The organism is Mycobacterium sp. MOTT36Y, from assembly GCF_000262165.1.
Classification (GTDB): domain Bacteria; phylum Actinomycetota; class Actinomycetes; order Mycobacteriales; family Mycobacteriaceae; genus Mycobacterium; species Mycobacterium intracellulare.
In genome coordinates, this window is record NC_017904.1 from 3,381,484 (window position 1) to 3,439,154 (window position 57,671).

Here is a 57,671-nt window from a genome sequence, read left to right on the forward strand (position 1 = left end):
GCGGGTGGTGCCGGCCAGCGCGGCCACCAGCACGCCGGCGTCGTGGGCGCGTTCGACGAGGTCCGCCGGGGGTGGGCCGAGCGCGCTGGCGATCAGCCGGATGTCGTGGTCGAAGGCCACGTCGAGCAGCGGCTGGTAGCTCTTGGGCGAGATGTTCAAACCGCCCACGGACGGGCGGGCGTCCCCGGCGGGCGCCGTCACGCCGTAGCGGGCCAGCAGGTCGTCGACGAACGCGCGATGCTCCTCGGGCAGCAGGGTACGGGCCTGGTTGGTGTCGATCCCGCCCTGCTCGGCGCCGACGTATTTGGGCGGCAGCAGCAGGTCGACCCCGTAGGGCTTGCCGCCGGTCTGCTGCTCGATCCAGGTCAGCTCGCTGCGCAGTCGCGCCGGGCTGTGCGCGGTGGCGCCCAGGATGCCGAATCCGCCCGCGTTGGTCACCGCGGCCACCACGTCGCGGCAATGGCTGAAGGCGCAGATCGGGAATTCGACACCGAGCATCTCGGCGACCCTGGTTCTCATTGCCCGACGCTAAGAGTTCCCGCTTGATAAGTCAATCGCTTACGGCCCTGTGCAATTCGCGCCGCCGGCTCAACCCTTGGGCCCGGGCGGCCGGCCGTCCGGAGGCCAGCTCGATACGCCCTCCTCCAGCGGCACCTCGAGGCTCTGCAGGATGGAGGAGACCATGCGCCACGCGCCGATGACCGTAACCAGCTCGACGAGAACCGTTGTGTCGCCGTCGAATTCGCGCTCGCAGGCCGCCCAGCTCGCGGCGCTGACCGCGCCGTCGCGCACCACGTCGTCGGTCGCCGCCAGCACGGCCCGCTCGGCGGGCCCAAACCCGGCGTAGTTCCGCCAATCTCGCACGCCGAGCAGGTCGTCACCCGGGACGCCGAGCCGGGACGCGACGCGCCAATGCTGCGTCCACTCGTAGTCGCAGGCGGTCAGCCAGCCGATCCGCATGATCGCCAACTCGCGCAACCGCGCGTCGAGGGCGCCGTGCCAGAGCATGGTGGCGAGCAGGTCGTTGATGGCGCGCGCCAGCGGCGGATGGTTGAGCAGCACTTGGAAGATGCTCAGTTCGGCCATGTAGTTGGGGACGGCCGCTTCGTCGGCGGCGGCTTTGGCTTCGTCCAGTGGCAGTTTGGGCAGGCGCGCTGTTGTCATCGGATGAGCACTCCTCTCCGGCGGCGGGACCGTCGCGTTCTACGGGTCATGGTAGTCAGCGGGAGGCGCGGCGACGACGACTTCGGACGCGGCGGCGAAATACGCTGCAGCCCAAAATATTTCAGAGCAGACCGAGCAACCGCAGGTCGGTCACGTATTTGACGATCACCGCCGCGGTGATGTGCGGGATGTCGTTATCGGGGCCGATTTTGGCTTCCTGCACCGCGGCGCGGAACCGTTCGGTCGGTCCCAGGCAGCCGCGCGCCGGGTCCGCCGGCGGCACGTGTTGGGCGTTGCGCAACTGCAGCAGCTGCAGCACCGACTGGTGGCGCTGGCGTTCCGGCAGGGCGTGCAGCGCGGTCTCCATCCGGTGCAGCCACTCCCCGAAGTCGTCGACCCGCTCGATCGGATATCCGGCCTCGATGACCCAGTCGACGTACTCGTCGAGCCCGATGCCGTCGTCGTGCGGGTTCATCACGTGATAGGTCTCGAACCCTGCGGCCGAATCGCGGCCCACCTGGGCGCCCAGCGTGGTGATCGACTCGGCGACGAACTCGACCGGCAGGGCGTCGAAGTGCGCGCGTTGCCGGTTGCCGCGGGCGTCGAGCTGGTAGAACGAACGCGGCGCGACGCCGCTGGCCACGACGCTGAACAGCAACCGGGTGAACATGTCGGACAGGTTGAGCTGGCCCGCGTAGGTGGTGTCGGCCAGGATCATGTCGCAGCGGAACACGCCGACGGGCAGCGCGCACAGGTCGTGGGCCTCGCGCAGCAGCACCTCGCCGGCCCACTTGCTGTTGCCGTAGCCGTTGCCGTAGCTGCCGTCGATCGTGCGGATCGGGCCGGCGACGCGGACGTCGGCGTCCTCGGTGAACGCGGCCGGCTCGATCTGGTCGCCGACGTTGGCGGTCGAGACATACGTGTACGGCTTGAGTTTGGTGGTCAGCGCGAGCCGGATCAGCTCGGCGGTGCCGGCGACGTTGGGGGCGAACAGCTCGCTGTAGGGCAGCACGCCGTTGACCACCGCCGCGGAGTCCACGATGAGGTCGACGGTGTCGGCCAGCCGCTGCCAGGTCTGTTCGTCCAGGCCGAGATTGGCGCGGCCCTTGTCGCCGGCGATGACCTCGAGGTGGTCGGAAGCGAGCTCGTCGAAATACCGCCGCAAAGCGGGGTCCCCTGCAAAACCGGGAGGGTCGAAGGTCCTCTGCAGCCGGCGCCGCGCGTCCTCGTCGGAGGTGGCCCGCACCAGGCAGATCAGCTTGCCTTCGGCCAGTTCCAACCGTTCCAGCCATTGCAGCACCAGGTAGCGGCCCAAAAAGCCGGTGGCCCCGGTGAGCAGCACCGTGCGCACCTCGGCGCTCGGCCCCGGCAGCGACGGCGCGGCGGCCAGCGTCGAGGCGTCGATGAACTTGTCCAGCGTGAGGTCGCAGGCGTACACCTCGGTGGCGTCGCGGCCGTGCACCGACGCGAAGTCGCCCTGGTGGCCTTCCCCGGCATCGTGATCGCGGTTGAGCTGCTGGCTCAGGCTGCGCACCGACGGCGCCTCGAAGACGGCGCGCACGGGCACGTGGATGTCGAGCGCGTTGTAGATCGCGGCGACCAGGCGCATCGCCGACAGGGAATCCCCGCCCAGGTCGAAGAACGACTCCTGCACCCCGACCCGCTCGAGGCCCAGCACCTGGGCGTAGAGCCAGGCCAGGATCTCTTCGACCGCGGTGGCCGGGGCGAGGTAGTCGTCGCCGCCCTGGTAATCGGGGGCGGGCAGGGCGCGGACGTCGAGTTTGCCGCCGGACGTCAACGGCAGCGCGTCGAGCACCACCACCGCGGCCGGCACCATGTAGGCGGGCAGCCGTTCGACCAGCAGGGTGCGGAGTTCGGCCGGGTTGGCCGTCCCGGTGATGTAGCCGACCAGACGCTTGTCGCCCGGGCGGTCCTCGCGGGCGATCACCAGCGCCTGCTCCACACCGTCCAGCGCGGCCAGCGCGGATTGGATTTCGCCGAGTTCGATGCGATACCCGCGGATCTTGACCTGTTCGTCGGCGCGCCCGACGTAGCGCAGCTGCCCGTCGGGACCCCACGACGCCAGGTCGCCGGTGCGATACATGCGCGCGCCCTCCCCGGCGAAGGGGCACGCCACGAACCGGGACGCGGTCAGACCGGGCCGGCCCAGGTAACCGGTCGATACGCCGCCGCCGGCCACGTACAGCTCGCCGACCACGCCCGCGGGCACCGGCTGCAGGCATCCGTCGAGCACGAACAACGCGGCCCCGGATACCGGCGAACCGATCGGCGGCGCTTCGGGTCCCGGTGTCAGCGGCGCGCTGACGGCCGCGACGATCGTGATCTCGGTGGGGCCGTAGACGTTGACCATCACCCGCCCGGACGCCCACCGCTGCACGATTTCGGCCGGGCACGCTTCGCCCGCGACCGCCAGCACCGCGGACTCCAGGCCCCCGGTCGAAAGCATCGCCACCTCGGACGGTGTCTGGGTCAGCATGTCGACCCGTTCGGCAACGAGCAAGGCGTGCAGGTCTTTCGGGGAACGCACGACCTCGTCCGGTACGACGAGCACCCGCCCGCCGTGCAGCAGCGCGCCGAAGATCTCCCACACCGAGAAGTCGAACGCCAGGGAATGGCAGTTGCTCCACACCCGTCCCGGTGCCGCGGGCAGACCGGCGGCCTCCAGGGAGGCGAACAATTGGGTGGCGTTGTGGTGGGTGACCGCCACGCCCTTCGGAACTCCGGTGGTGCCCGAGGTGTAGATCGTGTACGCGATGTGGTGCGGCGCCGGCGCCGGCAACGCCGTGGTGGGCCGGTGCTGGATCGTCGGGTCATCGATATCGATGACGAGCACGTCGAAATCGTCGAGGCGCGACCGGTGTTCGGCGGTGGTGATCACCGCCGCCGGTGCGGCGTCGGCGAGCATGAAGTCGATTCGGGCGGCGGGCAGGCCTGGATCGATCGGGACATACGCGGCCCCGGTTTTGAGCACCGCCAGGATGGCGACGCCGGCCCGCGCCGAGCGCTCGGTGAGCAGCGCGACGCTCTGCCCCGGCCCGCAACCGTAGTCAATGAGCAAGTGCGCCAACCGGTTTGATGATTGGTCGAGTTCGCGGTATGTCCACGAGTCCGCCCCCTGGGTGACGGCCACCGCTTGCGGGGTGCGCGCGACGTGGTCGGCGAACACCTCGGGGATCGACACCGGCGGGCGCGACGGGCCGTCCAGCGCCGCGCGGTTGCCGATCGCGTCGAGGCGGGCGCGCTCGTCGACGCCGAGGATGTCGATCGACGACAGCCGCCGGGCGGGGTCGGCGGTCATCGCTTCCAGTACGCGATGCAGCCGGGTGATCAGCGCCTCGACGGTGGCGGTGTCGAACACGTCGGTGCGGAACTCCACGGCCCCGCCGATGCCGGCGGGCCGGCCGTCGGCGCTCCAGCGTTCGGCCAGCGACCACGCGAGATCCATGCGGGCGGTGCGGGTGTCGACCGGCAGCGGGGTGACGCGCACGTCGCCCAGGCTCAGCTCCGCGGAGTCGGTGTTCTGCCAGGCCAGCATGACCTGCACCAGCGGATGGTGCGCGAGGCTGCGGGCCGGGTTGAGCCGTTCGACGAGGACCTCGAACGGCACGTCCTGATGCTCGTAGGCGGCCAGGCTGCGCGCGCGGACGTGGGCGAGCACCTCGGCGATGGTGGGGTCACCGGTCAGGTCGACGCGCAGCACCAAGGTGTTGACGAAGAAGCCCACCACGTCGTCGAGGGCCGGGTCGCGCCGCCCGGCGATCGGAAAGCCCACCGCCACATCCGAACTCGCGCTGACCTTGGCCAACAGCACCGCCAGCGCGGCCTGCACCACCATGAAGCTCGTCGCGTTATGCGCGCCCGCCACCGCACGCACCCGCTGCTGCAACTCCGCCGGCCAGTCGACGGCCACGCTCGCGCCGCGGAAATCGGCCACCAACGGATACGGCCGGTCCGTGGGCAATTCGAGCCGCTCGGGCATTCCGGCCAGGGTGTGTTCCCAATACCGCACCTGCCCGGCGATCAGGCTGTGCGGATCCTGCAGTTCGCCGAATTGGGCGCGCTGCCAGAGCGTGTAGTCGACGTACTGCACCGGCAGCGGCGCCCAGGCCGGGGCGCACCCGGCCGAGCGGCTGACGTAGGCCTCCCCCAGGTCGCGCACCAGGGGGGTGAGCGACCACCCGTCGGCGGCGATGTGGTGCACCACGGCCACCAGCAGATGCTCGTCGTCGCTCACCCGCAAAAGCATTGCCCGCAGCGGGATTTCGGTGGCCAGGTCGAACCGGTGACCCACCAGGGTCTCAACGACGTTGCCCAGCCGGGTGGTCGACCACCCGCGCGCGTCGCTGATCTGCCAGCCGCAGTCGGCGTCGTCCACATCGACGACCAGCTGCCGCGGTATCCCCTCCCGCGCCGGGAACATCGTCCGCAGGCTCTCGTGGCGGGCCATCACGTCGGCCAGCGCCGCGCCGAACGCCTCGGCGTCCAGGCGCCCGTGCAGCTGCAACGCGATCGCCATGTTGTGCACCGGTGAGGGCCCGTGCAATTGGCCCATGAACCACAGCCGCGACTGGGCGAACGACAACGGCACCATCTCGGGCCGCTCGGCGGCCACCAGCGGCGCGCGCGCTCCGCCCTCGGTGCCCAGGCGCGCCGCCAGCCGGCGAATGGTGGGCGCTTCGAATAACGCTCGCACGCCGAGGTGGACGTCGAGGCCGGTGTTGACCTCAGCGACCAGGCGCATGGCCGACAGCGAGTCCCCGCCGAGATCGAAGAAGGAGTCGTCGATCCCGACGTTCTCGACGCCCAGGACGTGGGTGTAGATGTCGGCCAGGGCCCGCTCGACGGCGGTGGTCGGGGCGCGATAGTGATCGGAGCCGTGCGACCGGTGCGAGTAGTCGGGTGCGGGCAACGCGCGGGTGTCCAGTTTTCCGTTGGCCGTCAGCGGCATTGCGTCGACCGCGAGCACCGTGGCCGGGACCATGTAAGCCGGTAGATGCTCGGCCAGCCGGGCGCGGACCTCGACCGGATCGGCGGTCCCCGTGACGTAGCCGACGAGCCGTTTGTCGCCGGGCCGGTCCTCGCGGGCGACGACCGCGGCCTGTTCGATACCGTCCAATTCGGTGAGCGCGGACTGGATCTCGCCGAGCTCGATGCGGTAGCCGCGGATCTTGACCTGCTCGTCGGCGCGGCCGAGATAGTGCAGCTGCCCGCCCGGGCCCCACCGCACCAGGTCCCCGGTGCGGTACATACGCGCGCCGGCCGCCCCGAAGGGGCAGGCGACGAACCGCGACGCCGTCAGGCCGGCCCGCCCGACGTATCCGGCGGCGACGCCGGAACCGGCGACGTACAGCTCGCCCGTCACACCCTCGGGCACCGGCCGCAGCCACGCGTCGAGCACGAAAAATCCCAGATGCGCCAATGGCATTCCGATGGGGCTGGCGTTGGTGTCGATGTCGCTGTCGACGATCTCCCGGTAGGAGGCGTGCACCGTGGTCTCGGTGATGCCGTACATGTTGATCACGCGGGGGCGGTTGGGATGGTTGTCGAGCCACTTCGCGAGCCGTTGCGGGCTCAGCGCTTCGCCACCGAACACGAGGGTCTGGACGCCCAGCCGCGGGCCCGACCGCGCGCCGTCCAGGCTCTGCAGTGCCGAGAACGCCGACGGCGTTTGGCTCAGCACGCTGACGTTCTCGGCAATCAGCAAGGCGTGCAGGTCTTCCGGCGAGCGCACCACCTCGTCGGGCACGACCAGCAGGCGTCCGCCGCCCAGCAGGGCGCCGAAGATCTCCCACACCGAGAAGTCGAAGGCCAGCGAATGGCACTGGCTCCACACCCCCGCCGGCGCCGGCCGGTCGTGCAGCGAGGCGAGCAGCTGGGTGACGTTGTGGTGGGTCACCGCCACGCCCTTGGGGGTGCCGGTCGTGCCGGAGGTGTAGATGACGTAGGCGATGTTGTCGTCGGCGGGCCCCGGCAGGGCGGTGGCGGGCCGGGTGTGCACGGCGGGGTCGTCGGCGTCGATGACCGCTCCGTCGAACCCGTCGAGCCGGTCTCGCAGGTCCACGGTGGTGAGGGCGGCGATCGGTGCGGCGTCGGTCAGCATGAATGCGACCCGCGTGTCCGGCATCGCCGGGTCGATCGGCAGGTAAGCGGCCCCCGTCTTCAGCACCGCCACGATCGCGACGATCGCGGGCGCCGAGCGCTCCATCAGCACGGCGACGCACCGTCCCGGCCGCGCTCCCCGCTCAACGAGCAAGTGCGCCAACCGGTTTGTGGACTCGCCGAATTCGCGGTAGGTCATCGAGCGGTCCCGGTCGCGCAGCGCCACCGCGTGCGGGTGCCGCGCGACGTGGTCGGCGAACAGCGCCGGGATCGACACCGGCGGGCGCGACGGGCCGTCCAGCACCGCGCGGTTGCCGATCGCGTCGAGCCGGGCGTGCTCGTCGGGGCCGAGGATGTCGATCGACGACAGCCGCCGGGCGGGGTCGGCGGTCATGGCCTCCAGCACCCGCTGCAATCGTTCGATCAGACTTTGGATGGTGGCGGTGTCGAACACGTCGGTGCGGAACTCCACGGCCCCGCCGATGCCCCCAGGCCGGCCGTCGGGGCCCCAGCGTTCGGCCAGCGACCACGCGAGATCCATGCGGGCGGTGCGGGTGTCGACCGGCAGCGGGGTGACGCGCACGTCGCCGAGGCTCAGGTCGGTGGGTTCGTCGTTCTGCCAGGCCAGCATGACCTGCACCAGCGGATGGTGCGCGAGGCTGCGGGCCGGGTTGAGCCGTTCGACGAGGACCTCGAACGGCACATCCTGGTGCTCGTAGGCGGCCAGGCTGCGTTGGCGCACCCGGGCCAGTAGCTCGGCAATCGTGGGGTCGCCGCCGAGATCGACGCGCAGCACCAAGGTGTTGACGAAGAAGCCCACCACGTCGTCGAGGGCCGGGTCGCGCCGCCCCGCGATCGGAAAGCCCACCGCCACATCCGAACTCGCGCTGATCTTGGCCAACAGCACCGCCAGCGCGGCCTGCACCACCATGAAGGCCGTCGCGTTATGCGCGCCCGCCACCGCACGCACCCGCTGCTGCAACTCCGCCGGCCAATCGACGGCCACACTGGCCCCGCGGAAATCGGCCACCAACGGATACGCACGATCGGTGGGCAGTTCCACCCGTTCCGGCAGGCCGGCCAGCGCCTCCTCCCAGTACGCGAGCTGCGCGGCGATCGGGCTGCCCGGGTCTTCCAGGTCACCGAACTGGGCGCGCTGCCAGAGCGTGTAGTCGACGTAGTGCACCGGCAGCGGCGCCCAGCCCGGCGTATCCCCGACCGACCGACTGGCATAGGCGAGCGCCAGGTCCCGCACCAGCGGAGTCAGCGACCACCCGTCGGCCGCGATGTGGTGCACCACGGCCACCAGCACGTGTTCCTCGTCGCCGAGGCGGAAAAGGCATACCCGCAAGGGGATTTCGGTCGCCAGGTCGAAGGTGTGCCGGGCCGCGTCGCGGACGGCGCCCTCCAGCCGGGCCGGTGACCAGCCGGTGGCGTCGATGGTCAGCCATGTGACGTCGGCCCGATCGGGCGGCAGCACCACCTGGTGCGGTATGCCCTCGGTGGCGGCGAACACCGTCCGCAAACTCTCGTGCCGCGCCACCACGTCGGCGAACGCGGCACCCAGCGCACCGGCGTCCAGGCGTCCGGCGAGGCGCAGTGCCGCGGCCATGTTGTACACCGGTGACGGGCCGTGCAGCTGATCGATGAACCACAGCCGCGACTGAGCGAACGACAACGGCACCACCGCCGGCCGCTCGCGCGGCTCCACGCCGGCCAGGCGCCCCCCGTTCGCGCTGACGCGCGCCGCCAGCTCGCCGATTGTGGGCGCTTCGAACAGCGTTCGCACGCCGAGGTGCGCGTCGAGACCGGAGTTGATCGCGGCGATCACCCGCATGGCCGACAGCGAATCCCCGCCCAGGTCGAAGAAGGAGTCGTCCGCGCCGACGCGCTCGAGCCCGAGCACCTGGGCGTAGATGCCTGCCAAGATCTCCTCGGTGGGCGTGGCCGGCCCCCGATACCGGCCGCCGGTGTATTCGGGCGCCGGCAGGGCCCCGGTGTCGAGTTTGCCGTTCGGTGTCAGGGGCAATGCCTCGATCGCCACCACCGCGGCCGGCACCAGGTAGGCCGGCAGCCGGTCGGCCAGCCTGGCGCGGAGCTCGGCCGGGTCGGCGGTGCCGGTGATGTAGCCGACGAGCCGCTTGTCGCCGGGCGTGTCCTCGCGGGCGATCACCGCGGCCTGCCCGACGCCGTCCAATTCGGCGAGCGCGGTGTGGATTTCGCCCAGTTCGATGCGGTGGCCGCGGATCTTGACCTGGTGGTCGGCGCGGCCGACGTAGTGCAACCGGCCGTCCGGCGCCCACCGCACCAGGTCACCGGTGCGGTACATGCGCGCACCGGCCGATCCGAAGGGGCAGGCGACGAACCGTGACGCCGTCAAACCGGGACGGCGCGGATACCCGACGGCGACCCCGTGCCCCGCCACGTACAGCTCACCGACCGCACCGGCGGGCACCGGCCGCAGCCAGTCGTCCAGCACGAACAGCGCCGCCCCGGACACCGGCGACCCCAGGGGCGGCGCTCCGGCGCCCGCGGTCAGCGGCGCACTGAGCGTCGCGTCCACGGTGGTTTCCGTCGGGCCGTAGGCGTTGATCATCACGCGGCCCGGCGCCCATTGGTCCGCGAGCGCGGCCGGGCAGGGCTCGCCGCCGATGATCAACGCCGAGTGCAGCTTTCGCGGTGACAGGGCGGTCAGCGCCGACGGGGTGTGGCTCAGCACGCTCACCCGCTCGGCGGCCAGCAGGGCGTGCAGCTCGTCCGGTGAGCGCGTCACCGACTCGGGCACCACCACCAGCCGGCCGCCGCCGGCCAGCGCCCCCCAGATCTCCTGCACCGAGACGTCGAAACCGTACGAGTGGCATTGTGACCACACCCCCGCCTCGGGCAGCGGCGCGTGCAGCGATTCCAGCAGCTGGGTGACGTTGCGGTGGGTCACCGCAACACCTTTGGGGACACCGGTGGTCCCCGAGGTGTAGGTGACGTAGGCGATGTTCTCCGGTGCGGGCGTCGGCAACGGCCCGGCGGGCCCGGTGTAGGCTTCGCCGGCGTCGAGGACCGGGAGGTCGAATCCGTCCAGCCGGGCCCGCAGCCCGGCGGCGGCGACCGCGGCGACCGGGGCGGCGTCGCCGAGCATGAACTCGAGGCGCGCCGCGGGCAGGGCCGGATCGATCGGCAGGTAGGCGGCCCCCGCCTTGAGCGTCGCGAGGATCGCCACGATCGCCTCCGCCGAACGCGGGAACAGCAGCGCCACGCACTCCCCGGGCCCCGCGCCACGCTCGATCAGCCTGTGCGCCAATCGGTTCGATGCCTCGTCGAGTTCGCGGTAGGTCATCGAACGGCCCTCGAAAGTGACCGCTCTCGCCTCGGGGACGCGGGAGACCTGCGCGGCGAACACCGCCGGGAGCGATAGGGCGGCGCTCGACTCGGCGGCCAGCACCGCTTGGTTGCCCCACAGTTGCAGCCGGGCGCGCTCCGGCGCGTCGAGCACATCCAGCGATCGCAACGGCCGGGCGGGATCGGCGGGCATGGCCGTCAGGAGCCGGCGCAGGCGGTCGGTCAGGGCGTCGACGGCGGCGGGTTCGAAGACGCCGATGTCGAATTCGATGCGCAGGCGCAGCTCGTCGCCCGGCACGGCTTGCAGCGACAGCGGGTAGTGGTTGTAGTCGTGGCTGGTGAATTCGGTGGCGGTGAGGTCGTCGGCCGCCGCTAGCGCGGCGGCGTCGATCGGATAGTTCTCGTACACCAGCAACGTGTCGAACAGTTGGTCGTGTCCGGTGACGCGGTGGATTTCGCTCAGCGCCAGGTGCTGGTGCTCGACGGTGTCGTTGTGGGCGCGTTGCAGCCGGTCCAGAAATTCGGCGACGGTCGTCGTCGCGGCGGCCTGGGCGCGCACCGGCACGGTGTTGATCAGCAGGCCCACCATGGATTCGGCGCCGGGCAATTCCGCCGGCCGGCCGGACACCGCGGTGCCGAAGGCGACGTCATGCCGGCCGGTCAGCGACATCAGCAGTTGCGCCCAGGCGGCCTGCAGCACGGTGTTGAGGGTGGTGCGGCAGGAGCGGGCGAGTTCGCCGAGCGCACCGGTGGTTTCGGCGGAGAGCTGGACCGTGGCGACTCCCCGCGGCCCGAGGTCCGGCCGCCCCGCTTCGGCCACCAGGGTGGGCGTGTCGAAACCGTCGAGCGCGTCGCGCCACACGGCGCGGGCGCCCGCGGCGTCCCGGCCCCCCAGCCAGCTGACGAAGCGGCGGTAGGGCGGCGCAGCCGGTAGCCGCGACCCGTAGTAGCAGGAGAAGATCTCCTGCAGCAGGATCGGGAGTGACCAGCCGTCCATCACGATGTGGTGGACGGTGAGCACGAACCGGAATTCCTTGTTCGCGGTGCGAATCAGCATGGCCCGCAGGGGCGGTTGGTCGTCGAGGTCTCGCACCGCGGCGCGTTCTGCGGCGGACATCCGCCGGACCTGGTCGTCGATGTCGTCGACGTCGCCGTCGAGTTCGACGTGGCGGTAGGCGATTTCGGGGGCCGCCGGGATGATCTGCACCGGGTCGCCGAAGCCGGACCAGAATCGGGCGGCGAGGTTGGGGTGGCGGGCGACGACGTTTTGCACGGCGTGGTGGAGCCGCTGGGGGTCGAGGCCGCCGCGCAGCGTGATGGTCAGCTGCACCGCGTACACGTCGCCGTCGGGTTGCGTCGTCGAATGAAAGAGCAGCCCCTGCTGTAGCGGGGTCAGCGGCAGGATATCGGCGACGTCGTATCGCCGCTCGAGGTCGTCGATCTGCTGCTGGTCCAGGCGGGCCGGTGCGATGTCCGATGGGGTCAGCCCGCCGCCGCCGCGGCGCACGTGGGCGCAGATGCCGGCCAGGGCCTCAAACCACAACCGGCTCAACCGGTTTACCTGTTCGTGGGTGAGTGCCGAGGACGCCCACGTCCAGCCGGCGTGCAGGTGCGGGCCGTCCTCGGTGTCCATGGTGCCGGCGTTGAGTTCCACCGTGTGCGGCAACGGTAGGGCCACCGCCGCGGCCGCGGCGCCCAGCGCGTGGCTGTTTGGGCTGAGTTGCCATAGCTCGTCGGACGATTCGGCGGGCGCTCCCCCGAGGCGGCCCAGGTAGTTGAAGCCGATGGCCGGGTCCGGACCGCCCAGGCCCACTTCGGGATTCAGGTAGCGCAACAGTCCGTAGGTCAGGCCGTCGGGCAGCCCGCGCAACTGCTCCTTGGCGTCCTTGATCACCGCCCCCAGCGCGGACTCACCCGCGACCACGCGAGCCCAGTCCAGCCCGTGGACGTCGAGGGCCACCGGGTACTTGGCGGTGAACCACCCGACGGTGCGGGACAGGTGCACGTGCGGGCCCAGTTCCTCGTTGCGCCCGTGGCCCTCGACGTCGATGCCGATCGGCGTCGCCGTCCCCAGGAATTCGGTGAACGCCAGCCCGAACGCGATCAGCAGGATGTCTTGCACCCCGGCGTGAAACGCGGCGGGCACCTCGCCCAGCAGCTGGCGGGTCGTCTCGGCGTCCAGCGCCGCGGACAACTGCCCGGCCGTCTCATAGGTGTCCCACGGCTGGACGGGCGGCAACGCCGGCGGCGTCTCGGTGATTCGCCGCCACACCTCCGCCAGCTCGGTCACCGCCGGATCCTTGGCGTGCTGAGCCAGCAGCGACGACCAGCGGGCGAACGAGGTGCCGGGGGCGGGAAGCTCGATCGGTTGGCCGCGGTGACGTTGGGCCCAGGCGATGTTGAGGTCCTCGATCAGGGTCCGCCAGGACACACCGTCGACGGCCAGGTGGTGGACGATCAATGCCAATTGATTTGTCGCGCTTGCCCATACCGCGCACACCAGCACGCCAGCGCCGGGGTTCAGCCGCGCGCGGGCCCGCATCAGCGCCTCCTCCGAGAGCGCGTCGACGGTGCGCAGGCAGGCCCGGGCGTCCACCGAGCCCGCCTCGGGAACGTGTATGTCCCAGCCGCCGGCCCCGTCGTCGTCGACGCAGAGCCGCAGCGTGGGATGGCGGTCCAGCAGCGCCTGCAGCACGACCGCCACGTCGGCCTGGCCCACCCCGGCGGGCGCCGCCAGCACCATGGTCTGGTTGAACTCGTCGATCGGGCCGTCCATGTCGCGCAGCCACCGCATGATCGGGGTGGCCACCACCGGCCCGATCCCCTCGTCGACCACGTCGTCCTCGCCGGTGGCCAGGGTGACGACCCGCGCCAGCCGGGCCACCGACTGCTCGACGAAAACATCGCGGGGCCGGCACATTACGCCGGCCGCGCGTGCCCGGGACACCACCTGCATCGACAGGATGCTGTCGCCGCCCAAGTCGAAGAACGAGTCGTCGACCCCGACCCGTTCGACGCCCAGCACCTGGGCGTAGATGCCGGCCAGGATCTCCTCGATGGCGTTTTCCGGGGCGCGATATCCGTTGCCGCCCTGGTAGTCCGGTGCCGGCAGGGCGCGGGTGTCGAGCTTGCCGTTGGCCGTCAACGGCAATGCGTCCAGCACCACCACCGCCGACGGCACCATGTAGGACGGCAGCCGCTCGGCGAGCCGCGCCCGGATCTCGGACGGGTCGGCCGTCCCGGTCACGTAGCCCACCAGCCGCGCGGCGCGGCGGTCGTTCCGGGCGATCACCGCGGCCCGCTCGACGCCGTCCAATTCGGTGAGGGCGGAGCGGATTTCGCCCAGTTCGATGCGGTGGCCGCGGATCTTGACCTGTTCGTCCGCGCGACCGAGGTACTCCAGTTGACCGTCACCGGAACTGGAAATGCCCCAGCGCACCACGTCCCCGGTGCGATACATCCGCGTGCCGCTGCCGCCGAACGGGCACGCCACGAACCGCGAGGCCGTCAGCGCGGCCCGGCCCAGGTAGCCCGCGGCGACGCCGCGTCCGGCGATGTACAGCTCGCCGGCCACGCCGGGTGGCACCGCGCGCAACCATCGGTCCAGCACGAACAGAGCGGCCCCGGGCACCGGCGAACCGATGGGCACCCGGGCGGACCCCGCCGTCAGCGGCGCCGTCATGGCCGCGTACATCGTCGTCTCGGTGGGGCCGTATTGGTTGACCATCACCCGGCCCGGCGCCCAGCGGTCCATGACCTCGACCGGACACGGTTCGCCACCAACGATCAGCGCCACCGAGTCCAGGCCGTGCCGCGAGAGCGCCGCCACCGCCGACGGGGTCTGGCTCAGCACGGTGACGCGTTCGGCAATCAGCAAGGCGTGCAGGTCTTCCGGCGAGCGGACGATGTCGTCGGGGACGACGACGAGGCGTCCCCCGCGCAGCAGCGCGCCGAAGATCTCCCACACCGAGAAGTCGAAGGCCGGCGAGTGGCAATGGCTCCACACCCGCCCGAGGTTCAGTTTGTCATCCACCGACCGCAACAGCTGGGTGACGTTGTGGTGCGTGACCGCCACACCCTTGGGCACGCCCGTGGTCCCGGAGGTGTAGATGACGTACGCAATGTCGTCGGGCGACGGGTCCGGCAGCCCGGTGGCGGGCTGGGTGGCCAGGGCGGGGTCGTCGACGTCGATGATGCGCCCGGCGAATGCGCCCAACCGTGGCCGCACCTCGGCGGTGGTCACCGCCGCGATCGGTTCGGCGTCGGTGAGCATGAACTCGATGCGGGCGGTCGGCAGCGCCGGGTCGATCGGCACGTACGCGGCCCCGGTCTTGAGGACCGCCAGGATCGCCACGATCGCTTCGGCCGACCGCGGCATCGCCACCGCGACCCGCTGGCCCGGCGCGGCGCCGCAACCAATCAGATTGTGCGCCAACCGGTTTGTGATTTCGTACAGTGCACGGTAGGTCCACGCCCGCTCGCCGCAGGTGATCGCGACCGCCTCGGGGTTCCGTGCCACCTGCGCGGCGAACGAGGCCGGGATGGACGCGCGTGCGGTCGCGGGCCGGGTCAGCACGGCGCGGTTGCCGACGGCGTCGAGGTGGGCGCGCTCGGATTCATCGAGGACGTCGATCGCGGACAGCGGCCGGGTGGGGTCGGCGGTCATGGCGGCCAGCACGCGTTGCAGGCGCGTGACGAGTGTCTCGATGCTGGCCGCATCGAAGACGTCGGTGCGGAACTCCACCGTCCCGGCGATGCCGGCGGGCTCCCCGTCCTCGTCCCACCGTTCGGCCAGCGACCACACCAGATCCATGCGGGCGACCTGGGTTTCGAGCGGCAGCGGCGTCACCCGCACGTCGCCGAGGCTCATGTCGACGGGGTCGTTGTTCTGCCAGGCCAGCATGACCTGGACCAGCGGATGATGCGCCATGTCGCGGGTCGGGTTGAGCCGTTCCACCAGCACCTCGAACGGCACATCCTGGTGTTCGTAGGCCGCCAGGCTGCGCCGGCGCACCCTGCCCAGCAGTTCAGCGGCGGTGGGGTCGCCACTCAGGTCGACCCGCAACACCAGGGTGTTGACGAAGAAGCCGACCACCTCATCCAGGGCGGGGTCGCTCCGCCCGGCGATCGGGAACCCCACGGCCACATCGGGACTCGCGCTCAACGCGGACAGCAGCACCGCCAGGGCCGTCTGGACGACCATGAAGCTCGTTGCGTTGTGTGCCCGCGCCAGCTCGGCGATCCGGTGCTGCAGGGCGGCCGGCCACTGCACGTCCACGCTGGACCCGCGATGGTCGGCGACCAGCGGGTAGGGCCGATCCGTGGGCAGCTCAACGTGTTCCGGCAGCCCGGCCAGGGCCCGCTCCCAATAGTCCAGTTGCGCCACGATGGGGCTGTCGGGGTCGTCGAGGTCACCGAATCGGCCCCGTTGCCACAGGGTGTAGTCGACATATTGCACCGGCAGCGGCGCCCAATCCGGCGCGCGCCCAAGGCGGCGGGCGGCGTAGGCCTCCCCGAGATCGCGCACCAGCGGGGTCACCGACCATCCGTCGGCGGCGATGTGGTGGACGACCGCCACCAACACGTGTTCGTCCTCGCCGGTGTGGAAAAGCCATGCCCGCAATGGGATTTCGGTGGCGAGGTCGAAGGTGTAGCGCGCCGCGTCCTGGGTGGCCTCCGCCAGCCAGGACGCCGGCCATCGCGTCGCGTCGACGACCTGCCAGTTGACGTCGGCCCGTTCGGCGGGCAGCACGACCTGTTGGGGGGCGCCCTCGGGGGCGAGGAAGATCGTCCGCAGGCTTTCGTGGCGGGCGACCACGTCGTCCAGGGCGGCCCCCATCGCGTCGGCATCGAGGCGGCCGGACAGGCGCAGGGCGACCGCCATGTTGTAGACCGGCGAGGGCCCCTGCAGCTGATCGATGAACCACAGCCGGGTCTGGGCGAACGACAACGGCAGCAGCGCCGGGCGCTCGCCGGCCACCAATCGTCCGGCGCGGCCGGCGCCGGCCTCGACCCGGAGCGCCAGCTGCGCGACCGTGGGGGCCTCGAACACGGATCGGACGGTCAGCGCGGCGTCCAGGTCGGCGTTGATCGCGGTGATCAAACGCATCGCCGAGAGGGAGTCGCCGCCGAGGTCGAAGAAGGAATCGTCGACGCCGACCCGTTCGACGCCGAGCACCCGGGCGTAGACGCCGGCCAGGGTTTCCTCGACCGCGTTATTCGGGGCCCGGTACCGGCCGGCGTCCCGGTAGTCCGGGGCGGGCAGGGCGGCGGTGTCGAGCTTGCCGTTGACCGTCAACGGCATCGCGTCGAGCACCACCACCGCCGCCGGCACCATGTAGGTGGGGAGCCGCTGACCCAACCAGGCCCGAATGTCGGCGGAGTCAGCGGCTCCGGTCACATAGCCGACGAGACGCCTCTCGCCGGCACGATCTTCGCGGGCGAGCACCGCGGCTTGCTCGATACCCTCCAATTCGGCTAGGGCGGCGCGGATTTCGCCCAACTCGATGCGATACCCGCGGATCTTGACCTGCTCGTCGGCGCGGCCGACATAGTGCAGCTGTCCGTCGCGGTCCCATCGGGCGAGGTCGCCGGTGCGATACATCCGTGCGCCGGCGCCGCCGAACGGGCACGCCACAAAACGCGACGCCGTCAGCCCCGCCCGCCCCAGATAGCCGGCGCCCACCCCGGTGCCGGCCACGTACAACTCCCCCACCACCCCGGCGGGCACCGGGCGCAGGCACCCGTCCAGCACGAAGAGCGCGGCTCCGGCCACCGGCGACCCGATTGCCGGTGGCCCGGACCGCGCGCGCCCCGCTGTCAGAGGTGGGCTGTGCGACACCCACATGGTGGTCTCCGTCGGGCCGTACACATTGACCATCACCCGGCCGGGCGCCCACCGATCCACCAGCTCACCCGGACACGGTTCGGCGCCCACCACCACCGTGACCGTCTCCAAGCCCTGCGGCGACAGCATCCCCAGCGCCGACGGCGTCTGGGTCAACACGGTGACGCGCTCGCCAATGAGTGTGGCGCGCAACTCTTTCGGCGACCGGGCCGCCGAATCGGGCACCACCACCAGCCGCCCGCCGTGCAGCAGCGCACCCCAGATCTCCCACACCGAGAAATCGAATGCCAGCGAATGGCACTGGCTCCACACCTGATCGGGCCCCAGTTCCACCCCGGCGTCCAGCACACCGAACAGTTGCGTCACGTTGGCGTGCGTGACCGCCACCCCTTTGGGCGTACCCGTGGTGCCCGACGTGTAGATGACGTGCGCGACGTCGTCGGCCGCCGGCCCCGCCGCCACCGGCGTCGCCGGATGTGCCGCGAGGGCCGGGTCGTCGACCTCGACGACCGCCCCGCCGAATTCTCCTAACCGCGAACGCAACTCGGCGGTGGTCACCACGGCCTGCATGCCGGCGTCGGCGACCATGAAGCCGATCCGCGCCGCAGGCACCGCCGGGTCCATCGGCACGTAGGCCGCCCCCGTTTTCAGGACCCCCAGAATCGCGATCACGGCCTCGGCCGAGCGCTCGAGCAGCAGGCCCACGCGCTGGCCGCGGCCCACACCGCGGCCAACAAGCAGGTGCGCCAGCCGATTCGCGTCCGACTCCACTTGCTCGTAGGTCCACGATCGTCCCCCGCAGCTGATCGCCACCGCGTGTGGCGCGCGCTGCACGCACGCACCGAACAGGGCCGGGACCGACGCCCACGCGCTCGGCCGGCTTAACGCCGAACGATTGGCCCACGCGTCAAGGCGGGCGTGCTCGTCGTCGTCGAGTACGTCGATCGACGAGAGCCTGCGACCGGGGTCTGCGGCCATGGCGACCAAAACCCGCCGCAACCGTTCGGTCAGCACACGGATGGTGTCCGCGTCGAACAGGTCGGTGCGGAACTCGACGGTGCCGCCGATTCCCGCGGGCCGGCCGTCGCCGCTCCAGCGTTCGAACAGGGAGAACGTCAAATCGGTACGCGCGGTGCGGGTCTGCACCGGAACCGCGGTGATCTGCAGTTCACCCAGGCTCAGCTCGGTCGGATCGTTACCCTGCCAGGCCAACATCACCTGCGTCAGCGGATGATGCGCCAGCGAACGGTTGGGGTTGAGTCGCTCCACCAGGAACTCGAACGGCACGTCCTGGTTTTCGTAGGCCTCCAGGCTGCTCCGGCGGACCCGGGCCAACACGTCGGTAACGCTGGGGTCGCCGGCCAGATCGATCCGCAGCACCAACGTGTTGACGAAGAAGCCCACCAGTTCGTCCAGGGCGGGATCGCGCCGGCCGGCGATCGGAAAGCCCACGGCCACATCGGAAGTCGCGGCGATCTTGCCGAGCAGCACCGCCAGGGCGGCCTGCACCACCATGAAACCGGTGGCGTTGTGCGCCCGCGCTACCGCGCGGATGTGTTGCTGCAACTCGGCCGGCCAGTCGATGTCCACGTCGTCGCCGCGGTAGTCGGCCACCGCCGGGTACGGTCGATCCGTCGGCAGCAAGACCCGTTCGGGCAGGCCCGCCAGCGTCCGCTCCCAATACGCGAGCTGCTCGACGATCGGGCTCTCCGGGTCGTCGAGGTCTCCGAATTGGGCTCGCTGCCACAGGGTGTAATCCACGTACTGCACCACCAGCGGAGACCATTGTGGGGCCCGTCCGGCGCAGCGGTCGGCATAGGCGACCCCAAGGTCATGCACCAGAGGATTCAGCGACCAACCATCCGCAGCAATATGATGGACCACCGCCACCAGCACATGCTCGTCGCCGGAAGCTCGGAAAAGCTTGGCCTGCAAGGGTATTTCGGCTGACAGATCAAATGCATAACCGGCTGCGGCATCAATGCCCTCCTTTATCCGTGCCGGCGACCAGCCGGCGGCATCTATTACTTCCCACCCGATGTCGACCCCCTCGGCGGGTATCACCACCTGTTGTGGCGTCCCGTCGGACACGGCGAACACCGTGCGCAAACTCTCGTGGCGGCCCACCACGTCGACGAGCGCGGCCCGCAGCGCCTCCACCTGCAGCGGCCCGCGCACCCGCAACGCTGCCGCCATGTTGTACATCGGCGAGGGCCCCTGCAGCTGATCGATGAACCACAGCCGGGACTGCGCGAACGACAACGGCACCACCGCCGGCCGCTCGGCCGCCACCACCCGCGAGAGCCGCTCCGCACCCTGGTCGAGGCGCGCAGCCAATTGGGCCACCGTGGGCGCCTCGAACAACGCGCGCACCGAAACCCCGGCATTAAGAGCGGCATTCACGGCCGCGATCAGGCGCATCGCCGACAGTGAGTCCCCGCCGAGGTCGAAGAAGGAGTCGTCCACGCCGACCCGCTCCACGCCCAGCACCTGGGCGTAGATGCCGGCCAGGATCTCCTCGACGGCGCTCGCCGGCGCCCGGTAGCGGTCGACGTCTTGATATTCCGGCGCCGGCAGGGCGCGGGTGTCGAGCTTGCCATTGACCGTCAACGGCAGCGCGTCCAGTACCACCACCGCCGACGGCACCATGTAGGTGGGGAGCCGCCGACCCAACCGGGCCCGAATCTCGGAAGGGTCGGCGGCTCCGGTCACATAGCCGACGAGACGCTTCTCGCCGGCACGATCCTCACGAACGAGCACCGCCGCCTGCTCGACGCCCTCGACGTCGCCCAGCGCGGCACGGACCTCGCCCAACTCGATGCGGTAGCCGCGGATCTTGACCTGTTCGTCGGCGCGGCCCATGTACTGCAGCTGCCCGTCGGCGCTCCACCGGACGATGTCACCGGTGCGATACATCCGCGCGCCGGGGGCCCCATACGGGCAGGCCACGAACCGGGCGGCCGACAGCCCCGAGCGGCCCACGTAGCCGGTGGCCAATCCCCCACCGGCGACGTACAACTCGCCCACCACCCCGACCGGCACCGGGCGCAGCCACCCGTCGAGCACGAAGAAGGCGAGGTTGCCCAGCGGCACCCCGATCGGGCTGACGTTGTTGTCCACGTCGCCGCCGAGGATCTCGCGAAACGACGCGTGCACCGTGGTCTCGGTGATGCCGTACATATTGATCATGCGCGGCAGGCCGGGGTGGTGATGCAGCCACGTCGACAACCGCCGTGGCTCCAACGCCTCCCCGCCGAACACCACCGTCTGCAACTTCAGCTGCTCACCCAGCTCCGGGGCCAACGCGTCCGCACTCTGCAACGCATAGAACGCCGACGGGGTCTGACTCAGCACGCTGACCTGCTCGCGAACCAGCAAGGCGTGCAGGTCATCTGGTGATCGCACGACGTCGTCGGGCACCACGACCAGGCGACCTCCGTGCAGGAGAGCGCCGAAGACCTCCCACACCGAGAAGTCGAAAGCCAGCGAATGGCACTGGGTCCAGACCTGTCCGACGTCGAGTTGAGCGTCAATGGACTCCAGCAGCTGGGTGACGTTGCTGTGGGTGACCGCCACCCCCTTGGGAACGCCGGTGGAGCCCGAGGTGTAGATGAGGTAGGCGATGCTGTCCGCCGACGGCACCGGCAGGCCCGTGGCGGGCTGGCGGGCGACGGCGGGGTCGTCGATGTCGATGATCTGCCCGGCGAAGCCACCCAACTGCGGCCGCACCTCGGCGGTGGTCACCGCCACGATCGGGGCGGAATCCCCGAGCACGAACTGCATCCGCGCCGCGGGCACGCTCGGGTCGATCGGCACATAGGCGGCGCCCGTCTTGAGCACCGCCAGGATCGCCACGATCGCCTCGGCCGACCGCGGCACCGCGACCGCGACCCGCTGGCCCGGGCCCGCGCCCCGCTCAACGAGCAAGTGTGCCAACCGATTTGTGGCCTCGTACAGGTGGCGGTAGGTGAACGACCGGTCGCCGCAGGTGATCGCCGCCGCCCCCGGGGCGCGGGCGACCTGCGCGGCGAACAGCGCCGGGATCGACACCAGGGCGGCCATGGACGGCATGGTCAACACCGCGCGGTTGCCGATGTCGTCGAGCCGTTTGCGCTCGGCGGCGTCGAGCAGGTCGATCGACGACAGCGGGCGGTCGGGGTCGGCGGTCATGGCCGCGAGCACCCGGCGCAGCCGCTCGATCAGCGTCTCGACGCTGTCCGCGTCGAACACGTCGGTGCGGAACTCCACCATGCCGCCGATGCCGGCGGGCCCGCCCTCCTCGTCCCACCGTTCGGCCAGGGAGAACACCAGGTCCATGCGGGCGACCTGGGTGTCGACCGGCAGCGGGGTGACCCGAACGTCGCCCAGCTCCAGCCCGGCGGCGGGGCCGTCGTGCTGCCAGGGCAGGTTCTGCCAGGCCAACACCACCTGGACGAGCGGATGATGCGCAAGGTCGCGGGTGGGATGGAGCCGGTCCACCAGGACTTCGAAGGGCACATCCTGGTGTTCGTAGGCGGCCAGGCTGCGCTGGCGCACCCGAGCCACCAGCTCGGCGACGCTGGGGTCGCCGCTCAGGTCGACGCGCAAAATCAGGGTGTTGACGAAAAAGCCGACGACATCGTCGAGCGCGGGATCGCTACGGCCTGCGATCGGGAAGCCCACCGCCACATCGGAACTCGCGCTGACCTTCGACAGCAGCACGGCCAGGGCCGCCTGCACGACCATGAAGCTGGTCGCATTGTGGGCCCGCGCCACCTGCGCGACCCGCTGCTGCAGTTCGGCCGGCCACGCGACGTCGATGCGCGCGCCGCGGTGGTCGGCGACCGGCGGGTAGGGGCGATCGGTCGGCAGTTCGAGGCGTTCGGGCATCCCGGCCAGCGCGTCCTGCCAGTACCTCAGCTGCGCGGCGATGGGACTGCCCGAATCGTCGAGGTCACCGAATTGGGCGCGTTGCCACAGCGTGTAGTCGACGTATTGCACCGGCAGCGGCGCCCAATCCGGGGCCTGCCCGCGGGACCTGTGCACGTAGGCCGCGCCGAGGTCGCGCACCAGCGGGGTCAGCGACCATCCGTCCGCGGCGATATGGTGGGCCACCGCCACCAACACGTGGTCGTCCGCGGCAAGCCGGAAAAGCTTTGCCCGCAAAGGTATTTCGTGAGAAAGATCGAAACGGTGGCATGCCTCCGCCTCGATGGCCTGGGTCAGCCGGCTGATGGGCCAGCCGGCGGCGTCGAGGACCTGCCAGCCGACCCGGGCACCGTCGACCGGAACCACCACCTGCCGGGGCGTCCCCTCGGGTGCGACGAACACGGTGCGCAGGCTTTCGTGGCGGGCCACCACGTCGCCCAGCGCGGTGCCCATGGCGTCGGGGTTCAGCGGCCCGCGCAGCCGCAGGGCGACGGCCATATTGTGCACCGGCGACGGGCCGTGCAGCTGGTCGAGGAACCAGAGCCGGGATTGCGCGAACGACAGCGGCACCACGGCCGGCCGCTCCGCCGCGACCACCCGCGCGAGCGTGCTTCCCCCGCCGCACACCTGCGGCGCCAGCTCGGCGACCGTGGGCGACTCGAACAGGGCCCGCACCCCGAGGTGGGCATCGAGGCCGGTGTTGACCGCGGAGACCAGCCGCATCGCCGACAGCGAGTCGCCGCCGAGGAGGAAGAAGGAGTCGTCGATCCCGACGCGTTCGACGCCGAGGACCCGGGCGAAGATGCCGGCCAGGATTTCCTCGATGGCGTTTTCCGGGGCGCGATATCCGTTGCCGCCCTGGTAGTCCGGGGCGGGCAGGGCGCGGGTGTCGAGCTTGCCGTTGACCGTCATCGGCAGCGCGTCGAGCACCACCACCGTCGACGGGACCATGTAGGTGGGGAGCCGCCGACCCAACCGGGCCCGAATATCGGTCGGGTCAGCGGCTCCTGTCACATAGCCGACGAGACGCTTGTCGCCGGCACGATCTTCACGGACGAGCACCGCCGCGCGTTCAACGCCCTCCACCTCGAGCAGCGCGGCGCGGATCTCGCCGAGTTCGATGCGATACCCACGCACCTTAACCTGTTCGTCGGCGCGCCCCAGATACTGCAGTTGGCCCGCCCCGGATCCGGAGCGGCCCCAGCGCACCAGGTCGCCGGTGCGGTACATGCGGGTGCCGGGTTCGCCGAACGGGCAGGCCATGAACCGCGACGCCGTCAGCCCGGGGCGCCGCCAATAGCCCACGCCCACACCCTGCCCGGCCAGATACAGCTCCCCGACCACCCCGGCGGGCACCGGGCGCAACCACTCGTCGAGCACGAAGAACGCCGCCCGCGTCACCGGTGAGCCGATCGGCGGGAATCCCGACCCCGCCGTCAAGGGCGCGCTCTTGCACGCCCACATCGTGGTCTCGGTCGGGCCGTACACGTTGACCATCACCCGACCCGGCGCCCACCGGTCCACCAGCTCCGGCGGGCAGGGCTCGGCGCCGATCACCAACGCCGTGCCCTCCAGCCCCTGCGGCGAAAGCATCCCGGCCGCCGAGGGGGTCTGAGTCAGCACCGTGACGCCCTCGCGCACCAGCAGGGCGTGGAACTCCTCGGGGGAGCGGGCCACCGCATCCGGCACGACGACCAGGCGCCCGCCGTGCAGCAGCGCACCCCAGATCTCCCAGACCGAGAAGTCGAACGCATAGGAGTGGAACTGGGTCCACACCTGCTCGGCCGACAAGGCGAAACCGAGCCGCAGGTCGTCGAACAACTGCGCGACGTTATGTTGAGTCACCGCAACACCTTTGGGCACACCCGTGGTGCCCGAGGTGTAGATCAAATGGGCCACATCCGTCGGATCCGGCGCCCGCAATGCTGTGCACGGCGCGCTCGCCACGGCCGGGTCGGCGATGTCGATGACCGCCAGGTCGAAACCGTCGAGCCGGCCGGCCAGGTCGGCGGTGGTGACCGCGGCCACCGGGGCGGCGTCGGTGACCATGAACTCCACCCGGGCCGCCGGCAGGGCGGGATCGATCGGCAGATACGCAGCCCCGGACTTGAGCACCCCCAGGATCGCCACGATCGCCTCGGCCGACCGCGAAAACAGCAGCGCCACAAACGCACCCGGACCCACCCCCCGGCCGGCCAGCACGTTCGCCAGCCGGTTGGCGGCCTCATCGAGCTCGCGGTACGTCATCGATCGGTCCCCGAACGTCAACGCCACCGCATCCGGCGTGCGCGCCGCCTGCGCGGCGAACAGCTCGACCACGGTCACGGGCGCCGCCGGCCGGCGCAACGCGGACGCGTTGCCCCATTCGTCGAGCCGGGCGCGCTCGTCGGAGTCGACGGCGTCGAGGGACAGCAGCCGCCGCGTCGGATCGGCCGTCATCGCGACCAAGAGCTGTTCGAGTCGGTCCGCCAGGCCGGCCGCGTCGAGGTGGGCCCACGGTTCCCACGCGCCCGCCGTGCTGAGGAAGAGGTCGTCGCCGTCGCCGGAGAAGATCAGACCGAAGCCGTCCGCCTGACCGGAGTTCGTGTACGACGCCGAGGCCATGACGCCGCCGAAGGGCAGCGTGAACGCCGACGGGATGAAGTTGACGCTGACCCGCTCGGGCGGTTGCGTCAGGCCGCGGACCTTGCGCTCCAGCGCGTGCACCGGAAAGCGCTGGTGCTGGATCGCTTCGTCGATCCGCGTCTCGACGCGTTTGCAGAAGGCGGCGACGGTGGACCGCGGCGAGACGCTCAACACGAGCGGCACCACGCCGGCGACCATCCCGGGCAGCGTCTTCTGCTCCGGTCGCACGCGCCGGCTGACCGGGAAATCGAGCACCGCGTCCGAGCCGTCGGCGGACCACCCGCGCACCAGCAGCGCGCAGGCCGCGGTGATGACCGATTTCTGCGACACCGCCCACGCCTCGCAGAACCGATTGACGCGGCGCAGCACCCCGGGATCCAGGGCCGTCGGGGCGGACGGCCACGGGTCGCGCTCCGTGGCGCCGTCGGGCGGCCGATGGTGACCCTGGCCGGCGGGGGGCAGGTTCGCCGTCCAATACGCCTCGTCGTCGCGGTAATCACCGGAGCGCTCGTACCGCGATTCCCAGTCGATCAGCTCCTGCAAGGAGCCGAAGACGGCCGTGGGAATGGGTCCGGCGGACACGATCGCGGAGTAGATCGAGGCGATGCGGTGACCGACCAGCGCGACGCCGGTCCCGTCGATGACGATGTGGTGGCAGCAGGCGAACAAGAAGAACTCGTCGCGCCGGGTCGCAAACAGGACGAACCGGAACAGCGGCCCGGTGAACGGCATGGGCGTGCGCTGGATCGCCAGCGCCCGCCGGCGCGCTTCCCGCACGGGATCGGGCGCGTCGGTGAGGTCGTCAAAGGCCAGCTCGACGTCGGCGTAATCGACCGCCCGCTGGAAGACCTGGCCGTCCACCTCGAAGAACGCCGCCCTGGCCGGCTCGGCCTCCCGCACCGCCTGCCGGATCGCCCACTGCAGGGCATCGCGCTGGACCACGCCGTCGATCCGCACGAACAGACCTAGCTGCCACTCGGTATTGGAGTGACCGGTCTCGCGCGCCAGCCAGATGTCCAGCTGTCCGCGCGTCAGCGGAAGTGCTTGATGATCAAGCTGCATCCCACGCCCCAACCACAGGGTCTTCCTTTCAACCCCCCGGTTGTCTGATACCGCTCGCGCGGAAGCCCGGTCCGCTTCCGTTCGATGTAGCCCCGGCGTCGCAGTTCGTCGTTGACCGAGACGACCGACGCTCACCCACTCCGGAAATCTCGTCTTCAACACGAGTGCAACAGTTGGGAAGGCTAGTAGACGCGAACCCCGGTAGTCCAGGGTTATCCAAACTTAATGTCCTGTGAATTACCCAAAACCGTAGACTGCACCTGCTAATCCCGTACTTCAGATACCTGAGGTACTGATCGGCGATAGTGTAGCTACATACAGTATTGATTGGATCAGGGGGTTTGACGGTTTCGCCGACGCCTTTTCGCGGGCGGTGACCGTTATTGCCGCGTGATAGGCGGCCGGCCCCGGTCAGGCGTCACTCAATCACAAACAGGAATTGCGTATGCAGCAGCGCGGCGCGGTCCCTAGGGACCACGCCGCGCCGACGTTCCGCGATCGGTTAGAGCAGGCCGAGCAGTTGCAGGTCGGTGACGTACTTGACGATCACCGGCGCGCTGACGTGCGGGATGTCGTTGTCCGGACCGACTTTCGCTTCCTGCACGGCGGCGCGGAACCGGTCGGTCGGCGCGAACGCGCCGCGGGCCGGCTCGGCGGGCTGCAGGTTCTTCGGATCGCGCAGCAGCAACAGGAGCATCTGCAGGACCGAGTTCTGGCGCTGCCGTTCCGGCAGGCCGCGCAGGCCGGTCTCGAAGCGCTGCAGCCACTCCCCGAAGTCGCCGACGCGCTCGATCGGGTAGCCGGCCTCGATCAGCCAGTCGACGTATTCGTCGAGCCCGATGCCGTCGTCGTGCGGGTTCATCACGTGATAGGTCTCGAACCCCTCCATCACCTGGGCGCCCAGCTTGGCGATCGCCTCGGCGACGAACTCGACGGGCAGGCCGTCGAAGTGCGCGCTCTGCCGGTTGCCCTCGGCGTCGAGCTGATAGAACGACTTGGGCGCGCAGCCGGTGGCCACGACGCTCAGGATCATCCGGGTGAAGATGTCCGCCACGTTGAGCTGGCCCGCGTAGCTGGTGTCGGCCAGGATCATGTCGGAGCGGAACACCGAGACCGGCAGGCCGCACAGGTCGTGGGCCTCGCGCAGCAGCACCTCGCCCGCCCACTTGCTGTTGCCGTAGCCGTTGGCGTAGCTGCCGTCGACGACGCGGGTGGCGCTGATGACCCGGATGTCGGCGTCCTCGGTGAACGCCGACGGCTCGATCTGGCGCCCCACGTCCGACGTCGACACGTAGGCGTACGGCTTCATCTTCGTGGTGAGCGCCAAGCGGATCAGCTCGGCGGTGCCGCCGACGTTGGGCGTGAACAGCTCGTTGTAGGGCAGCACCCCGTTGACGACGGCCGCGGAGTCCACGATGAGGTCGACGGTGTCGGCCAGCTGCCGCCAGGTCTGGTCGTCCAGGCCCAGGTTGGCCTGGCCCTTGTCGCCGGCGACCACCTGCAGGTGATCTTCGGCCAGTTCCCGGAAGTGCCGCAGCAGCTCGGGGTCGCCGCTGTCGAAGGTCTTCTCCAGCCGGCGCCAGGCGTCCTCGTCGGAGCGGGCCCGCACCAGGCAGATCAGCTTGCCCTCGACCTGTTCCAGCTGCTCGAGCCATTCCAGCACCAGGTAGCGACCCAGGAATCCGGTCGCGCCGGTCAGCAGGACCGTCCGGACCTCGGAGCTGGGAGCGCGCAGCGACGGCACGGCCGCCAGCGTCGTCGCGTCGATGAACTTGTCCAGCGTGAGGTCGCGGGCGTACACCTCGGTGGCGTCGGCGCCGTGCACCGCCGCGAAGCCGGGCCCCGCGGCGTTCTCGGTGTCGGCGCCGCTGGCGATCCGCTGACTCAGAGCCCGGATGGACTGCGAGTCGAACAGGGTGCGCACCGACAAAGCGCCGTCCAGGGCGGTGTTGATCTCGGCGATCACCCGCATCGCCGACAGCGAGTCGCCGCCGAGCTCGAAGAAGGAGTCGTCGACCGAGACCCGCTCCATCCCGAGGACCCGGGCGAAGATGCCGGCGATGGTCTCCTCGGTCGGGTTGGACGGGGCGACGTATTCGCCGCCGCGCTTCTGGTACTCCGGCGCGGGCAGGGCGCGCTTGTCGAGCTTGCCGTTGACCGTCAGCGGCAGCGCGTCGAGCACCACCACCGCGGCCGGCACCATGTAGGCCGGCAGCCGGTCGGCCAGCTGGATGCGGATGCCGACCGGGTCGGCGGTGCCGGTGATGTAACCGACCAGCCGCTTGTCGCCGGGACGGTCCTCGCGGGCGATCACCGCCGCCTGCTCGACCCCGTCCAGCCCGGCCAGCGCCGCCTGCACTTCGCCGAGTTCGATGCGGTAGCCGCGGATCTTGACCTGCTCGTCGGCGCGGCCGAGGTACTCGAGCTGACCGTCGTGGCTCCACCGGACCAGGTCGCCGGTGCGGTACATCCGCGCGCCCGGGCCGCCGAACGGGCAGGCGACGAACCGCGACGCCGTCAGACCGGACCGTCGCGAATATCCCGTCGCCACACCGTGGCCGGCGATGTACAGCTCGCCCACGACACCCTCGGGCGCCGGGCGCAGCCACCGGTCGAGCACGAACAACGCGGCCCGCGGCACCGGTGAACCGATCGGCGCCGACGCTGCCCCGGCCTGCAGCGGCGCGCTCATCGCCGCGTAGACGGTGGCCTCGGTCGGGCCGTAGGCGTTGATCATCACGCGCCCCGGCGCCCACCGGTCGACGACCTCGACCGGGCAGGCCTCGCCGGCCACCACCAGCGCCGTCGAGTCCAGGCCCTCCGGCGAGAGCATGCCCACCGCCGACGGGGTCTGGCTCAGCACGGTGACGCCTTCGGAGACCAGCAGCGCGTGCAGCTCATCCGGGGAGGCCGCGTCCGATTCGGGCACCACGACCAGGCGGCCACCGTGCAGCAGCGCGCCCCAGATCTCGTGCACCGACACGTCGAAGACCAGGGAGTGCCACTGCGCCCAAACCCCCGCCTCCGGCAGGTCGGCGTGCAGGGACTCCACCAGCTGGGTGACGTTGTCGTGGGTGACGGCCACGCCCTTGGGGACGCCGGTGGTGCCCGACGTGTAGATGAGGTAGGCGATGTTGTCCGACGACGGCATCGGCAGCGGGTCGCTGGGCTGGGCGTCCAGCGCCGGGTCGTCGACGTCGATGACCGTCGGGCGGCAGCCCTCCAGCCGCGACCGCAGGCCCGTCGTGGTGACCACGGCGACCGGCTCGGCGTCGCCGAGCAGGAACTCGATCCGGGCGGTCGGCAGCGCCGGGTCGATCGGCAGATACGCCGCGCCCGTCTTGAGGACGGCGAGGATCGAGACGATCGCGTCGGCCGAGCGGGAGAACAGCAGCGCGACCCGCTCGCCCGGGCCCGCGCCCTCCTCGATCAGCAAGTGCGCCAACCGGTTTGCGGCCTCGTCGAGTTCCCGATAGGTCATCGAGCGTCCGTCGAAACTGAGCGCCGCCGCGTCGGGGGTGCGGGCCACCTGCGCGGCGAACAACCCCGGGATCGACGTGCCGGTCGCCGGCTGGCTCAGCACCGACCGGTTGCCCCAGGAGTCGAGCAGCTCGTGCTCGGCCTCGTCGACGACGTCGAGCGCCATCAGCCGTCGGGTGGGGTCGACGGTCATCTCGGAGAGCACGCGCTGGAACCGCTCGGTCATCTTCTCGATGCCGGCCGCGTCGAACACGTCGGTGTCGTATTCGACGCGCAGGCCCAGTTCGCGGCCCGGGAGCGCCATCACCGACAGCGGGTAGTGGTTGTACTCGCGGTTGGTGACATCGGTGATGGCCAACTCGTGGAAGCCCAACGGGACGCTGGTGTCGATCGGGTAGTTCTCGTACAGGAACAGGGTGTCGAACAGGGCGTCGTGGCCGGTCACGCGGTGGATCTCGCTCAGCGCCAGGTGCTCGTGCTCGAGGGTGTCGTTGTGGTGCTGCTGCAGCTGGTCCAGCACATCGGCGACGGTGGTCTCCGCGTCGATGTTGGCGCGCACCGGGACGGTGTTGATCAGCAGGCCCACCATCGATTCGGCGCCGGCGAGGTCGGCAGGCCGACCGGAGACGGCGGTGCCGAACGCCACGTCGTGGTGGCCGGTGAGCCGCATCAGCAGCTGCGCCCACCCGGCCTGCAACACGGTGTTGACGGTGGTGTGGCACGAGCGGGCCAGCTCGCCCAGGGCGCGCGTGGTTTCCGCGGACAGGCGGTAGGACTCCACGGCCCGCCGGCCGAGCCGCATCCGACCCGCAGGGCCCACCAGGGTGGGGGCCTCGAACCCGTCGAGCACCTCACGCCACGCCGCCTGCGCGGCGGCGCGGTCCTGGCCGGCCAGCCACGTCAGGTAGCTGCGGTAGGTCGCGGGCGCGGGCAGCTGGTCGCCGTAGTAGTTGGCCAGGATCTCGCGCAGCAGGATAGGCAGCGACCAGCCGTCCATCACGATGTGGTGGTTGGTCAGCACGAACCGGTACCGGTTGTCCGCGGTGCGGATCAGCGCGGCCCGGAACGCCGGCCGGTTGGCCAGGTCGCTCACCGCGGCGCGCTCGGCGGCGCACAGCTCCTCGACCCGTTGTTCGGGGTCGAGGTCTTCGGGCCCGAGCTGGATGTAGCGCCACGCCATGACCGGGTCGGCCGGGATCACCTGGACGGGCTCGCCGAACTGCGGGCAGAACCGGGCCGCCAGGTTGGGGTGGCGGTTCACCACGGTGTGCACCGCCTCGTGCAGCCGGTGCGAGTCCAGGGCGCCGGTCACGGTGATGCCCAGCTGCACCGCGTAGACGTCGTCGCCCGGGTCTTGGGCGAAGCTGGCGTGGAAGAGCAGGCCCTGCTGCAGCGGGGTCAGCGGCAGGATGTCGGCGACCTGGTGCTGCTTGCTCAGCTCGTCGATCTGCCGCTGGTTCAGGCGGGCCGGCGCGATGTCGGACGGGGTCAGCCCGCCGCCGCCGGCTTGCACGTGCGCGCAGATGCCGGCCAGGGCCTCGAACCACAGCCGGCTGAGCCGGCTGATCTGCTCGCGGTCCATCGCCGAGGCCGCCCACGTCCAGTTGGCGTGCAGGTGCGGGCCCTCTTCGGTGTCCATGGTGCCGGCGTTGAGGTCGACGGTGTGCATGAGCGGCATCGCCACCGCGGCGGCCGCGCCGCTCAGCGACAGGCTGTCGGGGCTCAACCGCCACAACTCGCCGGGCAGGTCGGCGGCCGCGCCGAGCCGGCCCAGGTAGTTGAAGCCGATCACCGGGTCGGACCCACCCAGATCGACGTCGGGGTTCAGGTAGCGCAGCAGGCCGTAGGTCAGCCCGTCGGGCAGGGCGCGCAGCTGCTCCTTGGTGGCCTTGACGGCCGCGCCCAGCGCGTCGTCACCGCCCACCACGCTGGCCCAGTCCAGCCCCTCGATGGCCAGGGCCACCGGGTACTTGGTGGTGAACCACCCCACGGTGCGCGACAGGTCGACGTGCGGTCCCAGCTCTTCCTGGCGCCCGTGGCCCTCGACGTCGATGCCGATCGGCGCGCCAGCAGCCTTGGAACCCAAAAATTCCGTCCAGGCCATCCCGAACGCGATCAACAGGATGTCTTGCACCCCGGCGTGGAACGCCGCGGGCACCTCGCCCAGCAGCAGGCGGGTGGTCTCCACGTCCAGCGAGACCGACAGCTGCTCGGCCGTCTGGTAGGTGTCCTCCTCGGGACGCACCGCCGGCAGCGGGGCCAGGGTGGACACCACCTCGCGCCAGGCGTCGGCCTGCTCGACGACCGCCGGGCTCTGCGCGTGCTCGGCCAGCAGCGACGACCACCGGGCGAACGAGGTCCCGCCGACCGGCAGGGCCACCGGCTGGCCGCTGTGGTGCTGGGCCCAGGCGATGTTGAGGTCCTCGATCAGGGTCCGCCACGACACACCGTCGACGGCCACGTGGTGGATGATCAACGCCAATTGGCTTGTCTCGCTTGCCCATACGGCGCTCACCATCGCGCCGGCGCCCGGGTTCAGCCGCGACCGCGCCTCGACGAGCGTGGCGTCGGTCAGGGTGTCGACGGTCTGCAGGCAGTCGCCGGCCTGCACCGTGCCCGGGTCGGGCGCGTGCAACTTCCAGCCGCCCTCGCCGTCGTCTTCGACGCGCAGCCGCAGCATCGGGTGGCGGTCCAGCAGGGCCTGCAGCACGACGACGACCTCGTCGGCGGTGACGCCCGCGGGGGCCGCCAGCACCATGGTCTGGTTGAAGTCGTCGATCGGGCCGTCGACGGTTTGCAGCCAGCGCATGATCGGGGTGGCCACCACCGGGCCGATCCCCTCGTCGACCACGTCCTCCTCGTCGTCGCGGTCGGTGGCCACGCGGGCCAGCCGGGCCACGGTCTGCTCGACGAACACGTCGCGGGGGCGGCACACCACGCCGGCGGCGCGGGCGCGGGCCACGACCTGCATGGACAGGATGCTGTCGCCGCCCAGGTCGAAGAACGAGTCGTCGACGCCGACGCGCTCCACACCCAGCACCTGGGCGTAGATGCCGGCCAGGATCTCCTCGGTGTGGTTGGACGGCGCGCGGTACTCACCGGCGCGCTTGTGGTACTCCGGCGCGGGCAGGGCGCGCTTGTCGAGCTTGCCGTTGACCGTCAGCGGCAGCGCCTCGAGCACCACCACGGCGGCGGGGACCATGTAGGCGGGCAACCGCTTGCCGAGCTGGGTGCGCAGCTCCGCCGGGTCGGCGGTGCCGGTGATGTAGCCGACGAGGCGCTTGTCGCCGGGGCGGTCCTCGCGGGCGATGACCGCGGCCTGGTCCACGCCGTCGAGCGCGGCGAGGGCCGACTGGATCTCGCCGAGTTCGATGCGGTAGCCGCGAATCTTGACCTGCTCGTCGGCGCGGCCCAGGTATTGCAGCTGCCCGTCGGTGCCCCAGCGCACCAGGTCGCCGGTGCGGTACATCCTCGCGCCCGGGCCGCCGAAGGGGCAGGCCACGAACCGCGACGCCGTCAGGCCGGACCGCCGCGCGTACCCGGTGGCCACGCCGCGGCCGGCCACGTACAGCTCACCGACCACGCCCTCGGGCGCGGGCCGCAACCACTTGTCCAAGACGAACAGCGCCGCGCCGGGCACCGGCGAGCCGATCGGCGGCGCGCCCGAGTCCCCCGTCAGCGGCGCGCTCATCGCGGCGTAGACGGTGGCCTCGGTCGGGCCGTAGGCGTTGATCATCACGCGTCCGGGCGCCCACCGGTCGACGACCTCGGCGGGGCAGGCCTCGCCGGCCACCACCAGCGCCGTGGACTCCAGGCCCTCGGGCGAGAGCATCCCCACCGCGGACGGGGTCTGGCTGAGCACGTTGACCTTCTCGGCGACCAGCAGGTCGTGCAGATCGTCGGGCGAGCCCGCGACCGATTCGGGGACCACGACCAGGCGCCCGCCGTGCAGCAGCGCACCCCAGATCTCCCACACCGAGACGTCGAACACCAGGGAGTGCCACTGCGACCACACCTGGCCCGCACCGGACGGCAGCTTGGCGTGCAGGGTCTTCAGGAATTCGGTCACGTTGCGGTGCGTGACCGCGACACCCTTGGGGACGCCGGTGGTCCCCGAGGTGTAGATCATGTAGGCGATGTCGTCGGGCGCCGGTCCGGGCAGCGCGCTGCTGGGCTGGCTGTCGGCGGCGGCCTCGTCGACGTCGATGACGGGCAGGTCGAAGCCGTCCAGCCGGGTGCGCAGGCTGGCGGTGGTGACCGCGGCGATCGGAGTGGCGTCGCCGAGCATGAACTCCATGCGGGCGGCGGGCAGCGCGGGGTCGATCGGCAGGTAGGCCGCGCCGGTCTTCAAGACCGCGAGGATCGAGATGATGGCTTCGGCCGAGCGGGAGAACAGCAGCGCGACGCATTCGCCCGGGGCGGCGCCCTGCTCGGCCAGTAGGTGCGCCAGCCGGTTGGCGGCCTCGTCGAGCTCCAAATAGGTCAGCGAGCGGCCCTCGAAACTGAGCGCGGTCGCCTGCGGCGCGCGCGCCACCTGGGTCGCGAACATTTCGGGAATGGACGTCGGGACTTTGACCGGCTTGGTCAATATCGCCCGGTTGCCCCACTCGTCGAGTCGGTCGTGCTCGCCGCCATCCAGTAGATCGATCGATAACAATCGCCGTCCCGCACCGACGGTCATGACTGCTCCTCCAAGTCCACGGTCATGGCTTCCAGCACCCGCTTGAAACGCTCGACCAGCTTCTCGATCCTCGCCTCGCCGAACACGTCGGTATCGAACTCGACGCGAAGGCCAATTTCCTGGCCCGGCACGGCTTGCACCGAAAGCGGGTAATGGTTGTATTCCCGATTCGTGAATCCCCTAATAGTTAACTCGTCCACGGCCGATAGCGCGGCGGTATCGAGGGGATAGTTCTCATACACGAACATTGTGTCGAAAATTTGGTCGTGCCCCGTTACACGATGAATTTCGTTCAGCGCCAGGTGCTGGTGGTCCAAGGTCCTGGTGTAGGCCTGTTGTAGCTGGTCAAGCAGGTCGGCGATGGTGGTTTCGGCGCCAATGGTCGCCCGCACCGGCACGGTGTTGATCAGCAGGCCCACCATGGACTCCGAACCGGCCAAATCGGTCGGCCGGCCCGAAACCGCTGTGCCGAACACCACATCGTGCTGGCCGGTCAGCCACATCAGCAGCTGCGCCCAGGCCGCCTGCAGCACGGTGCTGACGGTGGTGCGGCACGAGCGGGCCAATTCGCCGAGCAGGCGGCTGGTCTCCGCGGACACGTGGAATTCGGCGACGCCGCGCGGGCCCAGCCCCATCCGGCCCGACGGCCCCACCAGCGTGGGGGTGTCGAATCCGGCGAGCACCTCGCGCCACGCCGCCTGCGCGGCGGCGCGGTCCTGCTCGGAGAGCCAGGTGATGAAGCTGCGGTAGGGCACCGGCGCGGGCAGCCGCACCCCGAAGTAGCTGGCGAAGATCTCCTGCAGCAGGACGGGCTTGGACCAGCCGTCGAGCACGATGTGGTGGTTGGTGAGCACGAACCGGTAGGTGTCGTCCCCGGTGCGGATCAGCGTGCCCCGGAACGGCGGCTTGCCCGCCAGGTCGCAGACGGCGACGCGTTCGGCGGCCGACAGCTCCTCGATCTGGTGGTCTTGGTCGCCGCCGGCGTGCAGCTCGACGTACTGCCAGGCCAGTTCCGGATCGGCGGACAAGACCTGCACCGGCTCGCCGAAGTCCTCGCTGAAGTGGGCCACCACGTTGGGGTGGCGGGTGACGACGGTCTGCACGGCGTCGCGCAGCCGCTCCGGGTCGATGGCGCCGCTGACCGAGATGTCGAGCTGCACGGCGTAGAGGTCCTCGGAGCCTTGGGCGCCCTGCGCGGTGCCGGTGTGGAACAGCAGCCCCTGCTGCAGCGGGGTCAGCGGCAGCACGTCGGCGACGCGGTACTGCCCCTGCAGTTCGTCGAGGTCCCGCTGGGTCAGCCGGGCGGGCGCGATGTCGGACGGGGTCAACCCGCCGCCGCCGTCGCGGACGTGCGCGCAGATCCCGGCCAGCGCGTCGAACCACAACTCGCTGAGCTTGCCGATCTGCTTTTCGTCCAGCGCCGAGCGCGCCCACGTCCAGTTGGCCTGCAGGTGGGGGCCGTCGGCGGTGTCCATGGTGCCGGCGTTGAGCTCCACCGTGTGCGGCAGCGGCAGGGCCACCGCCCCGGCCGCACCGGCCAACGCGAAGCTGTCCTCGCTGAGCTGCCACAGGTCGGGCGACAGGTCGGCGGCCCCGCCGCCCAGCCGGCCCAGGTAGTTGAAGCTGATGGCGGGATCCGAATCACCAAGGTCCACATCGGGATTCAGGTACCGCAGCAACCCATAGGTGAGGCCGTCGGGCAGGCCCCGCAGCTGCTCCTTGGCGTCCTTGATCACCGGGCCCAGCGCCGCGTCGCCGCCGACCACCTGACCCCACGACAGGCCACCGACGCGCAGCGACACCGGGTACTTGGCGGTGAACCACCCGACCGTGCGCGACAGGTCCACCTGCGGGCCCAGCTCCTCGCTGCGCCCGTGGCCCTCCACGTCGATGGCGATCGGCGCTCCGGTGCCCATGAACTGCGTCCACGCCAACCCGAACGCGATCAGCAAAATGTCTTGCACCCCAGCGTGAAACGCCGCGGGCACCTCCCCCAGCAACAGGCGGGTCGTCTCGACGTCCAGCGACGCCGACAGCTGCCCGGCCGTCGCGTAGGTGTCCTCGGGCCGCGCGGCCGGCAACACCGCCGGGATCGCGGCCACCTGCCGCCACTCCTCGGCCCGCTCGACGACCTCGGGGCGGCGCGCGTGCTCGTCCAGCAGCGACGACCACCGGGCGAACGAGGTCCCGCCGACCGGCAGGGCCACCGGCTGGCCGCTGTGGTGCTGCGCCCAGGCGATGTTGAGGTCCTCGATCAGGGTCCGCCACGACACACCGTCGACCGCCAGGTGATGGATGACCAACGCCAATTGGCTTGTCTCGCTTGCCCATACGGCGTTCAGCATCAGGCCGTCGGCCAGGTTCAGCCGCGACCGGGCGTCGACCAGGGCCGCCTCGGACAACTCGTCGACGGTCTCCAGCACGTCGCCGGCCTGCACCGAGCCCGGCTCGGGCACGTCGAACGACCAGCCGCCCACGCCGTCGTCCTCGACGCGGACCCGCAGCATCGCGTGCCGGTCCAGCAGCGCCTGCAGCACCACCGGCACGTCGTCGGCGGTGACGTCGGCGGGGACCGCCAGCACCATCGTCTGGTTGAACTGCTCGACGGGGCCGTCCATGTTCTGCAGCCAGCGCATGATCGGGGTGGCCACCACCGGCCCGATCCCCTCGTCGACGACGTCGTCGTCGGGGTCGGCGATCGTGGCGACCCGCGCCAGGCGCGCGACCGTCTGTTCGGTGAAGACGTCCCGCGGGCGGCACACCACGCCGGCGGCGCGGGCGCGGGCCACCACCTGCATGGACAGGATGCTGTCACCGCCCAGGTCGAAGAAGGAGTCGTCCACGCCGACGCGTTCCACGCCCAGCACCTGGGCGTAGATGCCGGCCAGGATCTCCTCGATGGCGCTCGCCGGCGCCCGGTAGCGGTCGACGTCTTGATATTCCGGCGCCGGCAGGGCGCGGGTGTCGAGCTTGCCGTTGACCGTCAGCGGCAGCGCGTCGAGCATCACCACCGCCGAGGGCACCATGTAGGACGGGAGCCGCTCGGTGAGTTGCGCGCGGGCCTCGGCGGGGTCGGCGGTGCCCGTCACGTAGCCGACCAGACGCTTGTCGCCGGGGCGGTCCTCGCGGGCGATCACGGCGGCGTGCTCGACGCCGTCCAGCGAGGCGAGGGCGGCCTGGATTTCGCCGAGTTCGATGCGGTAGCCGCGGATCTTGACCTGTTCGTCGGCGCGGCCCATGTACTGCAGCTGCCCGTCGGCGCTCCACCGGACGAGGTCGCCCGTGCGATACATCCGCGCGCCGGGGGCCCCGTACGGGCAGGCCACGAATCGGGTGGCCGACAGCCCCGGGCGGCCCACGTAGCCGGTGGCCAATCCCCCACCGGCGACGTACAACTCGCCCACCACCCCGACGGGCACCGGGCGCAGCCACCCGTCGAGCACGAAGAAGGCGAGGTTGCCCAGCGGCACCCCGATCGGGCTGACGTTGTTGTCGACGTCGCCGCCGAGGATCTCGCGGAACGAGGCGTGCACCGTGGTCTCGGTGATGCCGTACATGTTGATCATGCGCGGCAGGCCGGGGTGGTGATGCAGCCACGTCGACAGCCGGTGCGGCTCCAACGCCTCCCCGCCGAACACGACCGTCTGCAACTTCAGCTGCTCACCCAGCTCCGGCGCCAACGCGTCCGCACTCTGCAGCGCATAGAACGCCGACGGGGTCTGACTCAGCACGCTGACCTGCTCGCGAACCAGCAAGGCGTGCAAGTCTTCCGCCGAGCGCACCACCGCGTCGGGCACCATCACCAGGCGCCCGCCGTACAGCAGTGACCCGAAGACCTCCCACACCGAGAAGTCAAACGCCAGCGAGTGACATTGCGTCCACACCTGGCCCAACCCCAGCTGAGCATCCAGTGTCTCCAGCAGCAACGTGACGTTGCGGTGCGGGATCGCCACGCCCTTGGGCGTTCCCGTCGTGCCCGAGGTGTAGATGATGTAGGCGATGTTGTCCGGCGCCGGCGCGGGCAGGCCGGTCGTGGGCTGGTCGGCCACCGCGGCGTCGTCGATGTCGATGATCTGTCCGGCGTACCCGCCCAGCTGCGGCCGCACCTCGGCGGTGGTCACCGCCGCGATCGGGGCGGAATCGCCGAGCACGAACTCGAGGCGCGCCGCGGGCACGCTCGGGTCGATCGGCACGTAGGCGGCCCCGGTCTTGAGGACGGCGAAGATCGCGATCACCGCTTCGGCCGACCGCGGGATCACCACGGCCACCCGCTGCCCCGGGCCCGCGCCCTGCCCAACCAGCAAGTGCGCCAACCGGTTTGCCGACTCCTCGACCTCGCGGTAGGTGAACGACCGCTCGCCGCAGGTGATCGCGACGGCGTCGGCGGCGCGGGCGACCTGCGCAGCGAACAACGCCGGGATCGACTCCTGCCCGGTGGGCCGCTGGGCCAGCACGGCGCGGTTGCCCCACTCGTCCAGCCGTTCGTGTTCGGCGGGGTCGAGCAGATCGATCGATGAAAGCCGTTGCGCGGGATCGGCGGTCATGGCCGCCATCACCTGGCGCAGCCGCTCGATCAGCGTTTCGATGGCGGCCGCGTCGAAGACCTCGGTGTCGTACTCGACGCGCAGGCTCAGTTCGTGGCCCGGCGTGGCCACGACCGACAGCGGGTAGTGGTTGAATTCGCGGCTGCTGAATTCGGTGACGGCCAGCTCTTGGGCGCCCATCATCGCGCCGGCGTCGATCGGGTAGTTCTCGTAGAGGAACAGGGTGTCGAACAGCTGGTCGTGCCCGGTGACGCGGTGAATCTCGCCCAGCGCCAAGTGTTCATGCTCGAGGGTCTCGGCGTGGGCGCGTTGCAGCTGCTCGAGCAGGTCGACGACGGTGGTCGCGGCGGCGATGTTGGCCCGAACCGGCACGGTGTTGATCAGCAGCCCGACCATGGCGTCGGCGCCGGCCAGCTCGGTGGGCCGGCCCGAGACCGCGGTGCCGAAGGCGACGTCGTGCTGGCCGGTCAGCCACGTCAGCAGCTGCGCCCAGGCGCCCTGCAGCACGGTGCTGATGGTGGTGCGGCTGGAGCGGGCCAGCTCGCCGAGCGCCCGCGTCGTGTCGGCCGAAACCGCATAGGTGGCAACGGCGCGCCGCCCGATCTTGCCGGGCGGGGCCACCAGGGTGGGGGCCTCGAACCCGTCGAGCGCCTCACGCCAGGCCGCTTGGGCGGCGGCGTGGTCCTGGGCGGCCAGCCACATCAGGTAGCTGCGGTACGACGGCGGCGCGGGCAGCCGCTGTCCGTAGTAGCCGGCGAAGACCTCCCGCAGCAGGACCGGCAGCGACCAGCCGTCGATCACGATGTGGTGGATGGTGAACAGCAGCCGATGCCGGTCGTCGGCGATGCGGATCAGCGCGGTCCGGAAGGCGGGTTGGCCCGCCAGGTCGCACACGGCGGTGCGTTCGTCGGCGGCCAACTGCTCGAGCTGTTGGTCCACTGGGTCCGAGCCGCCGTCCAATTCGACGTAGCGCCAAGCCATTACCGGCTCGGCGGGGATGATCTGCACCGGCTCGCCGAATTCATCGAAGAAGCGCGCCACCAGGTTGGGGTGGCGGTTGACGGCGGTCTGCACGGCCTCGCGCAGCCGGTGCTGATCGAGGCTGCCGCTCACGGTGATGCCCAGCTGCACCGCGTAGAGGTCTTCGAGCTCGGCCGCAAAGCTGGTGTGGAACAACAAACCCTGCTGCACGGGGCTCAGCGGCAGCACGTCGGCGATCTGGTGCTGCCGGCACAGCTCGTCGATCTGCTGCTGGTCCAGGCGGGCCGGCGCGATGTCCGACGGGGTCAGCCCCCCGCCGCCGGCGCGCACGTGCGCGCAGATGCCGGCCAGGGCCTCAAACCACAACTGGCTCAACCGGTTTACTTGTTCGTCGGTCAGCGCCGAGGTCGCCCACCGCCAGTTGGCGTGCAGCAGCGGGCCGTCCTCGGTGTCCATGGTGCCGGCGTTGAGTTCCACGGTGTGCGCCAACGGCATCGCCACCGCCGTCGCGACCGCGGCCGACGACAGGCTGTCCTCGCTGACGCGCCACAAGTCCTCGGAGAGGTCGGCCCCCGCGGCCAGCCGGCCCAGGTAGTTGAATCCGATCACGGGGTCCGGCCCCTGCAGGCCGACCTCGCTGTTCAGGTAGCGCAACAGCCCATAGGTGAGGCCGTCGGGCAGGGCGCGCAGTTGTTCCTTGGCGTCCTTGATCACCGCGCCCAGCGCGGCGTCCCCCGCGGTCACCTTGGACCAGTTCAGCCCGCCGCGAATCGACAGCGCCGCAGGGTATTTGGTGGTGAACCAGCCGACCGTGCGGGACAGATCGATGCGGGAGGCGATCTCTTCGTTGCGTCCGTGGCCCTCGATGTCGATGCCGATCGGCGTCGCGGTCCCCACGGACCCCAGGAACTCGGTGAACGCCAACCCGAACGCGATCAACAGGATGTCCTGCACGCCGGCGTGAAACGCCGCAGGCACCTCCCCCAGCAACAGGCGGGTCGTCTCGACGTCCAGCGACGCCGACAACTGTCCGGCGTTCGCGTAGGTGTCCTCCGGCCCGGCGGCCGGCAGCGCCGGCGGGGTGGCGACCACCTCCTGCCACGCGCCGGCCTGTTCGAGGACGGCCGGGTCCTTCGCGTGCTCGGCCAGCAGCGACGACCACCGGGCGAACGAGGTGCCGGGCGCCTGCAACGCCACCGGTTGGGCGTTGTGGTGCTGGACCCAGGCGATGTTGAGGTCCTCGATCAGGGTCCGCCACGACACACCGTCGACCGCCAGGTGGTGGATGATCAACGCCAATTGGCTTGTCGCACTTGCCCATACCGCGCTCACAATGACCCCGTCGGCCACGTTGAGCCGGGAACGGGCCTCGACCAGGTCCGCGTCGGAGAGCGCCTCGACCGTGCGCAGGCAGTCGCCGGCCTGCACCGAGCCGGCCTCGGGCGCCTCGAGCGACCAGCCCCCGGCGCCGTCGTCCTGCACGCGCAGCCGCAGCATGGGATGGCGATCCAGCACGGCCTGCAGCACCACCGCCACGTCGTCGGCGCTCACACCCGCGGGCGCCGCCAGCACCATGGCCTGGTTGAACTCGTCGATCGGACCGTCGATGGTCTGCAGCCACCGCATGATCGGGGTCGCCACCACGGGACCGACCCCCTCGTCGGCCGCCCCGAGGTCGCCGTCGACCGCCACCTCGGACACCCGCGCCAGCCGGGCCACCGTCTGCTCGACGAAGACATCCCGGGGTCGGCAGATCACGCCGGCCGCCCGTGCCCGGGACACCACCTGCATCGACAGGATGCTGTCGCCGCCCAGGTCGAAGAAGGAGTCGTCCACGCCCACGCGCTCGACGCCCAGCACCTGGGCGTAGATGTCGGCCAGGATCTCCTCGATCGCGTCGGCCGGGGCCCGATATTCGCTCGCGGTGTATTCCGGCGAGGGCAGGGTGCGCTTGTCGAGCTTGCCGTTGCCGGTCAGCGGCAGGGTGTCGAGCACCATCACCGCGGTCGGCACCATGTACGGCGGAAGCTTCTCGGCCAGTTGGGCGCGCAGCGCCGCGGGGTCGGCGGTGCCGGTGATGTAGCCGACGAGGCGCTTGTCGCCGGGGCGGTCCTCGCGGGCGATCACCGCGGCCTGGTCCACCCCGTCGAGGCCGGCCAGCACCGCCTGGATCTCGCCGAGTTCGATGCGGTAGCCGCGGATCTTGACCTGTTCGTCGGCGCGGCCCAGGTATTGCAGCTGCCCGTCGGGACCCCAGCACACCAGGTCCCCGGTGCGGTACATGCGGGCCCCGGGGCCGCCGAAGGGGTTGGCCACGAAACGCGACGCGGTCAGCCCGGGCCGGCGCACGTAGCCGTGCCCGACGCCGCGACCCGCGAGGTACAACTCGCCGACGACACCGGCGGGCACCGGCTGCAGCCACTTGTCGAGGACGAACATCGCCGCCCCGGGTATCGGGGAGCCGATCGGCACCACCGGCGAGCCCGGCGTCAGCGGCGTGCTGATCGACGCGCAGACGGTGGTCTCGGTCGGGCCGTAGGCATCGATCATCACCCGGCCGGGCGCCGCCCAGCGGTCGACGACGTCGGTCGGGCAGGCCTCGCCGGCCACCACCAGTGCCGTGGACTCCAGGCCCTCGGCGGGGAGCATCGCGACCGCCGACGGCGTCTGCGTCAGCACGCTGACTTTCTCCGCGACCAGCAGGTCGTGGAAGTCCTGCGGGGAGGACGCCACCGATTCGGGAACCACCAGCAGCCGCCTGCCGCGGAGCAGCGCACCGAAGATTTCCCACACCGAGAAGTCGAAGGACGAGGAATGGCTTTGCGTCCAGACATTGCCCGGCGGCAGGGCGGCGTCGAGCGACTCGGTCAGCCACGTGACGTTGAGATGAGGGATGGCGACGCCTTTGGGGGTCCCGGTCGTTCCGGACGTATAGATGATGTAGGCGACGTTCTCGGGCGCCGGGTTCGGCAGCGCGGTGTCGGGTTGGCTGTCGACGGCGGGGTCGTGCACGTCGACGACGAAAACGTCATGGCCCTCCAGCCGCGGGCGCAGTTCCGCCGTGGTGATGACCGCGCTGGGCGCCGCGTCCTCGAGCACGAAGTCCATCCGCGACGACGCGTGCGCGGGGTCGATCGGCACGTAGGCCGCGCCCGTCTTGAGCACCGCCAGCATCGAGACAATGGCGTCCGCGCAGCGGGGGAACAGCACCGCCACGCAGTCACCCGGCCCCACGTCGTGGCCGGCGAGCAGGTGCCCCAGGCGGTTCGACGCCTCGTCGAGCTCCGCGTAGGTGAGCGTCTGGTCGCCGAAGGTCACGGCCGGCGCCTCGGGTGTGCGCTGCACGTGCTCGGCGAACGCGGCCGGAATCGACACCGGGGCCGGCGCGGGCTCGGCCAGCGCCGGCCGGTTGCTCCACTGGTCGATGAGCGCGGGCTCGTCGGGGGTCAGCAGCTCGATCGACGACAGCGGCCGCTCGGGGTCGGCGGTCATGGCCGCCAGGATCTGCTGCAGCCGTCCCGCCAGGTCGGCGACGCCGAAGCCGGCGAACGGCTGACCCGGGCCGGCGGTGCTGAGGAAGAGCTGGTCACCGGCGCCGAGGAAGAACAACCCGAAGTGCCCGACCGGGCCGTGGTTGGTGTACGACGCCGTCGCCGGCGAGCCGGCCAGGTCCAGGGTCAGCCGGGATGGGATGAAGTTGATCCCGACGCGGTTCGGCGCCTGCCGCAGGCCGTCGCCCTCGAGGGTGTGCACCGGGAAGCGCTGATGCTTCAGCAGTTCGCGGATCCGCGTGTCCACGTGCTTGCAGAAGTCGGCGACCGTCGTCTGCGGTTCCGTCGACAGGACCAGCGGCACGACACCGGCCAGCATTGCCGGGAGCGTCTTCGACTCCGGGGTCACGCGCCGGCTGACCGGGAAGTCCAGCGCCACCTCGGAGCCGCTGCCCGACCATCCGCGCACCAACAGGGCGCACGCGGCGGTGGTGACCGAAAACCGGCGGATGGCCAGCTTCTTGGACAGCTCCTTGATCCGGTTGACGACCGAGGGGTCCAACTGGACCGACGCGGACGGCGAGTAGTGGTCTTGCTCGGTGCCCGCATCGGGCAGCCGGTCGACCGGTCCGCTCTCCGGCGGAAGGTGCTCGCTCCAATAGGCCTTGTCTTCGAGGTAATCCTCGGAAGCCTCGTACTCGGACTCGAGGTCGACCAGGTCCTGCGCCGAACCGAAATAGGCGTCGGGAATTGGCTTTCCCGCCACCATCGCGGAATAAATGGTTGCGACCCGGCGGCAGACCAAGGCCATGCCCAAACCGTCGATCGCAATGTGGTGGCAGCAACCAAACAAATAGAATTCCTCGTGCCCCGTTTGAAAGAGCACGAATTTGAACATCTGGCCGTTCAACGGCATCGGCGTGCGCTGAATGGCGGATGACATCTCGCGGGCTTCCTGCACCGGATCCGCCGCGCCCCTCAGGTCATGGAACTCGAGCTCGACGTGGGGGTAGTCGATCGGCTTCTGGACCACCTGGCCGTCGACCTCGAAGAACGAGACCCGGCCCGATTCGGCCTCGCCGACCGCTTGGGTGAGTGCCTGCTGAAACTTGTCGCGATGGACCGGGCCGTCGATTTTGACCAGGAGGCCGAGCTGCCACTGGGTGCCGGCGAAGCCGGCTTCTTGGGATAGCCAGATGTCGAGCTGACCCCGTGTCAGTGGCAGCGTTCGATCATCCCTCGCCATCGACTCCCCCAAGTCTCCACCCACCCGCCCCGTACCCCGGCTGGTTACTGGTCAAAACCCCGACCCGTTGCGAGCTTGTCCCGCAGGCTCTTCGGCCTGATGTCGGGCCAATGTTGCTCGATGTACTCCAAACACGCAGCTCGGTCGGCTTCCCCGTGTACCACTCGCCAACCCGCTGGAACATCGGCGAAGGCCGGCCACAAGCTGTGTTGCTCCTCGTCGTTCACCAGGACGAAAAAGCTGCCGTTGTCGTCGTCGAATGGATTGATGCTCACAATTCTCCAGATAGATAGTGGACATGAGTGGAACAGGTCCAAACCATAGTGGAGGGCAACACTGCCCGTCGTCGGTTTGGGGAAAGTTCCTGGTGTGGCCGAGAAGGTCTTGGCGCCACCGAATGATTGGTGTGCGAAGGGGCCCCGATGCCCCTGAATTCGCTCCAGTGACCTGCATCAATGGCGGTTGGTGCGAAATATCGCTATTGGGGCAGGCACGTCCTTCAGGCCGATGAAGTTTTTGTGCTCGTCGACACACATCCTAGCCGAACGCGTGACGGCCGCGAAAATCACCCGGAGGCGAAGCTGCCGCCTCCCGGCAGGGCATGTTGAACCCTCCCGGCCGGTGACACGTGACGACTGCTGTGCTTAGGTGGTTGCGCGGCGTTGGCGACCGCTGCCCGGGGCACAGAGGTCAGCAAAACGCCGTTTACGCAGGTGGAATCGGTCACGATCCCGTATCGCGTTGCCAAAGCACTGATACGGAAGCGACGGGCGTGGTTTACTCATCAAGACCTGGTCGCGTTCCCCGGGGGCGGGGCTCGCATGAGGTAACGGAGACACGACTGGTCGGCGACGTACACCGCATCAAGGCGCCGCAGTCTGGCGTGTTGCTACCGGTCTGTAGTTGCATGTTCGGGTGGCGGAGCCCGCGCGGACATGAAGACGGCTGAAGGGGGTGCAGTGGTCGAATCCGACGTGCGGGCCCGGCCCGACAACACCATCGCGGAAGGACGAGAAATTAGCCAACCGTCTGGCCGGAGACGCGGTTTCTTGGGCTTTGCTCGCCGATCTTCGCCTGAACCCACACAGCAAACTGGCCGTCAAACGAATCGATCCCAAAAGAGTGCCGCAGTTCTCAGCCTGCTGAAGCGGCTGTGGATCCCGTTGGTGATCGTGGCGGTGGTTATTGCCGGGGGCATGACCGTTTCGCGGTTGCACGGCGTATTCGGTTCCGAGCACCGCCCGTCGTACGCCGAATCGCGGCAGCAGGACACTAAACCGTTCAACCCCAAGCACGTCAAATACGAGGTCTTCGGCCCGGCGGGGACGATGGCCGACATCAGCTACTTTGACGCCAACGGCGAGCCGAACCACATCACCGGCATCGTGCTGCCGTGGACGTTCGACATCTCGACCACGTTGCCGTCAATCGTGGGAAACGTAGTGGCGCAGGGCAATAGCGACACTCTTGGCTGCCGCATCGTGGTGGACGGCGTTGTCAAGACCGAGAGGATCTCGCACCAATTGAACGCATTCACCTACTGCGTGTTGACGGCCACATGAGTACCGAGCAATTGGAGACCCGGCCGGCCGCGCGACCACGTATAGCGCGGATCATCCACCGGTTGTCGGTGCCCATCATTTTGGGCTGGCTCGGCATCGCCGTCCTCATCAGCGTCGCCGTCCCGTCGCTGGAAAAGGTTGCGGCTGAGCATGCGGTATCGCTGAGCCCCCTGGGGGCGCCGTCGTTCAAGGCAATGGAGCGCCTGGGCGAGGATTTCAAGGAAACCAACACCGGCGCCTTGGCCATGGTCCTGCTGGAGGGCCAGCAGCAACTGGGCGACGACGCGCACACATATTACACGCGTTTGGTTCGCCAGTTGGAGGCCGATTACAAGCACGTGCAGCATGTCCAGGATTTCTGGGGCGATCCGCTGACCCGCGGCGCCGCGCAAAGCCAGGACGGCAAGGCCGCATACGTTCAGGTGAACCTGAACGGCAACGCGGGCGCGGCCGCAGGCGACGAATCTGTGGCCGCAGTTAGAAAGATCGTGCAGGAGGCTTCTCCCCCGCCCGGGCTCAAGGTCTATGTCACCGGCCCCGCGGCCATCGTCGCGGACATGAACGCCGCCGGCGCGAAGACGGTCGCGCTGGTGACTTTGGCCAGCCTTTGCGTGATTTTCCTGACGTTGCTGATCGTCTATCGGTCGATTGTCACCGTCATCCTTCTGTTGCTCATCGTCGGCCTGGAACTGCAGATTGCGCGCGGAATGGTCGCGCTGCTCGGCCACCTCGGGCTGGTCGGTCTCACCACTTTTGCCGTCAACCTCTTGGTGGCGGCTGTCATCGCGACCGGAACCGACTACGGCATTTTCTTCGTCGGCCGATATCAAGAGGCGCGGCAGGCCGGTGAAAGCCGGGAAGACGCCTTTTACACCACATTCAGTGGGGTCGCCAAGGTTGTGTTGGCCTCCGGCTTGACCATCGCGGGCGCGGTGTTTTGCCTTAGCTTTACTCGCCTGCCGTTTTTCCAGCCCCTCGGTATCCCCTGCGCGGTCGGCATCGCGGTTGCGGTCCTTATTGCGCTGACACTCGGGCCGGCGCTGCTGGCCGCCGGGGCCCGGTTCGGCCTGTTCGAACCGCGGCGGGCGATCTCGGCCCGCCGGTGGCGACGCATCGGTACGGCCATCGTCCGCTGGCCGGCGCCCATTCTGGTGGCCTCGTTGGCCGTTGCGCTGATCGGCCTGTTGGCCTTGCCGAATTACCACCCGAGCTACGACGACCAGAAATTCATTCCGCAAAGCATCCCCGCCAATGTGGGGTACGCGGCGGCGGCGCGGCACTTTCCGGGTCAGCGAATGCAGATGCCCGAGATTTTGCTCGTCGAGACCGACCATGATTTGCGCAATCCGACGGATATGTTGGTGATCAACAAACTCGCCAAGGGCGTGCTGGGCGTTCCGGGCATTGCCACGGTGCAGACCGTCACCCGCCCCGAAGGGGTCCCCCTGCAACACACCACGATTCCGTGGATCATCAGCATGGGTCAGGCCAGCCAGATGCAGAACATGGCCTTCCAAAAAGACCGCATGAACGACATGCTCGTCCAGGCCGAAGAGCTCGGCAAAATGATCGGCATCATGCAGCACATGTTGGGTTTGATGAAAGAGCTCGTCGCCACGACTCACCACATGGTCGGGACGACACACGAAATGCAGGACATCACTGGAGAGTTGCGCGATCATATTTCGGATTTCGAGGACTTCTGGCGCCCACTCCGCAGCTACTTCTATTGGGAAAAGCACTGCTACGACATTCCGATCTGTTTCTCGCTGAGGTCCATTTTCGACACGCTCGACGGCGTTGACTTGGTCAATGACAAGCTCGGAGAGCTGGTGAAGAATCTCGATCAGATGGATGTGCTGCTGCCGCAAATGGTCATGCAGATCCCGCCGATGATCGAAACCATGACGGGCATGCGCAGCATGATGCTGACAATGCACAGCACCATGTCCGGGGTCATGGGCCAAATGGATTCGAGCACCAAGGATCCGAGTGTCATGGGACAGGCTTTCGATGCCTCCAGAAACGACGATTCCTTCTATCTCCCGCCGGGGATCATCAACGGCTCCGACGCGTTCAAGCGGGTCGAGAAGGTGTTCATGTCGCCCGATGGGAAGGACTTCCGTCTGCTGATCTCGCAGCGGGGTGACCCGGCGACGCCCGAGGGCCTCTCGCGGGTGGAACAGATCAAGACGGCGGCCGAAGAATCGCTCAAGGGGACCCCCCTTGAAAACGCCAAGATCTATCTCACCGGAACGGCGGCGATCACCAAAGATTTGGTGGACGGATCCAAGTTCGACCTCTTGATTGCCGGCGTGTCCGCGCTCTGCCTCATTTTCATCATCATGCTGATCATGACGCGCAGTTTCATTGCCGCCATGGTGATCGTCGGCACGGTGCTGCTTTCCCTCGGCGCATCCTTCGGGCTGTCCGTATTGGTCTGGCAGTACCTCCTGGGCATGCAGCTGCACTGGACGGTGCTGTCCACCTCGGTGATCGTGCTGTTGGCGGTCGGGTCCGACTACAACCTGCTGCTGGTCTCCCGCATGAAGGAGGAATTGGCCGCCGGGATCCACACCGGCATCATTCGCGCCATGGGCGGCACCGGGAAGGTTGTGACGAACGCCGGTTTGGTGTTCGCGTTCACCATGGCCTCGATGGTGGTCAGCGACCTGCGAAGCATCGCCCAATTGGGCACCACGATCGGTTTGGGACTGTTGTTTGACACGTTGGTGGTGCGCGCGTTCATGACGCCCTCTGTGGCTGCGCTGCTGGGGCGTTGGTTCTGGTGGCCACAGCTGGTGCGCCCCCGCCCCGCCAGCACGATGCTGCGGTCCACGGGGCCTCGTCCGGTGGTGCGTTCGTTGCTGCTGAAGCAGTCGCAGTAAGTGGCGGCTTTCCACTTCGGGATGGGAACAGCGACCGTGGGAAACGTTGTGACGCAGGGCAATAGCCCCACGCGCCTGCTGGGGGCCGCATGACGACACAAGGGACTCGGCCTCCCCGCATCGCGCGGAACATCCGTCGCTTTTCGGCGCTCATCATCATCGGGTGGGTGGCGCTGACCCTGCTGGTGACCTTCGGCGTCCCGCGGCTCGAGATCGTTGGCCAACAGCATTCGGTGCCGCTGGCCCCTCAGGACGCCCCGGCCGTCCAGGCCATGCAGCGCATGGGCAGGGACTTCAAAGAGTCCGATTCGGACAGCTTCGCGATGCTGGTAATCGAGGGGCAGCAGCAGCTCGGCGACTCGGCACACGCCTACTACGACAAATTGGTCCGTGAGCTCAAAGCGGATACCAAGCACATCGAGCACGTGCAGGATTTGTGGGGAGACCGCCTTACCGCGGCGGGCGCCCAAAGTCCCGACGGCAAGGCCGTCTATGTGCAGCTGAACCTGGCGGGGAATCAGGGCACCACCCTAGGCCAGGAATCCGTGGCGGCGATCCGCGACATCATCGCGCGGACGCCACCGCCTCCTGGAATTCAGGCCTATGTCACCGGCCCGGCGGCACTTTTTTCCGATATGCAGCTCGCCGGTGACCGATCCATTCTGAAAATGACGATGATCGGCGCCTTGATCATTTTCATCGTGCTGTTATTCGTGTACCGATCGGTCATCACCGTCATCCTCTTGTTGCTCACAGTAGGCATCGAAGTTTTTGCCGCGCGCGGTGTCATCGCCTTTATCGCCGATCACAACTTCATCGCCCTGTCGACGTTTGCTGTCAACTTGCTGGTGGCCCTGGCGATGGCCGCCGGGACCGACTACGCGATCTTCTTCTTCGGCCGCTATCAAGAGGCGCGTCAGGCCGGCGAGGACCGGGAAACCGCGTTCTTCACCACCTATCGCAGTGTCTCCCCCGTGGTCCTGGGTTCCGGTCTGACGATCGCCGGGGCGATGTTGTGCCTGAGTTTCACCCGCATGCCGATCTTCCAAACCATGGGCCTGCCTTGCTCTTTGGGCATGCTGATTTCGGTCCTGATCGCTTTGACCCTGGTTCCGGCGGTTCTGACCGTCGGCGGTGGTGTCGGATTATTCGACCCGAAGCGCACGATCGGGTTCGGCCGCTGGCGCCGCATCGGCACGGCGATCGTCCGCTGGCCCGCGCCTATCCTGTGCGCGACGATAGCGATCGCCATCGTCGGCCTGGCCACTTTGCCGGGCTACAAGACCAGCTATAACAACCGGCTCTATATGCCCAATAGCGTTCCCGCCAACGTCGGGTACGCGGCCGCCGATCGTCATTTCAATCAATCGCGGATGATGCCCGAAATCGTGATGATCGAGGCCGATCACGACATGCGAAACTCGGCGGATTTCCTCGTGCTGCACAGGCTTGCCAAGGCAATCTTTGGGGTTCATGGGATTTCGCGCGTCCAAGGCATCACGCGGCCGGAGGGAACGCCGATCCAGCACACGTCGATCCCTTTCCTGCTGAGCATGCAGCAGGCAATGATGAGTCAAGACATCAAGTACATGCAGGCACGCATGGATGACATGCTCGTGCAGGCGGACATGATGGCCAAGCAAATCGAGATCATGAAGCGCATCTATGAATTGCAGAGCCGCATGACCGATATCACGCACGATACGATCGAGAAGACGAAAGAAATGGCCGAAGTGCTTTATGACCTACGCGGCCATGTGTCCGACTTCGAAGATTTCTTCCGGCCCCTGCGCAACTATTTCTATTGGGAAAAGCACTGCTACGACATCCCGATATGCTGGTCGTTGAGAAGTATCTTCGACACGCTCGACGGCATCGATACACTCAGCGACAAACTGACGGATCTTCTCAAAGATCTCGACAATATGGACAAGCTGATGCCGCAGCTGCTCGAGCAGTACCCGCCGATGATCGCGATGTCGGAGGACATGCGACAGATGATGCTGACCAATCACAGCACCATGTCGGGGATCATCGGCCAGATGGACAGCAACAACAAGGACGCCGTTGCCATGGGCGAGGCGTTCGACGCCTCCAAGAATGACGACTCGTTTTATCTGCCGCCGGACATCTTCGAGAATGCGGACTTCAAGAAAGCAATGAGCCAATTCTTGTCGCCGGATGGGAAGGCCGCTCGGTTCATCATTTCGCATCGCGGTGACCCGGCAACGTCCGAAAGCGTATCCCGCATCGACAAGATCAGGCAGGCCGCCGAAGAGGCGCTGAAGAACACGCCGCTGGAAAACGCGAAGATCAACATCGCCGGTACCGCGTCGACTTTCAAGGACTTCCGGGACGGCTCGACCTACGACCTCTTGATCGCCGGCGTCGGCGCGCTGTGTCTGATCTTCATCATCATGCTCATCATCACCCGAAGTTTTATCGCCGCCCTGGTCATCGTGGGCACGGTGACCCTGTCCTTGGGCGCCTCGTTCGGGTTGTCGGTGCTGATCTGGCAGTACATCTTCGGCATCGAGCTGTACTGGATGGTGCTGCCGATGTCGGTCATCGTCTTGCTGGCGGTCGGGTCGGACTACAACCTGCTGCTGGTGTCGCGCATGAAAGAGGAAATCGCCGCAGGCATCAATACGGGCATCATTCGCGCGATGGGCGGCACCGGGAAGGTCGTGACGAACGCGGGCCTGGTGTTCGCGTTCACGATGGCATCGATGGTGGTCAGCGACTTGCGCATCATCGGTCAGGTGGGTACCACGATCGGGCTGGGTCTGATGTTCGACACCTTGATCGTGCGCTCGTTCATGACGCCTACCATCGCGGCCCTGCTCGGGCGGTGGTTCTGGTGGCCGCTGTTGGTTCGGCCGCGGCCGGCCAGCCTGCTGCTTCGCTCGGTGGGCACACGCCCGTCGGTGCGCACCCTGCTGCGTGAGGACGACGATGCGGAGGCCCCGACGGCGGAAATCCCGATTCCCAGGTCAACCGTCTAGGTGGTTTCGCGTTTCTCATTGCCAGAGCCATCCGGCACTCAATGCCCTTCGCGGAGAATGTGGTGAGAAAGGTTGGATGCCAATGTTTTTGCTCCGCACGTTCGGAACTCCCCCGCTGCGAACAAGTTTGGGCAAAGCCGCTAGACCTATCGACCTATACCGTCACCACGCCGGTACACATCGTGAAATACTCCTACCGTGAGCCCTTTGGCGATCGAGGTTGTCGGCCTCACAAAGACATTCGGGCGAGACACGATCGCGCTCAATGGCGTGGACTTCTCGGTTCCGGCTGGGACGGTGTGTGGGCTGCTCGGCCATAATGGCGCCGGCAAAACCACCACGATCAACATCCTGTCCACGTTGATCCGTCCCAGCTCGGGGCGCGCGAGCGTTGCCGGCCATGACATCGCCCGCCAGCCCGCCGAAGTACGTGCCAGCATCGGGATGGCCGGGCAATTCACGGGACTGGATCCCATGCTCACGGGCCGCGAAAACCTGGTGTTGTTCGGCAGGCTGCGCGGGCTAAATCGCCGTAGGGCGAAAGCGTGCGCCGACGAACTTCTCGAACGGTTTGACCTCGTCGCCGTCGCCGACCGCCGGGTCGCGACATATTCCGGTGGTATGCGCCGACGTGTAGACCTGGCCAGCGCCCTGGTGGTTCCACCGAAGGTGCTTTTCCTCGACGAGCCGACCACCGGGCTGGACCCACGCAGTCGCCGTGACGTATGGGCCCTGGTGAGTTCGTTGGCTGTGCACGGCATGACCGTGCTGCTGACCACCCAGTATCTGGAAGAAGCCGACGTGCTGAGCGACTCGATCGTCGTCATCGATCACGGGCAGGTGATCGCCAGCGGCACCGCCGAAGAGCTCAAGCACGCTGTGGGCACCAGCTACTGCCAGGTGACCCCGACCAATCCCGCCGAGCTGTCCCGGGTCGCAGCAGCGTTGAACGGGCTCGAAGGGATTGAGATCGACAACGACACGAGCTCTGTGTCGGTGTTCGCCCCCGACGGGGTGTCCACATTGGTCGAGGTGTTTCGCCGGGTCGATGCGCTCGGCCTCGAACTCGCCGACATTTCGCTCCGTAAGCCGTCGCTCGACGAAGCCTTCCTGCACCTCACCGAACGGACTGTCACCCGGTCATGAGCGCTGTGACCGCACTCACCGAACGCTCGTTGAAATCCGCGGCACGTGACGGCGAGATGATCTTCGAGATCCTCTCGCCGGCAGCGTATTTGGTGGGCTTCGGTGTGGCGCTACACGGTTTGATCGACACGGGACACATCAGTTATTCGCAATATCTGCTGCCCGCCGTGGTGGTCCAGTCTATGATCGTCGTTGGGCTGCTCACCGCCGACCGCGCTTCACGCGACCACCTGTGCGGGTTCGGCGAGCGGATGCGTACGTTGCCAATCGCAGCTGCGGCGACGGTGACTGCCCGCGTGACTGCCACCCTGATGCGGGGAATGCTCGCCCTGGTGGTGGCGATGGTTGCCGGATACGTATTCGGTTTCCGCATGACCGGTGGATTCGGCTACGCCATAGCGTTCCTGGTCATAGCCCTGCTGCTGTGCTTGGCCGTGGCGCTCGGTGCCGACGCGCTCGGATCGAGCGCAAACAGTGTCCAGGGTGCCAGTCACCTGCTGTTTGTCCCCCAGCTTCTACTGTTCATGCTGTCCACCGGACTCGCCCCCGAGAAGACTTTCCCAGATTGGCTGCGCCCATACGTCCGGAACCAGCCGGTGTCACAGTTCGCCGAAACCCTACGCGGGCTGGCAAGCGGAAGGGTGCTGGGCGGCACCTTGGCTGCCACGCTGGCCTGGTGCGCGGGCATGGTGGTGGTCTTTGGTGCGATCGCACTGCGGATGCAGAGGCGCGGCTAGTGACTCATCGCCTGGAGCCACAAGGATCCCTGCTCATCCAAAGCTGGGTGCAGGCCGGTCGTTTACTTCTTCGGTGGCGGCGTGACCAAGCAGTCTTGATGGGGTCGCTGCTGCTCCCCGTCTTCCTCCTATTCGCCTACCAAATTGTGCTGGGCGGGCGAGTCCACGCGGTCACCGGTGTCGAGAGCGTCTACGGCATAGTGCCCATGTGTGCTGTAATATCGGCCCTCTTCGGCTCCCTGGGCAACTCCGTCAGCATCACAATGGATCGAGAGTCGGGCCTCCTCAGCCGGATGTGGGTCTTGCCGGTCCACCGGGCAAGCGCTCTCACAGGATGGGTGATCGCCGAGATCGCACGCGCACTCATCGGGACCGTCCTGATCACCGCAATCGGGCTGGCAATGGGGCTGCGCTTCACCCACGGTTGGCTCGCTGCGCTACTCTTCATTCTAATTCCGTCGATCACAGTGACTGGTTTCACCGCACTGGTGATGGCTATGGCGATTCGCAAGAACGGCCGCACCGCAATGACGTGGTTACTTGGCCTCACTTTCTCCATGGCATTCGTCAATCCCGGTGCCACCCCAATCGACCTCTTTCCAGATTGGGCTCGACCACTGATCCGCGTGCAACCGATATCGCCACCCATAGAGACAATGAGGTCGCTGGCCCACGGGGGCCCACTCGCTGGGCCTTTCGCGATAACTCTCATCTGGCCAATCGTTTTGCTCGCCGCGTTCATTCCCATGGCGATACGCGGCTATCGGTCGGCAGCTGCGGCCAACCCCTAGTGTGCCGCGTCCGAGATCTGTGCCATATATTTAGCGGAGTATATAAGTTCGTCAGCGGAATTCAGTCCGCGGAATGATTTTGGGTCGTCGTTCCATGCGGTGATCCAGTCATGCACGTCGTTTTTCCGGCAGCAACAGCCTCATGCATGCCGCGGTGGAGCAGTTGGTCGGTTGAGCAGGTCGGACAGCGTCCAAGCTGGTTCATCTAGAAGGAGCCGTTCTAGCCGTCCGTGGATCGCCGTAGTCTTGTGGGTGGCGAGGTAGTCGCAGATCAGGTGCGCATCCAGGTCGGCGGAAACGGTAAACGTCCCAATCGTGTCCGACGCATAGAAGGCAATCTTCTTGGGAAGAGGGCGCTCATTTGCATTCCCATTGAAGTTACAGCAGGCCGCCCATCATTGGTGCACTAAGTGCGGATAGAGTCCTGTCTAGGATTGCGCACGAGCTTTTGATGCAGCTCTGGATCGGATCAACAAGGCACGCAGTAACAGTCGCCGGTTTTCCTTTCTCCTAATGAACGCCAGCATTCGGCTGAAGGTTTCCCAGGCGCCTACCCAGAAATACATTGGCAGCCGCTTTCTGAACTCCCTGTCCGTGCTCTCCCTCATGCTGAGCCCGGTCATGTCGTTATATCGCGCGATCACAACGTCCATGTACCGAGTGATCAGCGCGGGGTTCGAGAAGCAGCGGATATTAAAGTCCCAGTCGGCCCAGACCCGGTAGCGCAAATTGTAAGGGCCGATGCCGGCGAAGAGCTCGCGGCGGTAAAAGATCGACTGGTGGCACATATTCGTCTCGAATAGCAGACGGTCAAGATCGAAGGCGCCGGCGTGCCGGGACCCAGTCGAGCGCATGACTACGTCGCCGTAAACGAGATCGCTAGGCGCATGGTCACGGACGAAAGCGGCCACGCGCGCCAAGGTGTCAGGTTCGTAAAGGGTGTCGTCGGCGCCCAGGAAAAGCAACCACTGCCCCGTGGCCATGCCGACACCGCGATTCATAGCGTCGTATGGTCCCTGGTCGGACCCACTATGGATGACCAACCGCGTATCGAGGAAGGGGCCGAAGCCGTTCGCGATGTCAAGCGTTCCATCAGTCGAGCCACCGTCGACCAAGATCACTTCGAAGTCGCTGCAGGTTTGGTGAACAATGCTTTCGAGACATGCATGCAGCGTCGCCACCGCGTCGAATGTGGGAACGATAATGGAAAACATTGGCGCGGTCATGACTTCAGCCACGTTAGCAGGAATCACCAGTAAGAGCCGCTGCTTCACTCAGGTGACTTTTGGCTTGGCCCCCCGACCGCCGATCCTCGTCTTAGGCTACCTACACGAGTCCGGCATAGCCCACTCCGATCTCATTTCCTCGCCGAGGCGGCGTTCGCGCGATACCACGCCACTGTTGACTCGATGCCTTCCCGCAGCGCGATTCGGGGCAGCCAGCCCGCGCCCCGCAAAATCGATACGTCCAACAACTTACGAGGCGTTCCGTCCGGTTTGCTTGGGTCCCAGCGTGTTTCGCCGGTGTAATCTACTGCTTTGGCGACTATATCGGCGATCTCCCTGATGGTGTGGTCGATGCCGGTGCCCACGTTGATGTGATTCGGACCGTCGAAGTGTTCGAGGAGATACAAACACGCACTCGCCAAATCGTCAACGTGTAGGAGCTCACGCCGGGGAGTTCCAGTCCCCCAGTTCGTCACCTGTCGGACGCCGCTGGTCTTGGCTTCCTCATACCGACGAATAAGCGCAGGAACTAGGTGCGAACCCGATGCCGAAAAGTTGTCACCTGGCCCATAGAGGTTTGTCGGCATCGCAGAAATCCATGCCAGCCCATGTTGGCGCCTGACCGCCTGAACCTGAAGGATGCCGGCAATCTTGGCGATTGCATACGCGTCGTTGGTGGCCTCTAGAGGGCCGGTAAGTAGTGCCCTCTCGCGAATGGGCTGCGGAGCGAATTTTGGGTATATGCATGAGGAGCCCAGGAATAGCAGTCGCGGCACACGTGCGGCCACGGCCGCGTCGAGGAGATTGACCTGGATCTGAAGGTTCTCGGACAAAAAATCGGCCGGGTATGTATTGTTGGCCATGATGCCGCCGACCTTGGCCGCAGCATCGATGATCACCTGCGGCTTCGATCCCAGCACGAAGTCAAACGTCGCGGCCCGGTCCGTAAGGTCGAGTTCGCTGTGCGACCGTACCAGTAATTTGGTGAATCCCTCGGCCTGAAATTTGCGCAGTAACGCGGACCCCACCAGCCCACGGTGCCCGACAATGAATACGGGCAATGCGCGGTCGAGAGCGCCAACTGGCATGTCCATTCCGGTGCTCAGTTCCAATCGGCGATGACCGGCTTGTCGATCCATGGCTTGCCATCGCACTCCAATGCCGCGACATCCGCGTCGACCATGATCCGCGCCAGCTCACCGGTGTGCACGGAGGCCTTCCAGCCGAGCGATTCCTCCGCCTTGGTCGCATCGCCTATTAGCGAGTCCACTTCGGTGGGCCGCAGATAACGGTCGTCAAACTTCACGTGTTTTTTCCAGTTTAGTCCAGCATGCTCGAACGCGGTCCTGGCGAACTCGCGCACGGTGTAACCACGCCCCGTCGCGAGAACGTAGTCCTCGGGTTCGGCGGCCTGCAGCATCCGCCACATCCCTTCGATGTATTCGGGTGCATACCCCCAGTCGCGGACGGCATCCAGGTTGCCGAGATAAACGTCGGACTGAACGCCGGCCTTGATGCGGGCCACCGCTCGCGTGATCTTTCGGGTCACGAATGTTTCACCGCGCCTGGGTGATTCGTGGTTGAACAAGATACCATTCACCGCGAACAACCCGTAGGCTTCGCGGTAGTTGCGTGTGGCCCAATAGGAATAGACCTTCGCCGCGCCATACGGTGACCGCGGATAAAACGGGGTCTGCTCATTCTGCGGCGGCGGCGACGCGCCGAACATCTCCGACGAGGATGCCTGATAATAACGGCAATCCACTCGGGAAAGGCGGACGGCTTCGAGCAATCGGATCGATCCCATGCCCGTGGTGTCGCCGGTGTGCACGGG

General features: G+C 68.4%; 15 protein-coding genes (2 of these 15 only partly in view). 6 read left to right on the forward strand and 9 right to left on the reverse strand.

What is annotated here, in order from left to right:
* From W7S_RS15205 to W7S_RS15230, 6 genes are all read right to left on the reverse strand, one after another.
* Positions 1 to 519, reverse strand: the 5' end (the start) of a protein-coding gene (locus W7S_RS15205) for a nitronate monooxygenase family protein (RefSeq protein ID WP_008257872.1). Its footprint begins 606 nt before the window's first position; the window shows 519 of its 1,125 coding nt (coding positions 1-519); the start codon lies at positions 517 to 519; its stop codon lies beyond the left edge, outside the window.
* Between the two features lie 69 nt (positions 520 to 588).
* Positions 589 to 1,164, reverse strand: a complete 576-nt coding sequence (locus W7S_RS15210) for a carboxymuconolactone decarboxylase family protein (protein ID WP_014711947.1) — start codon at positions 1,162 to 1,164, stop codon at positions 589 to 591.
* A 121-nt stretch (positions 1,165 to 1,285) separates the two neighbouring features.
* Positions 1,286 to 26,059 carry a non-ribosomal peptide synthase/polyketide synthase gene (locus tag W7S_RS15215; protein WP_014711948.1) on the reverse strand — a complete coding sequence of 8,258 codons (24,774 nt, stop codon included), beginning with the start codon at positions 26,057 to 26,059 and terminating at the stop codon, positions 1,286 to 1,288.
* A gap of 502 nt (positions 26,060 to 26,561) precedes the next feature.
* Entirely contained in the window at positions 26,562 to 34,220 is a 7,659-nt protein-coding gene (locus tag W7S_RS15220; RefSeq protein WP_014711949.1) for a non-ribosomal peptide synthetase, read from the reverse strand.
* On the reverse strand, positions 34,217 to 44,482 hold the full coding sequence (locus W7S_RS15225; protein ID WP_014711950.1) for a non-ribosomal peptide synthetase: 10,266 nt from the start codon (positions 44,480 to 44,482) through the stop codon (positions 34,217 to 34,219). The genes W7S_RS15220 and W7S_RS15225 overlap by 4 nt, the downstream gene beginning before the upstream one ends.
* A 44-nt stretch (positions 44,483 to 44,526) precedes the next feature.
* Positions 44,527 to 44,757 (reverse strand): MbtH family protein, encoded by a 231-nt coding sequence (locus W7S_RS15230; protein ID WP_003877688.1) that lies wholly within the window; start codon positions 44,755 to 44,757, stop codon positions 44,527 to 44,529.
* An 867-nt stretch (positions 44,758 to 45,624) separates the two neighbouring features.
* On the opposite strand from W7S_RS15230, the gene W7S_RS15235 reads away from it, so the two are divergent.
* The 6 genes from W7S_RS15235 (at position 45,625) to W7S_RS15260 (ending at position 54,611) form a co-directional block, all read left to right on the forward strand.
* Positions 45,625 to 46,044 carry an MmpS family protein gene (locus tag W7S_RS15235; RefSeq protein WP_036390192.1) on the forward strand — a complete coding sequence of 140 codons (420 nt, stop codon included), beginning with the start codon at positions 45,625 to 45,627 and terminating at the stop codon, positions 46,042 to 46,044.
* Positions 46,041 to 48,932 carry an RND family transporter gene (locus W7S_RS15240; protein ID WP_041297893.1) on the forward strand — a complete coding sequence of 964 codons (2,892 nt, stop codon included), beginning with the start codon at positions 46,041 to 46,043 and terminating at the stop codon, positions 48,930 to 48,932. Before W7S_RS15235 ends, W7S_RS15240 begins: the two co-directional genes overlap by 4 nt.
* An 89-nt stretch (positions 48,933 to 49,021) precedes the next feature.
* Positions 49,022 to 51,937 carry an RND family transporter gene (locus W7S_RS15245; RefSeq protein ID WP_014711952.1) on the forward strand — a complete coding sequence of 972 codons (2,916 nt, stop codon included), beginning with the start codon at positions 49,022 to 49,024 and terminating at the stop codon, positions 51,935 to 51,937.
* Between the two features lie 198 nt (positions 51,938 to 52,135).
* The gene (locus W7S_RS15250) at positions 52,136 to 53,083 is read left to right on the forward strand and encodes a daunorubicin resistance protein DrrA family ABC transporter ATP-binding protein (RefSeq protein ID WP_036428980.1); all 948 of its coding nucleotides are present in this window, start codon (positions 52,136 to 52,138) and stop codon (positions 53,081 to 53,083) included.
* Positions 53,080 to 53,820 carry an ABC transporter permease gene (locus tag W7S_RS15255; protein ID WP_008257882.1) on the forward strand — a complete coding sequence of 247 codons (741 nt, stop codon included), beginning with the start codon at positions 53,080 to 53,082 and terminating at the stop codon, positions 53,818 to 53,820. The genes W7S_RS15250 and W7S_RS15255 overlap by 4 nt, the downstream gene beginning before the upstream one ends.
* On the forward strand, positions 53,820 to 54,611 hold the full coding sequence (locus tag W7S_RS15260; RefSeq protein ID WP_081490117.1) for an ABC transporter permease: 792 nt from the start codon (positions 53,820 to 53,822) through the stop codon (positions 54,609 to 54,611). The genes W7S_RS15255 and W7S_RS15260 overlap by 1 nt, the downstream gene beginning before the upstream one ends.
* 428 nt (positions 54,612 to 55,039) lie before the next feature.
* Here W7S_RS15260 and W7S_RS15265 read toward each other — a convergent pair whose 3' ends face one another.
* From W7S_RS15265 to gmd, 3 genes are all read right to left on the reverse strand, one after another.
* Positions 55,040 to 55,825 (reverse strand): glycosyltransferase family 2 protein, encoded by a 786-nt coding sequence (locus tag W7S_RS15265; RefSeq protein WP_269778935.1) that lies wholly within the window; start codon positions 55,823 to 55,825, stop codon positions 55,040 to 55,042.
* A gap of 143 nt (positions 55,826 to 55,968) precedes the next feature.
* Entirely contained in the window at positions 55,969 to 56,931 is a 963-nt protein-coding gene (locus W7S_RS15270; RefSeq protein ID WP_008257885.1) for a GDP-L-fucose synthase, read from the reverse strand.
* Positions 56,932 to 56,939: 8 nt separating this feature from the next.
* On the reverse strand, positions 56,940 to 57,671 hold the 3' portion of the coding sequence (gene gmd, locus W7S_RS15275; protein WP_008257886.1) for a GDP-mannose 4,6-dehydratase. It continues 291 nt past the right edge of the window; only the last 732 of its 1,023 coding nucleotides appear in the window; the start codon falls outside the window, past its right edge; the stop codon is at positions 56,940 to 56,942.

What these genes read in the sequence shown, in the direction of transcription:
- W7S_RS15220 (WP_014711949.1), bottom strand. Translation starts at nt 34,220, where the DNA reads ATGACCGTCGGTGCGGGACGGCGATTGTTATCGATCGATCTACTGGAT.
- W7S_RS15210 (WP_014711947.1), bottom strand. Translation starts at nt 1,164, where the DNA reads ATGACAACAGCGCGCCTGCCCAAACTGCCACTGGACGAAGCCAAAGCC.
- W7S_RS15240 (WP_041297893.1), top strand. Translation starts at nt 46,041, where the DNA reads ATGAGTACCGAGCAATTGGAGACCCGGCCGGCCGCGCGACCACGTATA.
- W7S_RS15225 (WP_014711950.1), bottom strand. Translation starts at nt 44,482, where the DNA reads ATGGCGAGGGATGATCGAACGCTGCCACTGACACGGGGTCAGCTCGAC.
- W7S_RS15255 (WP_008257882.1), top strand. Translation starts at nt 53,080, where the DNA reads ATGAGCGCTGTGACCGCACTCACCGAACGCTCGTTGAAATCCGCGGCA.
- W7S_RS15270 (WP_008257885.1), bottom strand. Translation starts at nt 56,931, where the DNA reads ATGGACATGCCAGTTGGCGCTCTCGACCGCGCATTGCCCGTATTCATT.
- W7S_RS15265 (WP_269778935.1), bottom strand. Translation starts at nt 55,825, where the DNA reads ATGTTTTCCATTATCGTTCCCACATTCGACGCGGTGGCGACGCTGCAT.
- W7S_RS15245 (WP_014711952.1), top strand. Translation starts at nt 49,022, where the DNA reads ATGACGACACAAGGGACTCGGCCTCCCCGCATCGCGCGGAACATCCGT.
- W7S_RS15215 (WP_014711948.1), bottom strand. Translation starts at nt 26,059, where the DNA reads ATGCAGCTTGATCATCAAGCACTTCCGCTGACGCGCGGACAGCTGGAC.